This is a genomic window from Micromonospora sp. M61 (genome assembly GCF_018070245.1).
In the GTDB taxonomy this organism is placed as follows: Bacteria; Actinomycetota; Actinomycetes; order Mycobacteriales; family Micromonosporaceae; genus Micromonospora; species Micromonospora zamorensis.
In genome coordinates this window covers 1-57,671 of sequence record NZ_JAGPYA010000036.1, presented here as the reverse complement: position 1 = coordinate 57,671, position 57,671 = coordinate 1, and the positions used below count along the sequence as shown (strand labels likewise).

The 57,671-nt window shown below is 72.2% G+C and carries 50 protein-coding genes (1 of these 50 running past the window's edge); 15 read left to right on the top strand and 35 right to left on the bottom strand.

What is annotated here, in order from left to right; genetic code table 11:
- Positions 1-433, bottom strand: the 5' portion of a protein-coding gene (locus KBX34_RS20875; protein WP_210792386.1) for a DUF2752 domain-containing protein. Its footprint begins 113 nt before the window's first position; 433 of the gene's 546 nt are visible here — the first part of the coding sequence; the start codon lies at positions 431-433; the stop codon falls past the left edge of the window.
- 106 nt (positions 434-539) lie between these two features.
- Positions 540-1,769: a winged helix-turn-helix domain-containing protein gene (locus tag KBX34_RS20870; RefSeq protein WP_210926409.1), complete on the bottom strand. Its 1,230-nt coding sequence runs from the start codon at positions 1,767-1,769 to the stop codon at positions 540-542.
- Between the two features lie 79 nt (positions 1,770-1,848).
- On the opposite strand from KBX34_RS20870, the gene KBX34_RS20865 reads away from it, so the two are divergent.
- Positions 1,849-2,400 carry a GNAT family N-acetyltransferase gene (locus KBX34_RS20865; RefSeq protein WP_210926407.1) on the top strand — a complete coding sequence of 184 codons (552 nt, stop codon included), beginning with the start codon at positions 1,849-1,851 and terminating at the stop codon, positions 2,398-2,400.
- Here KBX34_RS20865 and KBX34_RS20860 read toward each other — a convergent pair.
- Positions 2,299-3,573, bottom strand: coding sequence for a glycosyltransferase family 87 protein (locus KBX34_RS20860; protein WP_210926405.1), 1,275 nt, complete (start codon positions 3,571-3,573; stop codon positions 2,299-2,301). The two genes, KBX34_RS20865 and KBX34_RS20860, sit on opposite strands and share 102 nt — an antisense overlap.
- Positions 3,574-3,608: 35 nt before the next feature.
- On the opposite strand from KBX34_RS20860, the gene KBX34_RS20855 reads away from it, so the two are divergent.
- Entirely contained in the window at positions 3,609-4,193 is a 585-nt protein-coding gene (locus KBX34_RS20855) for a GNAT family N-acetyltransferase (protein WP_141908277.1), read from the top strand.
- Between the two features lie 45 nt (positions 4,194-4,238).
- Here KBX34_RS20855 and KBX34_RS20850 read toward each other — a convergent pair whose 3' ends face one another.
- From KBX34_RS20850 to KBX34_RS20815, 8 genes are all read right to left on the bottom strand, one after another.
- A complete protein-coding gene (locus tag KBX34_RS20850) occupies positions 4,239-4,724 on the bottom strand; it encodes a GNAT family N-acetyltransferase (protein ID WP_210926404.1) in 486 nt (161 codons plus the stop codon).
- Between the two features lie 61 nt (positions 4,725-4,785).
- A complete protein-coding gene (dapB, locus tag KBX34_RS20845; RefSeq protein WP_179782607.1) occupies positions 4,786-5,553 on the bottom strand; it encodes a 4-hydroxy-tetrahydrodipicolinate reductase in 768 nt (255 codons plus the stop codon).
- 109 nt (positions 5,554-5,662) lie between these two features.
- Positions 5,663-7,060, bottom strand: a complete 1,398-nt coding sequence (locus KBX34_RS20840) for a pitrilysin family protein (protein WP_210792204.1) — start codon at positions 7,058-7,060, stop codon at positions 5,663-5,665.
- A gap of 47 nt (positions 7,061-7,107) precedes the next feature.
- On the bottom strand, positions 7,108-9,510 hold the full coding sequence (locus tag KBX34_RS20835) for a polyribonucleotide nucleotidyltransferase (protein ID WP_210926402.1): 2,403 nt from the start codon (positions 9,508-9,510) through the stop codon (positions 7,108-7,110).
- Between the two features lie 227 nt (positions 9,511-9,737).
- The gene (rpsO, locus tag KBX34_RS20830; protein ID WP_030337594.1) at positions 9,738-10,007 is read right to left on the bottom strand and encodes a 30S ribosomal protein S15; all 270 of its coding nucleotides are present in this window, start codon (positions 10,005-10,007) and stop codon (positions 9,738-9,740) included.
- Positions 10,008-10,206: 199 nt separating this feature from the next.
- Positions 10,207-11,136, bottom strand: coding sequence for a bifunctional riboflavin kinase/FAD synthetase (locus KBX34_RS20825; protein WP_210792202.1), 930 nt, complete (start codon positions 11,134-11,136; stop codon positions 10,207-10,209).
- Positions 11,137-11,211: 75 nt separating this feature from the next.
- Positions 11,212-12,096, bottom strand: a complete 885-nt coding sequence (truB, locus tag KBX34_RS20820) for a tRNA pseudouridine(55) synthase TruB (protein ID WP_210926401.1) — start codon at positions 12,094-12,096, stop codon at positions 11,212-11,214.
- 57 nt (positions 12,097-12,153) lie between these two features.
- A complete protein-coding gene (locus KBX34_RS20815; protein ID WP_210926399.1) occupies positions 12,154-13,494 on the bottom strand; it encodes an MATE family efflux transporter in 1,341 nt (446 codons plus the stop codon).
- A gap of 194 nt (positions 13,495-13,688) precedes the next feature.
- Here KBX34_RS20815 and KBX34_RS20810 point away from each other — a divergent pair, with 194 nt between their 5' ends.
- Positions 13,689-14,591: a hypothetical protein gene (locus KBX34_RS20810; protein ID WP_210792199.1), complete on the top strand. Its 903-nt coding sequence runs from the start codon at positions 13,689-13,691 to the stop codon at positions 14,589-14,591.
- 566 nt (positions 14,592-15,157) lie between these two features.
- On the opposite strand, the gene KBX34_RS20800 is transcribed toward KBX34_RS20810, so the two are convergent.
- From KBX34_RS20800 to rimP, 9 genes are all read right to left on the bottom strand, one after another.
- Positions 15,158-15,367 carry a DUF6186 family protein gene (locus tag KBX34_RS20800; RefSeq protein WP_210926422.1) on the bottom strand — a complete coding sequence of 70 codons (210 nt, stop codon included), beginning with the start codon at positions 15,365-15,367 and terminating at the stop codon, positions 15,158-15,160.
- Entirely contained in the window at positions 15,367-15,774 is a 408-nt protein-coding gene (locus tag KBX34_RS20795) for a hypothetical protein (RefSeq protein WP_088946709.1), read from the bottom strand. Before KBX34_RS20795 ends, KBX34_RS20800 begins: the two co-directional genes overlap by 1 nt.
- A gap of 100 nt (positions 15,775-15,874) precedes the next feature.
- The gene (locus KBX34_RS20790; protein WP_374223711.1) at positions 15,875-16,933 is read right to left on the bottom strand and encodes a bifunctional oligoribonuclease/PAP phosphatase NrnA; all 1,059 of its coding nucleotides are present in this window, start codon (positions 16,931-16,933) and stop codon (positions 15,875-15,877) included.
- Positions 16,930-17,430 (bottom strand): 30S ribosome-binding factor RbfA, encoded by a 501-nt coding sequence (gene rbfA / locus KBX34_RS20785; RefSeq protein WP_099851284.1) that lies wholly within the window; start codon positions 17,428-17,430, stop codon positions 16,930-16,932. The genes KBX34_RS20790 and rbfA overlap by 4 nt, the downstream gene beginning before the upstream one ends.
- A gap of 126 nt (positions 17,431-17,556) precedes the next feature.
- Positions 17,557-17,853 carry a DUF503 domain-containing protein gene (locus KBX34_RS20780; RefSeq protein WP_088946706.1) on the bottom strand — a complete coding sequence of 99 codons (297 nt, stop codon included), beginning with the start codon at positions 17,851-17,853 and terminating at the stop codon, positions 17,557-17,559.
- A 90-nt stretch (positions 17,854-17,943) separates the two neighbouring features.
- Entirely contained in the window at positions 17,944-20,973 is a 3,030-nt protein-coding gene (gene infB / locus KBX34_RS20775) for a translation initiation factor IF-2 (protein ID WP_141908265.1), read from the bottom strand.
- 93 nt (positions 20,974-21,066) lie between these two features.
- Positions 21,067-21,399, bottom strand: coding sequence for a YlxR family protein (locus tag KBX34_RS20770; RefSeq protein WP_088946704.1), 333 nt, complete (start codon positions 21,397-21,399; stop codon positions 21,067-21,069).
- Between the two features lie 16 nt (positions 21,400-21,415).
- Positions 21,416-22,459 carry a transcription termination factor NusA gene (gene nusA / locus KBX34_RS20765; protein ID WP_088946703.1) on the bottom strand — a complete coding sequence of 348 codons (1,044 nt, stop codon included), beginning with the start codon at positions 22,457-22,459 and terminating at the stop codon, positions 21,416-21,418.
- Positions 22,456-23,145 (bottom strand): ribosome maturation factor RimP, encoded by a 690-nt coding sequence (rimP, locus tag KBX34_RS20760; RefSeq protein WP_088951521.1) that lies wholly within the window; start codon positions 23,143-23,145, stop codon positions 22,456-22,458. The genes nusA and rimP overlap by 4 nt, the downstream gene beginning before the upstream one ends.
- A 230-nt stretch (positions 23,146-23,375) precedes the next feature.
- On the opposite strand from rimP, the gene KBX34_RS20755 reads away from it, so the two are divergent.
- The 7 genes from KBX34_RS20755 to KBX34_RS20725 all read left to right on the top strand — a co-directional run bounded on the left by KBX34_RS20755 (position 23,376) and on the right by KBX34_RS20725 (position 29,887).
- Complete coding sequence (locus tag KBX34_RS20755; RefSeq protein WP_210926418.1) at positions 23,376-23,828, top strand: hypothetical protein; 453 nt, start codon at positions 23,376-23,378, stop codon at positions 23,826-23,828.
- Positions 23,825-24,262, top strand: a complete 438-nt coding sequence (locus KBX34_RS20750) for a ferritin-like domain-containing protein (protein ID WP_210926397.1) — start codon at positions 23,825-23,827, stop codon at positions 24,260-24,262. The genes KBX34_RS20755 and KBX34_RS20750 overlap by 4 nt, the downstream gene beginning before the upstream one ends.
- Positions 24,263-24,314: 52 nt before the next feature.
- Positions 24,315-24,917, top strand: coding sequence for a PadR family transcriptional regulator (locus KBX34_RS20745; RefSeq protein ID WP_210792196.1), 603 nt, complete (start codon positions 24,315-24,317; stop codon positions 24,915-24,917).
- Complete coding sequence (locus tag KBX34_RS20740) at positions 24,914-25,648, top strand: ABC transporter ATP-binding protein (protein ID WP_231927249.1); 735 nt, start codon at positions 24,914-24,916, stop codon at positions 25,646-25,648. The genes KBX34_RS20745 and KBX34_RS20740 overlap by 4 nt, the downstream gene beginning before the upstream one ends.
- 32 nt (positions 25,649-25,680) lie before the next feature.
- Positions 25,681-28,416 carry an FtsX-like permease family protein gene (locus tag KBX34_RS20735; RefSeq protein ID WP_307871453.1) on the top strand — a complete coding sequence of 912 codons (2,736 nt, stop codon included), beginning with the start codon at positions 25,681-25,683 and terminating at the stop codon, positions 28,414-28,416.
- An 84-nt stretch (positions 28,417-28,500) separates the two neighbouring features.
- A complete protein-coding gene (locus KBX34_RS20730; RefSeq protein ID WP_088946697.1) occupies positions 28,501-29,001 on the top strand; it encodes a nitroreductase family deazaflavin-dependent oxidoreductase in 501 nt (166 codons plus the stop codon).
- A 151-nt stretch (positions 29,002-29,152) separates the two neighbouring features.
- Positions 29,153-29,887 (top strand): hypothetical protein, encoded by a 735-nt coding sequence (locus KBX34_RS20725; RefSeq protein ID WP_099851270.1) that lies wholly within the window; start codon positions 29,153-29,155, stop codon positions 29,885-29,887.
- Between the two features lie 6 nt (positions 29,888-29,893).
- Here the strand turns inward: KBX34_RS20725 and KBX34_RS20720 are convergent, their stop codons facing one another.
- The gene (locus tag KBX34_RS20720; RefSeq protein WP_088946695.1) at positions 29,894-30,607 is read right to left on the bottom strand and encodes a VIT1/CCC1 transporter family protein; all 714 of its coding nucleotides are present in this window, start codon (positions 30,605-30,607) and stop codon (positions 29,894-29,896) included.
- 55 nt (positions 30,608-30,662) lie between these two features.
- Positions 30,663-31,520 (bottom strand): type I methionyl aminopeptidase, encoded by an 858-nt coding sequence (map, locus tag KBX34_RS20715; RefSeq protein ID WP_088946694.1) that lies wholly within the window; start codon positions 31,518-31,520, stop codon positions 30,663-30,665.
- A gap of 95 nt (positions 31,521-31,615) precedes the next feature.
- On the opposite strand from map, the gene KBX34_RS20710 reads away from it, so the two are divergent.
- Positions 31,616-31,930, top strand: coding sequence for an STAS domain-containing protein (locus KBX34_RS20710; RefSeq protein WP_179782588.1), 315 nt, complete (start codon positions 31,616-31,618; stop codon positions 31,928-31,930).
- Positions 31,931-31,951: 21 nt separating this feature from the next.
- Here the strand turns inward: KBX34_RS20710 and KBX34_RS20705 are convergent, their stop codons facing one another.
- The 12 genes from KBX34_RS20705 to pcaF form a co-directional block, all read right to left on the bottom strand.
- Positions 31,952-35,611, bottom strand: a complete 3,660-nt coding sequence (locus KBX34_RS20705; RefSeq protein WP_210926393.1) for a SpoIIE family protein phosphatase — start codon at positions 35,609-35,611, stop codon at positions 31,952-31,954.
- Between the two features lie 193 nt (positions 35,612-35,804).
- Positions 35,805-36,356, bottom strand: a complete 552-nt coding sequence (locus tag KBX34_RS20700) for a pyridoxamine 5'-phosphate oxidase family protein (protein ID WP_088946691.1) — start codon at positions 36,354-36,356, stop codon at positions 35,805-35,807.
- Positions 36,357-36,403: 47 nt separating this feature from the next.
- Positions 36,404-37,102 (bottom strand): gamma-glutamyl-gamma-aminobutyrate hydrolase family protein, encoded by a 699-nt coding sequence (locus KBX34_RS20695; RefSeq protein ID WP_307871452.1) that lies wholly within the window; start codon positions 37,100-37,102, stop codon positions 36,404-36,406.
- Positions 37,103-37,216: 114 nt separating this feature from the next.
- Positions 37,217-37,984 (bottom strand): 3-oxoacyl-ACP reductase, encoded by a 768-nt coding sequence (locus tag KBX34_RS20690; protein ID WP_210926391.1) that lies wholly within the window; start codon positions 37,982-37,984, stop codon positions 37,217-37,219.
- 5 nt (positions 37,985-37,989) lie between these two features.
- Positions 37,990-39,345 carry an aldehyde dehydrogenase family protein gene (locus KBX34_RS20685; RefSeq protein WP_210926389.1) on the bottom strand — a complete coding sequence of 452 codons (1,356 nt, stop codon included), beginning with the start codon at positions 39,343-39,345 and terminating at the stop codon, positions 37,990-37,992.
- A 125-nt stretch (positions 39,346-39,470) separates the two neighbouring features.
- On the bottom strand, positions 39,471-40,835 hold the full coding sequence (locus KBX34_RS20680) for a glutamine synthetase family protein (RefSeq protein ID WP_210926387.1): 1,365 nt from the start codon (positions 40,833-40,835) through the stop codon (positions 39,471-39,473).
- A 459-nt stretch (positions 40,836-41,294) separates the two neighbouring features.
- Positions 41,295-42,881, bottom strand: a complete 1,587-nt coding sequence (locus tag KBX34_RS20670) for an amino acid permease (RefSeq protein WP_099851255.1) — start codon at positions 42,879-42,881, stop codon at positions 41,295-41,297.
- A gap of 296 nt (positions 42,882-43,177) precedes the next feature.
- Positions 43,178-43,924 (bottom strand): MBL fold metallo-hydrolase, encoded by a 747-nt coding sequence (locus KBX34_RS20665; RefSeq protein ID WP_210792188.1) that lies wholly within the window; start codon positions 43,922-43,924, stop codon positions 43,178-43,180.
- A 60-nt stretch (positions 43,925-43,984) separates the two neighbouring features.
- Positions 43,985-44,485, bottom strand: coding sequence for a DUF456 domain-containing protein (locus KBX34_RS20660; RefSeq protein ID WP_088951520.1), 501 nt, complete (start codon positions 44,483-44,485; stop codon positions 43,985-43,987).
- Between the two features lie 55 nt (positions 44,486-44,540).
- Positions 44,541-46,733, bottom strand: coding sequence for a bifunctional diguanylate cyclase/phosphodiesterase (locus tag KBX34_RS20655; protein WP_210926385.1), 2,193 nt, complete (start codon positions 46,731-46,733; stop codon positions 44,541-44,543).
- 4 nt (positions 46,734-46,737) lie between these two features.
- The gene (locus KBX34_RS20650; RefSeq protein WP_210926383.1) at positions 46,738-47,550 is read right to left on the bottom strand and encodes an SAM-dependent methyltransferase; all 813 of its coding nucleotides are present in this window, start codon (positions 47,548-47,550) and stop codon (positions 46,738-46,740) included.
- Positions 47,551-47,660: 110 nt separating this feature from the next.
- Complete coding sequence (gene pcaF, locus KBX34_RS20645) at positions 47,661-48,866, bottom strand: 3-oxoadipyl-CoA thiolase (RefSeq protein WP_210926381.1); 1,206 nt, start codon at positions 48,864-48,866, stop codon at positions 47,661-47,663.
- A gap of 106 nt (positions 48,867-48,972) precedes the next feature.
- Here pcaF and KBX34_RS20640 point away from each other — a divergent pair, with 106 nt between their 5' ends.
- From KBX34_RS20640 to KBX34_RS20625, 4 genes are all read left to right on the top strand, one after another.
- Positions 48,973-49,938, top strand: a complete 966-nt coding sequence (locus KBX34_RS20640) for a glutathione S-transferase family protein (protein ID WP_210926379.1) — start codon at positions 48,973-48,975, stop codon at positions 49,936-49,938.
- Positions 49,931-50,587 (top strand): DUF998 domain-containing protein, encoded by a 657-nt coding sequence (locus KBX34_RS20635; protein WP_210926377.1) that lies wholly within the window; start codon positions 49,931-49,933, stop codon positions 50,585-50,587. Before KBX34_RS20640 ends, KBX34_RS20635 begins: the two co-directional genes overlap by 8 nt.
- A gap of 225 nt (positions 50,588-50,812) precedes the next feature.
- Positions 50,813-52,117: a dicarboxylate/amino acid:cation symporter gene (locus KBX34_RS20630; protein ID WP_185755468.1), complete on the top strand. Its 1,305-nt coding sequence runs from the start codon at positions 50,813-50,815 to the stop codon at positions 52,115-52,117.
- A 70-nt stretch (positions 52,118-52,187) separates the two neighbouring features.
- Complete coding sequence (locus tag KBX34_RS20625) at positions 52,188-53,255, top strand: NADH:flavin oxidoreductase/NADH oxidase (protein ID WP_210926375.1); 1,068 nt, start codon at positions 52,188-52,190, stop codon at positions 53,253-53,255.
- Positions 53,256-53,313: 58 nt separating this feature from the next.
- Here the strand turns inward: KBX34_RS20625 and KBX34_RS20620 are convergent, their stop codons facing one another.
- Positions 53,314-56,871, bottom strand: coding sequence for an ABC transporter ATP-binding protein/permease (locus KBX34_RS20620; protein WP_210926373.1), 3,558 nt, complete (start codon positions 56,869-56,871; stop codon positions 53,314-53,316).
- Positions 56,872-57,671: the final 800 nt, after the last annotated feature.

Below are 57,671 nucleotides of genomic sequence, written 5' to 3'. Positions count from 1 at the left end.
GTCGCCAACCGAACGCCTGGTTTCCCGCCCAGGCCACGAAGAGGTACGCGAGGAACGGCAGCGCGAAGACGAACAGGAAGTGGTGCCGGGCGGCGGCTGGCAGGTCGGCGTGCAGCACGTACCAGAGTGCGCGGGTGCCCCCGCAGCCCGGGCAGTCCAGCCCGGTGGTCAACTTCAGCAGACAGGTGGGCGCGGCGTCCGGGGCGGCGTGGGTCGGATTGCTGAGCAACGCGTAGCCCATGCCGATGGCGACGCAACCGACCGCGGCCAGCGGCACCGCCCAGCGCGGTGAACGCTCGTAGAGCCGCAGCACGAACCGCGTGATCCGGTCCGGCTTCAGTTCCGCGTAACCATCCGGCGGGGCCGTCGGCCAGCCGGCCGGACCCGAGCCACCCGATGCCGGGTCGGCCGGGACCTCGCCGGCCGATGCCAGGCCGGTCGGACCGGAGCTGGTCGACACCGCGCCGACAGGCACCGGGTGAACCGCCCCGGGGGCGGGCTGCGGCTGGTCGACCGGTCCGGGAGCGCTCGTCACGCGCTCACGGTACACCGGACACGCCGGTCAACGCGGCGGTGAGCGGACCGGCCAGGTCGCCGGCCGTGGGCGGCTCCACCGCGTCCAGACCGAGCCAGCCGGCGAGTCGGTGCAGCTCGGCGGCGAGCGCCACAGCGGTCTCCCCCGGGTCGGCGCCGGGCTCGACCCACGCGGCCGGCACCAGCAGCACACCGGCCTTGCGATCGGCCTTCAGGTCGACCCGGGCGGTGAACCGGTCGCCCTGCAGGAAGGGCAGCACGTAGTAGCCGTAGACCCGCTGTGGCGCCGGGACGTAGATCTCGATCCGGTAGCTGAAGTCGAACAACCTCTCGGTGCGGGCACGTTCCCAGATCAACGGGTCGAAGGGGCTGACCAGGGTGTTGCCGCGAATCCACCGGGGCAGCCGCGCGGACGCGTGCAGCCAGGCCGGCTGTCGCCAGCCTGCCACGGTGACCGGCACCAGCTCACCGGCCTCGGCCAGCTCCGCGACGGCCTGGCGGGCACCGGCCAGCGGCAGTCGGAAGTAGTCGCGCAGCTCCGGCTCGGCGGCCACCCCGAGCGACCGCGCGGCGAGGGCGACCAGCGTGCGGTACGCCTCGGCGTCGGTCGGGGTGGGCGCGGCCAGCACCGCCGCGGGCAGCACCCGCTCGGGCAGGTCGTAGCGGCGGGCGAAGGAGGTGCTGCGCTCCGCGGCGGTCACCTCGCCGGCCCAGAAGAGGAACTCCAACGCCCGTTTGACCGCCGACCAGTTCCACCCCCAGTTGCCCGTCTCCCGAGGTGCGTCGTGCTCGATCTCGGCAGCCGTCAGCGGGCCGCGGGCGGCCACCTCGTCGCGAACCCAGCGGACCAGCTCCGGCTGCTCCTGGGCGACCCGCTGCATGCCACCCCAGGAATCGCTGTGCGCGCGAGCCATCCGCCAGCGCAGCACCGGGTGCAGCTCGACCGGGACCAGCGACGCCTCATGACCCCAGTATTCGAACAACTCGCGGGGGCGGCGGTAGGCGGCCTGGTCGAGCAACCTGGTCGGGTAGGGCCCGAGCCGGCTGTAGAGCGGCAGGTAGTGCGCGCGTTGCAGCACGTTGACCGAGTCCATCTGGATCAACCCGACCCGGTCCAGCACCCGGCGCAGATGCCGGCGCGTCGGCACGCCGGTTGGCGCGGGGTCGGCGAAGCCCTGGGCGGCGAGCGCCACGCGGCGGGCCTGGGCGAGCGAGAGTGATTCCGGTGCGGTCATCGTCGGCGACGATAATTCATCGGTACGACGCCGGTGCGGGAAGCTGGACGCGACGGCCAACGGGGCATAGAACGGTGCAATGCTGACCATCCGTCGGGAGGAGCCGGACGACGCCGAAGCCGTCGCCCGGGTGCACGTGCACGGCTGGCAGGCGGGCTACGCCGGCTTCATGCCGGACGAGGTGCTGCGGCGGCTGAACGTGGCGGCGTGGGCACAGCGCCGTCGCGACATTGGCACCGCCGACCCCGAGCACCCGTTCACCACCCTGCTCGGCGAGGTGGACGGGGTGGTCGTGGGCTTCACGACGTTCGGGCCGTACCGCCGCGACCAGGACCGCGACGACCTGGACCCGACGGTCGGCGAGGTGCTGGCGATCTACGTGGAGCCGGCGTGCTGGGGTGACGGGACCGCCACCGCGCTCCTGGCCGCCGCCCGGGCGGGGCTGCACGAGCGGGGCTGGACCGACTATCGGCTGTGGGTGCTGGCGGACAACCGGCGGGCCCGACGATTCTGTGAGCGGGCCGGGTTGTCACCGGACGGTGAGCAGTCGACCTACCAGGTGCCGCTTGCCGGTGGGAGCCCGCCGGTCGGGCTGGTCGAGCTGCGGTACGCCGGACGCCTCGACGGCTGAGCCGCCCGGGGTCAGCCAACGGCGGATCGGCAGAAAGGCCAGCAGCGCCAGGCTGATCCACACGTAGGCGTTGCTGCCCAGGAAGCCGTCGACCCCGGTGAAGTCCTTCTCCCAGAACCAGACGGTGCGGCTGATCAGCACCGCGTACCCGATGGTCGCGGCGACCAGCAGGACCCGCCGTCGGCGGCCGGCCGGCGCGGCCATCGCGTTGTCGACCAGCAGGATCAGCGCGGGCAGCAGCCAGACCAGGTGGTGCACCCAGGTGACCGGGCTGACCAGGCACATCACCGCGCCGGTCAACGCCAGGCCGGTCGCCTCGTCGCCGGCCGCGACGGCGGCCCGGGACCGCCAGGCCCAGAGCGCCAGGGTGCCGAGCACCAGCAGCAGCCAGAGCAGGGTGCTCGGGTGCTGCGGGTCGAACCGGGCGACGACCCCGCGCAGCGACTGGTTGGAGACGAAGGCGAGCTCACCGACCCGGCCGGTGTTCCACAGCGCCTCGGTCCAGAACTCCCGGGACGCGTCGGGGAAGAGCGCACCGGCCAGAAACGTCACCCCGGCGGCGGTGCCGCTGGCGGTGAGGGCCGCCCGCCATCGCCCGGTCACCAGCAGATAGACGATGAAGACACCCGGGGTCAGTTTGATCGCGGTGGCGAGCCCGATGCCCACCCCGGCCCACCGGTTGCCGGCCGGCAGCAGCCGCAGCAGATCCACGGCCACCAGGAACAGCAGCAGCGTGTTGACCTGACCGAAGTTGACCGTCTCCCGCATCGGTTCGAACGCGGCGGCCAGGCAGAGCGCCACGGCGAGCGCGAACCACCGGGTCCAGCCGGCCCGGCGGGCGATCGGGTCGATCAGCCACCAGAGCAGCACCGCGGTGGTGACCACGCTGGCGAGCACACTCACCACGATCGCGGCCGTCCACGGCAGGTACGCCATCGGCAGCATGACCAGCGCGGCGAACGGCGGGTACGTGAAGCCGTACTGGGTGCCCGGCTTGAGGTAGTCGTAGATCTCCCCGCCGTCGTGCACCCACCAGGTCAACGCGCCGTAGTAGACCTTCAGGTCGAAGAAACCGTGCCGGACGGCCGCGACGGCGAGGAACGCGGTGACCGCCGCGGCGAGCACCACCACCCCGGTGACCTGCGCGGTCGTCCTGTTGGCACCCTGCGCCACCGTCGTCTCCCTCGCCCTGCGTAGGCTTCCGTCCCATGGCTCTCGGGTACGTCCGCCCGGCGCGTCCCGAGGACGCCGGCGAGATCGCACGCATCCAGCTCGCAACCTGGCGGGTCGCGTACCGCCGCATTCTGCCTCGGCACGTACTCGACAACCTGGACGAGGCGTTCCTCGCCCGGCGGTGGAGCGCCGCGGTGCTGGAGCCGCCCTCGGGCGCGCACCGGGTGCTGGTCGCCGTCGAACAGGCCGAGCAATCGTATCTGGTGGGGTTCGCCGCCTCCGGCCCGGCTGACGCCGAGGCGTTGGCCCCGGGTGAGCCGGCCGACGCGCTCGGCCCCGACGTGGCCGCCGTGACCGACCTGCTGGTCGAGCCGCGGTGGGGCCGGCGTGGGCACGGCAGCCGGCTGCTCGCCGCCGCAGTCGACCTGTGGCGGGAGGACGGGCTGAGCCGGGCGGTGGCCTGGGCGTTCGAGGGTGACGAGGCGACCCGGAAGTTCCTCACCAGCACCGGTTGGGAGCTCGACGGCGCGGCCCGAGCGCTGGACGTCGACGACATGCTGGTGCCTCAGGTGCGCCTGCACGTCGGCGTCCCGGCGGAGAAGGTGCCCGCAGAAGAGTGACGCGACCGGTGTGGCGGCCTCTGCCGGGCCGCTGCACCGTGTCGGTCAGCCCTTGCCCGACCCGCCGTTGGCTTCGGCGACCAGCTCTTCGTCGTCGACCGCTCCGGTGGGGTGGAAGCCCAGGGAGGTGTAGAGGGCGGCGGCCTGGGTGTTGTCCGGGTGGTACGAGAGGCGGACCGGCGGGTTGCCATCCCTCGCCGCCAGCCAGGGGGCCAGCGTCTGCACGGTGGCCCGGCCGACGCCCCGGCCCTGCTCGGCGGCGTCGATCAGCATTCCGCCGATCCAGTGCGAGCCGTCGTCGTCCACGCCCCACATGACGTGGCCGACGACCGTCTCGTCGGCGTACACGGCGAGCGAGGTCCAGACCTCCGAGCGGCTGCTCAGCAGCAGGTACCGCGCGCCCAGCGCGGCCACGAACCGGCGCTGGTCGTCACGCGGGGCGACGTCGGCCACAGCCCGCCAGTTGTCGTCGTCGATCGGCCGGAGCGTCACCCGTCGCCCGGCCCGGTCCAGGTGTCCCCCATTGATCATCCGCCGGATGCTACCCGAGCTGGGGGCTCAGATCTTGGCCGCGTGGCGGAGGAACGGACCGTCAGTCGAGCAGGGCATCCAGACCGACGGTGAGGCCGGGGCGGTTGCGCACCGCGCGGACGGCCAGCAGCACGCCCGGCATGAACGACGCCCGGTCGTACGAGTCGTGCCGGATGGTCAGCGTCTCGCCGGTGGTGCCGAAGAGCACCTCCTGGTGGGCGACGAGGCCGGTGGCACGAACGGCGTGGACGCGTACCCCGTCGATGTCAGCGCCGCGCGCGCCCGACACCTCGTCCTTGGTGGCGTCCGGCACCGGGCCGAGGCCGGCCTCCGCGCGGGCCCTGGCGATCTGCCGGGCGGTGTGGGTGGCGGTGCCGCTCGGGGCGTCCAGCTTGCGCGGGTGGTGCTGTTCGATGATCTCGACGGACTCGAAGTGCCGGGCGGCCCGCGCGGCGAACTGCATCATCAGCACCGCGCCGATGCCGAAGTTCGGGGCGATGACCACGCCCACCCCGGGCTTGTCGGCCAGCCAGCCACGCACCTGCTCCAGCCGCTGCTCGGTGAAGCCGGTCGTGCCGACGACCGCACTGATGCCCTGGTCGATGCACCAACGCAGGTTGTCCATGACGACATCGGGCGTGGTGAAGTCGACGACCACCTCGGCGGCGGACACGGCGGAGCGGCTGTCGCCCTGGTCGATCGACGCCGCGAGTTCGAGGTCGTCGGCGGCGTCGACCGCCTTGCAGACCTCGATGCCCATCCGGCCGCGGGCACCCAACACGCCGACCCGCAGCGGCTCGGCCGGGGTCTTGTCCTGCTCGTCAGTCACGGGGCACAACCTATCCCAATCGGGACGTGCCCTTCCGGCCGGATCCGGTGCGCTCCACCGGCCGGGACGCCCCGACCGGGGTGCCGTCGACCGCGCCGCGCGGCAGCCCTCAGACCGCGAAGTCGCCCGCGCCGAAGGGGCCGACCACGGCCAGCGACATCGGCCGGCTGAGCAGCTCGGCAGCGAGGACGTTGACGTCCTCCACGGTGACCTCGTCGACCCGTCGGAGCAGCTCGTCGACCGGCATCAGGTCGCCGTAGAGCAGCTCGCCCTTGGCCAGCCGGCTCATCCGGGAACCGGTGTCCTCCAGGCCGAGCACGAACGAGCCCTTGCTCATGCCCTTGCCCCGGGCCACCTCGGCCTCGGTCAACCCGTCGGCGGCGACCCGGGCCAGCTCGGCGCGGGTCAGGGCCAGCACCTCGTCCACCTTGCCCGGCGCGCAGCCGGCGTAGACGGCGAACAGGCCGGTGTCGGCGTACTGGCTGGCGTAGGAGTAGACCGAGTACGCCAGGCCGCGCTGCTCGCGGATCTCCTGGAACAGGCGACTGGACATGCCGCCGCCGAGCACGTTGTTGAGCACCCCGAGGGCGAAGCGCCGATCGTCGAGGCGGTCGATGCCGGGGCAGCCGAGGATGACGTGCGCCTGCTCGGTCTCCTTCGGCTCCACCACTGTGGTCGCCGGCTTCGTCCGTACGGTGGGGGTTGCCGCGCGGTGTGGCGCCGGGGTTGCCGGGTCGCTGTCCAGTGGGGTGCCACGCACCGCCTGGCGGACCATCTTGACCACTGCGGCGTGGTCGAGGTTGCCGGCGGCGGCGATGACGATCTGCGGTGCCGTGTAGCGGCCCCGGTAGAAAGTCTGGATCTGCCGGCGGGTCATCGGCGTGACGGTCTCGGCGGTGCCGGAGATCAGTCGGCCCAGCGGGTGGTCGCCGTAGACGGCCTGGACGAAGAGGTCGTGCACCTCGTCACCGGGCTCGTCGTCGTGCATGGCGATCTCTTCCAGGATCACGCCACGCTCGGTCTCGACGTCGGCCGGCTCCAACAGCGAGTCGGCCACCAGGTCGCACATCACGTCGACCGCGAGCGGCAGGTCCTCGTCCAGCACGCGGGCGTAGTAGCAGGTGTATTCCTTCGTGGTGAAGGCGTTGGTCTCGCCACCCACCGCCTCGATCTGCGAGGAGATCTCCAGGGCGGTGCGCTTGTGCGTGCCCTTGAACAGCAGGTGCTCAAGGAAGTGCGCGGCACCGGCCTGCGGGCCGGTCTCGTCGCGCGAGCCGACCGCCACCCAGACGCCGAACGAGACGCTGCGCATCGCCGGAATCGCCTCGGTGAGGACGCGCAGCCCGCTGGGCAGCACGGTACGTCGTACCGTGCCGCCCAGCGGATCGTCACTGAGCGTCCGGGTCACCGCGCGGGCGGTGCCGCCGGAGCGGCCCGCCCCGGTGTCCCGAGAGGGGGCCACCCCCCGTCGATCCGGTGGAAACGGCGCGCTGAAGGCCCGACTCACGACTTGCTCCCGGTTCGACGAGGGGTGGGTGATGCGTTGTACGACGGTCAGCTGTGCCGGGTCCGGCGGCGCGGACGCTCGCCGCCCTCGCCACCCTCGCCGCCGCCGCCGTTGCCGCCCTCGCCGCCGCCGTTGCCGCGCTCCGGGCCACGCCCGCCCCGGTCGCCGCCACGCTCGCGGTCGCCGCGGTCACGCGGAGCCCGGTCGCCGCGGTCACGACCAGCCGGACGGTCGCCACCGGCGGCCTCGCCGGCGGCGGCCGGCGCCTCGGCGCCCTCCGGCCGGACCTTGTCCAGGTAGATCTTGCCGCGCGCGTCGATGTCGGCGATCTCGACCTCGACCCGGTCACCGACGTTGAGGAAGTCCTCAACGCGCTCGACCCGCTTGCCGTCGCCCACCTTGGAGATGTGCAGCAGGCCGTCACGACCCGGCAGCAGCGAGATGAACGCGCCGAACGCGGCGGTCTTGACCACCGTGCCGAGGAACCGCTCGCCCTGCTTCGGCAGCGTCGGGTTGGCGATCCCGTTGATCCGGTCGACGGCCGCCTGGGCCGACGGGCCGTTGGTGGCGCCGACGTAGATCGTGCCGTCGTCCTCGATGGAGATCTCGGCGCCGGTCTCGTCCTGGATCGCGTTGATGGTCTGACCCTTCGGGCCGATCACCATGCCGATCTTGTCGACGGGGATCTTGACGGTGGTGACCCGCGGCGCGTAGTCCGACATCTCGGCCGGAGCCTCGATCGCGGCCTTCATGACACCGAGGATGATCTGCCGGGCCTCGTTCGCCTGCTGCAGCGCGGAAGCCAGCACGTCCGACGGGATGCCGTTGAGCTTGGTGTCGAGCTGGAGCGCGGTGACGAACTCCGGCGTGCCGGCGACCTTGAAGTCCATGTCACCGAACGCGTCCTCGGCACCGAGGATGTCGGTCAGCGTCACGTACTGGGTCTTGCCGTCCACCTCGTCGGAGATGAGCCCCATCGCGATGCCGGCGACCGGCGCCTTCAGCGGGACACCCGCGGACAGCAGGCCCAGCGTCGACGCGCAGACCGAACCCATCGAGGTGGAGCCGTTGGAGCCGAGCGCCTCCGACACCTGCCGGATGGCGTACGGGAACTCCTCGCGCGACGGCAGCACCGGGATCAGCGCACGCTCGGCGAGCGCACCGTGGCCGATCTCGCGACGCTTCGGCGAGCCGACCCGGCCGGTCTCACCGGTCGAGTACGGCGGGAAGTTGTAGTTGTGCATGTAGCGCTTGCGGTTCTCGGGGGACAGCGTGTCCACCATCTGCTCCATCCGGAGCATGTTCAGCGTGGTGACGCCCAGGATCTGGGTCTCGCCCCGCTCGAACAGCGCCGAACCGTGCACCCGGGGCAGCACGCCGACCTCGGCGGTCAGCGCCCGGATGTCACGCGGGCCGCGGCCGTCCATGCGGACCTGCTCGCGCAGCACGCGGTTGCGCACCTCGGACTTGGTCAGCGAGCGGAAGGCGGCGCTGAGCTCCTTCTCCCGACCCTCGAACCGAGCACCCAACTCCTCGGCGACCCGGGCCTTGACCCGGTCCAGGGCTTCCTCGCGGTCGGCCTTGCCGGCGATGGTGATCGCCTCGGCCACCTCGCCACGGGCCAGGTCGGCCACGGCGGCGAACACGTCGTCCTGGTAGTCCAGGAAGACCGGGAACTCGGTGACCGGCTTGGCGGCGACCTCGGCCAGCTCGCTCTGCGCGCGGCACAGCTCACGGATCGCCGGCTTGGCGGCCTCCAGGCCGCTGGCGACGACCTCCTCGGTCGGGGCGGTGGCACCGGCCGAGATCAGGGCGACGGCGTTCGGGGTGGCCTCGGCCTCGACCATCATGATCGCGACGTCGCCGTCTTCGAGCGTGCGGCCGGCCACGACCATGTCGAAGGTGGCGCGGGCCAGCTCCTCCAGGGTCGGGAAGGCGACCCACTGGCCGTCGATGTGGGCGACGCGGGTCGCACCGATCGGGCCGGAGAACGGCAGGCCGGAGAGCTTGGTCGACATCGAGGCGGCGTTGATCGCCACGACGTCGTACGGGTGCTGCGGGTCCAGCGCGAGGATGGTCTCGACGACCTGGACCTCGTTGCGCAGGCCCTTCACGAAGGACGGGCGCAGCGGCCGGTCGATCAGGCGACAGGTGAGGATCGCGTCCTCGCTCGGCCGGCCCTCACGGCGGAAGAACGAGCCGGGGATGCGGCCCGCGGCGTACATCCGCTCCTCGACGTCGACGGTCAGCGGGAAGAAGTCGAACTGCTCCTTCGGGTGCTTACCGGCGGTGGTGGCGGAGAGAACGACCGTCTCGCCCAGCTGGGCGATGACGGAACCGGCGGCCTGGCGAGCCAGCCGACCGGTGGAGAAGGTGATCTCACGGGTGCCGAAGGACCCGTTGTCGATCACGGCGGTGCGGGATTCGGTGCCGAGTTTGGTCTCGGTCATGTGCTGTCGTGCTCCTTCGCGTCGTGGGCCCACGACATCGGGGAGCTGCTCAGCCGGCCGGTCTTCGATCGAAGCGCCCGGGTGGCCGGCATGATGCCGGAGTTCCCGGGGGCCACTACCGGAGACCGGTACGCTGACCGGCTCCCTCTCGGGTGGTCGCGCGGCCCGTGTTTCTTCAGATGGGACGCGGTACGGGGGAGCGGCCGGTCGGCCACTCCCCCGTCACGTCACCGGCGCAGGCCGAGCCGCTCGATGAGCGACCGGTAGCGCGCAATGTCCTTCTTCTGGACGTAGTTGAGCAGCCGACGGCGACGGCCGACCAGCAGCAGCAGCCCACGGCGGCTGTGGTGGTCGTGCTTGTGCACCTTCAGGTGCTCGGTCAGCTCGGCGATCCGCTTGGTGAGGACCGCGACCTGAACCTCCGGCGAACCGGTGTCGCCCTCGGCGGTCGCGTACTCCGCACGGATGCTGGCCTTGGCTTCCTGATCGAGCGCCATGTTCTCCCTGTTTCGGTGGGTTGATCAAGTGGGTGTCCGTCGTCCCGATGGACCGGGAACGGACCGGTACCTCGCACCCGCGGCGTCGAGCAGGCACGCGAGGCCCCACGCCGGTCACCCGACGTCTCGGCAAGACTACCAGCACTCACCGGTAACACCCGGCCAAGGGCCTCGGCAGGGCCCCGCCGGTCGGAGATGATCAGGCCAGAGCACGCCGGGTGCGCTCGACGTCCTGGTTCATCTGGGCGATCAACGGCTCGATCGAGTCGTAGCGGATCTGGCCGCGTAGGCGCGCCACGAAGTCCAGGGCCAGCCGTTCGCCGTACAGGTCGCCGGAGAAGTCCAGCGCGTACGCCTCCACCCGCCGCTCCCGGCCGGAGAAGGTCGGGTTGGTGCCCACGGACACCGCCGCCATCAGCGGTTCGTGCTGCCCACGGCGGATCAGCCGGGCCGCGTACACCCCGTCGGCGGGCACCGCCGCGTACCGGTGGCAGAGCAGGTTGGCGGTGGGAAAGCCCAGCTCCCGGCCCCGCTGGTCGCCACGGACCACCACGCCCTCCAGGCGGTGTGGGCGGCCCAGCGCGGCGGCCGCCGCGCCCACGTCGCCCGCGTCGACGCAGGAGCGGATGTACGTGGAGGAGAAGACGGTGCCGTCCTCGGCGACCAGCGGGCCGCCCTCGACGGCGAAGCCGAAGGTCTGCCCCAGCCGCTCCAACAGGGCCACGTCGCCGGCCGCCCGGTGCCCGAAGCGGAAGTTGCTGCCGACCACCACCAGTGCCGCGTGCAGGTTCTCGACCAGGACGTCGTGCACGAACTGCTCGGCCGGCAGCCGGGAGAACTCCTGGGTGAACGGCACCACGCAGAGCACGTCGACGCCGAGTGCCTCGATCAGCTCAGCCTTGCGCGCCGGCTCGGTGAGCACCGCCGGATGCGAGCCGGGGCGGACCACCTCGGCCGGGTGCGGGTCGAAGGTGACCACCACCGACTGCACGCCCAGCTCCCGGGCCCGGGCAACGGCGTGCCCGATGGTCGCCTGGTGCCCTCTGTGCACGCCGTCGAAGACGCCGATGGTGACGACCGAGCGTCCCCACCCACCGGGCGCCGCGTCGTACCCCCGCCACCGCTGCATGCCGTTCCTCCCTGTGTCCCGCCGGCCGGCGGGTCGACACCGCCGGCCCCGGGCCGGCGGACGTGCTCCCCGCCGTCAGGCCGGGGCGAGCACGATCTCCGCGCGGGCCCGCCCGTCCCGCTCGCTGACGATAGCGATCAGGCCGCCGGCCGGTCCGAAGACGGCGTACGGCCCGGTGAGGCCGGCCGGGTCCAGCGGCCCGCCGTGGGCGAGCACCCGGGCCTCCTCGGGTGTCGCCTCGCGGCGCGGGAAGAAGCGGTCGGCCGCCGCGTCCAGCGGCAGGTTCACCACGTCCGGGGCACGCTGCTCCAGCTCGTCGAGGGTCGCCGCCTCGGCGAGGGTGAAGCCGCCCACAGCGGTCCGGCGCAGCGCTGTCAGGTGGCCGCCGACGTCGAGGGCCAGGCCCGCGTCCCGGGCGATGGCCCGGATGTACGTGCCGGAGGAGCAGGTCACGTCGACGTCGACGTCCACCACGTCCGGCTCGGTACGGCGGATCGCCAGCACCTCCAGCCGGGAGATGGTGACCCGGCGCGCGGGCAGCTCGACGCTCTCCCCGTCGCGGACCCGCTTGTACGCCCGCTGCCCGTCGATCTTGATGGCGCTGACCGCGCTCGGCACCTGGTCGACCTCGCCGCTGAGCGCGGTCAGCGCCGACCGGATCGCGTCGTCGGTGAGGTGACCGGCGGGCGCGGTGGCGATCACGTCGCCCTCGGCGTCGTCGGTGACGGTGGCCTGGCCCAGCCGGATGGTGCCGGTGTAGCTCTTGCCCGCGCCGATGACGTAGGTCAGCAGGCGGGTGGCTCGGCCCACACCGATCACCAGCACGCCGGTGGCCATCGGGTCGAGGGTGCCGCCATGCCCGACCCGTCGGGTCTTCGCCAGCCGGCGGATCCGCGCCACCACGTCGTGCGACGTCATGCCGCCGGGCTTGTCGACCACGATCAGACCATCGGTGCTCACGTCGGCCAAGCCTGCCAGATGCCCGGCACGCGGCGGTGTGTGGGCGGGCCGACCCGGTCAGCGGACCGCGCCGGTGACCGCCCAACCGCCGTTGCGCAGGCGCAGCAGCAGGGCGACCAGCCGGATCACCACGAACAGGGTGAGCCCGGCCCAGATACCGCCCAGCCCGAGGTCGAGGGCGTACGCCAACCAGATGGCCGGCAGGAAACCGCCGAGCGCCGCCACGATGGTGAGGTTGCGCAGGTACCGCACGTCCCCCGCGCCGATCAGCACGCCGTCCAGGGCGAACACCACCCCGGCCAGCGGCAGCATGACGACGAACCACGGCCAGGCGGCCATGGCCTGCTCGCGTACCCCCGCGTCGGAGCTGAACCACGACGGCACGACGCCGGCGCCGGCGGCGATGAGCAGCGCGAAGCCGACGCCGCAGACGCCGCCGAGCAACCCGATCCGGCGGGCGAGCGCCCGGGCCCCGGCGTCGTCGCCGGCGCCGAGCGCGGCGCCCACCAGCGACTGGGCGGCGATGGCCAGCGCGTCGAGCACCAGCGCGGTGAAGAACCAGAGTTGCAGGGCGATCTGGTGGGCGCCGACGGCGGCGGCGCCGAAGCGGGCGGCGACGGCGGTCGCGGAGAGGAAGCTGGCCTGGAACGCCACCCCTCGGATCAGCAGGTCGCTGCTGAGCACCAGTTGCTGGCGGATCACGCGGGGCCGGGGCCGCAGCGACACCCGCTCGGCGACCAGCGCCGCGGCGAACAGCGCCCCGCAGAGCGTCTGCGCGACGACGTTGGCCACCGCCGAGCCGATCAGACCCAGCCCACCGGGGTAGACCAGCAGCGGGCAGAGCAGCGCGGAGAGCAGGTTGGGGCCGAGCACGAAGAACAACGGGCGTCGGGTGTCCTGCACACCGCGCAGCCAGCCGTTGCCGGCGGCGGCGAGCAGCAGGCCAGGGGCGCCGAGGGCTGCGATGCGCAGCCAGTGCGCGGCGGCGTCGGCCACCTCGCCACCACCGCCGGCGAGGGTACGCGCGAGCGCGCCGCCGCCGAACTGCATGCCGATCGCGATCAGCAGACCGACACCGAACGCCAGCCAGGACGACTGGACGCCCTCGGCCACCGCGGCGGCCCGGTCACCCGCGCCGAAGCGGCGAGCCGCGCGCCCGGTGGTGCCGTACGCGACCACGGTGCCGACCCATGCGGTGAGGGTCATCACGGTGCCGCCGACGGCGAGTGCGGCGAGCGGCACCCGGCCGAGGTGACCGACCACGGCCGTGTCGACCAGCACGTAGAGCGGCTCGGCGGCGAGCACCACGAGGGCCGGCAGGGCGAGGCTGGCGATGCGGCGCGGCGAGGCGGACCCGCTGGTGGCCGTCGCGGTGTCGGTGTGGGCTGGCTGACTCATCGCCGCCGATCCTGGCACGGCCCCAGTAAGGAGTGCAAGGCACCTAGCGACTTACGTGGGCCTTTCCCCGTTTGACGCTAGCCGGCGAGGCGAGCGTGGCCACGAGTGAGTGCCGGGCGTCCCACTTGCAGGGCTTACTACCCTGACCACGTTCCACGATCTTGACAACGCACTGACAGCGATAAGGGCTTACGATGAGTGACCAATACCCTCCGTACGGGCAGCAGCCTGACCCGAACGTCACGCCGTGGAGCGGGCCCCCCGCGCCGCAGCAGGGCGGGCAACCGCCCTACGGGCAGCAGCCCCCGGTGCCGCAGTACGGGCAGCAGCCCCCGATGCCGCAGTACGGGCAGCAGCCCCCGATGCCGCAGTACGGCGCCCCCGTTCCGCCGGCCAAGAAGTCGAACAAGGGTCTGATCATCGGACTCGTCGTCGGTGCGGTCGTCCTGATCCTCGCCCTCTGCGGCGGCGGTATCGGACTCCTGGTCGCCTATGGCGACGACGACGAGCCCACGACGGCCACGTCCGCCGAACCCACCTCCGGCACCACGCCGGGGACGACGGCCTCACCCGCACCCGGGCAGTCGGATGCTCCGAGCGACAACAACTCGATGACGGCCCGCTTCTCCAGCGACCTGTCGAACGTCTGCCAGGGCAGCCGGATCCTGAACTCGGCACCCTACAACGGCCCGGCTGGCGCCAAGGCGTACACGTTCTCGAACAGCCCGGACCGGCCGACGTCCTGGTCGTCGAAGTACGTCTCATCGACCAAGCCCTACTCCGCCAAGACCACCGAGTACGAGGCGGTGTCAGTGGTCGGCTGCCTGAAGTTCGTGGAGGGCAGCGAGGGTGAGCCGACGAAGTGCCTGTACAAGGACAAGACCGGCAAGCAGGTCACTGTCGACTATGTCTCGTCGCGCTACGTCCTGACCTTCTACGCCGCCAAGACCGGCGAGAAGGTCGGCGACGGCGGCACCGTGGCAGCCCCGGCGAACAGGTGCCCGAGCGTCATCTCGTACAACAACGTCACCATGAAGGCGTACGCGTCGCCGGACGCCGGCACCATCGAGAGCGCCCTGGACAAGTTCCTGTCCTGAGCGGCCCCCACGGGCGGCCGGGGCAGGACGGTTACACCCGGCCGCCCCGGCCGCCCGACGGTGGTTCCAGAGCTTCCGGGTCGAATGGTCGAGCGCACAGGCGCGGCTCGGCGAGGATTGCGAGCGGCAACCAGGTAGGGCGTCAAACCGGACGGGTGGCCGCGCTGCCGCGAGACGCCTCGGCGGCGTCCCACCGGCAGGAACGGTCTACTGACGCGTGTCCATCGACGTCTGCAGCGCGCGGCGGGCCTGCTCGCGGGCGTCGTCGGTGGTCTCGGGCTTGGGCTTGTTCGGCATGGTGGTGGTCCTTCCAGGGAGCGAGCCACCGACACGCGGCGGCCCTCACGGGCGGTCGTGCTGAGCGCCCCACGGCGGTCCGGGATTACCGGAGCAGCCGACTGGGCAGCGTGAGCCCGGGTCGGTGCGACCCTGGAGGGAGGCGGCACGAGGTGTGGCACCACCACCCATGAGCTGCGCCGCCATGCGGCGCCGGCCCTCTCCCAAGTTATCGTTCAGGTCCACATGCTGCTCTCGGTTCCCGCCATCTGGACAGCCGACGACCCGGTTCAGCGGGCCAGGAAGTGCCAGCCCAGCCACCACCAGAACCCGAACAGACCGATCCGGCCCACCGGCACCGGACCGACCTCGTAGCGCATCACGTACGCACACATCTCGCCCAGAGTGGGAATCCGGGAGCCCTCCCGACGGGCCATCCACTCGACCACCGCGAAGAGGACCAGCGCGGTCAGGAAGCCGCCGATCGCGATCGCCCGCATCATCGCCGCACCAGCCCCCAAAAGGCCGCCAGCCAGGCGAACCAGACCGCCGAGCGGGTCAGGTGATCTTCCAGGAGGGGGTCGGCCAGCCGGGAGAAGGTGGGGAAGTCATCCCCGACCGCCATCACGAAGGTCGCCCCCTCGAAGACGCCGAAGACCACCACCGGCACCGCCCACCAGGCCGCCCCCGCACCCAGACGACGCGGGGCCGGTCGGCGGGGCACCCGATTGCTCAGACCGAGCCAGATCAGCACCCCGCCGGTGCCGAGCGTGAAAAGATTCGCCTCAGTGGAGAAGGACGCGAACCGGCCACCGACGAGCGAAAGGCAGACCAGGACGGGAACGGAGACGGCGGGCCGGTCCCATGCGCGGGGGGCCTCCACGGTGAGGTCGTGCGGCTGCTCCATCCCGCAATTCTTCCCGGTCTCACGGAGCGCGGGAAGACCAACACTCCCCGGAGCTGACCCTGATCTTCGGAACCGACCGACGGCGGCGGCGAACGCCGTTTCAGCGTGCGGAACGGACCAGCGCGGCGTCCAGCTGGCCGCGGATCGACTCCACCACCTGCTCGACGGTGCCCCGACCGGTGAACCCGGCCGCGAACGTGTGACCACCACCGCCCAGCGCGACAGCGACCCGGCTGACGTCCACCGCGCCCTTGCTGCGCATCGACACCGCCCACTCGCCCGACGTGGTCTGCTTCAACACACAGCCGACATCCGCCTCGGCCGTGCAGCGCACCGAGTCGATCAACGCCTCAAGCACGTACGGACGCTGGTCGTGCCGGGCCAGGTCATCGAGAGTGGCGAAGGTCCAGACCAGCCCCCTGCCACCGGCAGCGCTCGGCTCCAGCTGCGCACGGCCGAGCACCTCACCGAAGAGGCGGACCGCGCCGAAGGGCCGGGTGTCGAAGACCCGCCGGGAGATGTCACCGGGCGAGATGCCGGTCGCCAGCAACCGGGCGGCCATCTCGTGCACCGCCGGGGTCGTCGCCGCGAACCGGAACGAACCGGTATCCGTGGTCAGGGCCACGTAGAGGCACTCGGCGATGGCCCGATCCACCACGACCCCGAGCCTGGCCAGCAACTGCTCGGCCACCACCGACGTCGCCGCGGCGCCCGGGTCGACCAGGTTGACAGTGCCGAAACCCGGATTGGAGGCGTGGTGGTCCAGCACCAGCGCCGCACCCGCCGACGACAGCCGCCCGGCCAACTCGCCGAGGCGCGACTCGCTCGCCGCGTCGAAGCAGATCACCAGATCGGGTGCGACGTCCGCGGCGTCCGCCGGGACCAGCAACTCGAGGCCGGGCAGCCCGTGGAACGGCTCCGGCACCTCCGGCGGCCCCGGGAAGGTCGCCTGCACCTCGCGTACGCCGAGCTGCCGCAGACCCAGACCGAAGCCGAGCATGCTGCCCAGCGCGTCGCCGTCCGGATTGACGTGACAGATCAGCAGCACCCGGCCGTTCGGCGGGACAGCCCGCAGCAGCGCCTCGGCCGCGGCCCAGTCCAACTCGGCGGGAGCGACCCCGGCCACCCCGGCGAGCGGGACGCTGGCGGTGCTCGTCACCGCGTTTCCCCACCCCGCGGGGTCTCCTTGACGTCGGTGGCCTCATCGGCCTCGTCCGTCTCGTCGTCCTCGTCCGTCTCGTCGTCGACCCGGTACGGCTGGGCCTCGCCCGCGTACTTCGCCTGGGCGGCGAGCCGCTGCACCTCGGCGTCGGCGTTGCGGGCCGCGGCGAGCAGGTCGTCGATGTGCTTGACCTGGTCCTGAACGTCGTCGAGGACGAACGTGAGGGTCGGCGAGTGACGCAGCCCGAGCGCCTTGCCGACAGTGCTGCGCAGCAGCCCCTTGGCGCTCTCCAGAGCCGCCGCGGTGTCCGCCTGGGCCACCGAGTCACCGAGCACGGTGTAGAAGACCGTCGCGTCGCGCAGGTCAGCGGTAATCCGGGCATCGGTGATGGTGATCATCCCGAGCCGCGGGTCCTTGATCTGGCTCCGCACCACCGACGCGACCAGCTCACGCACCCGTTCCGCGTGCCGGCGTACCTTGGCCGGATCAGACATCTCGCCACCTCCACGGCGTCCTGCTCCCGGCCGACCCGGCGACCCGGGGGCCGCCGGCCGACCGGCCAACATCTCGAACACTACCTTCGCGGCCGCACCGGTCGCCCGGCACAGCCGGCACCGTGGTCAGTCGTCGTCCACGCCGTACAACCGGCGTCGAACCGACAACAGCTCGACCTCGGGACGGCCGGCCACCAGGCGCTCACAGGAGTCGAGCACCTCGCGGACGTGCGCCGTCTCGGCGGCCACCACGGCCACCGCAATCTGCGCTCGACCGTGCAGGTCGAGCGCACCCACCTCGGCGGCCGACACCTCGAAGCGGCGCAGAGCCGCCACGATCGGCCGTACATATGATCTCTTGGCTTTGAGCGACCGGGAGTCACCCGGCAGCAGCAGGTCGAAGACCGCGGTTCCGGTAAACATCGCTCCGGACGATACCGCCAACCCGCCCCGCATGATCAAGGGGTTTACGCCGTACGGCGTAAACCCCTTGATCAGCGTGTCACTGCCGGATCAGGCGCGAACCTTTTCCCGCATCTCGAAGGTCTCGATGACGTCGCCGACCTGGACGTTGTTGTAACCACCCAGGGTCAGACCACACTCGAAGCCCTCGCGAACCTCGGTGGCGTCGTCCTTGAACCGCTTCAACGAGCTGATCGTGAGGTTGTCCGCCACGACCGCCCCGTCTCGCAGCAGGCGCGCCTTGGCGTTGCGCCGAAGGACACCCGACCGGACGATGCAACCGGAGATGTTGCCGATCTTGGACGAGCGGAAGACGTCGCGGATCTCCGCGCTGCCCAGCTCGACCTCCTCGTACTCCGGCTTGAGCAGGCCCTTGAGCGCCGCCTCGATCTCCTCGATGGCCTGGTAGATGACGGTGTAGTACCGGATCTCCACGCCCTCGCGGTCGGCCATCTCACGGACCTTGTTGGAGGCCCGCACGTTGAAGCCGATGATCGTGACCGGCTCGGACGAGGCACTCGCGAGCATGACGTTGCTCTCGGTGATCGCGCCCACGCCACGGTCGAGGACCTTGAGCTGGACTTCCTCGGGGATGTCCAGGTTGAACAGCGCGTCCTCGAGAGCCTCCACCGAACCGGAGACATCGCCCTTGAGGATGAGGTTGAGCGAGGTCTTCTCGCCCTCCTTGAGCTGCTCCATGAGCGTCTCAAGGGTGGCCCGACCACGGGAGTTGGCGAAGGACGCCGCCCGCCGCCGTGCCTGCCGCTGCTCAGCGATCTGCCGCACCGTGCGGTCGTCCGCCGCGGCGAGGAACGTGTCGCCCGCGCCGGGAGGCGCGGTCAGACCCAGCACCATGACCGGACGCGCCGGCCCAGCCTCGGTGAGCTGGTTGCCGTTCTCGTCGAGCATGGCCCGAACCCGGCCGTGCGCCCCACCGGCGACGATCGAGTCGCCTGCCCGCAGGGTGCCCTTCTGCACCAGCACCGTCGCCACCGCACCGCGGCCCTTGTCCAGGTGCGCCTCGATGGCCACACCCTGCGCCGGCCCGTCGATCGGAGCGGTCAGCTCCAGCGACGCGTCGGCGGTCAACAGGACAGCCTCGAGCAGTTCCTCGATGCCGATGCCCGGCTTGGCTGCCACGTTGACGAACATGGTCTCGCCGCCGTACTCCTCGGCGACCAGGCCGTACTCGGTCAGCTGCTGGCGGACCTTGTCCGGGTTGGCGTCCGGCTTGTCGACCTTGTTGACCGCGACCACGATCGGCACGTCGGCCGCCTTGGCGTGGTTCAACGCCTCGATCGTCTGCGGCATCACACCGTCGTCGGCCGCGACGACCAGGATCACGATGTCCGTGACCTGGGCACCACGAGCACGCATGGCGGTGAACGCCTCGTGACCCGGGGTGTCGATGAAGGTGACCGCCCGGTCCTCGCCCTCGTGCGGGACGTGGACCTGGTACGCACCGATGTGCTGGGTGATGCCACCCGCCTCACCGGCCACGACGTTCGCCTTGCGGATCGCGTCGAGCAGCTTGGTCTTACCGTGGTCGACGTGACCCATGACGGTCACCACCGGCGCACGGCTGACCAGACGCTCCTCGGCCACCTCCGCGTCGAGGTCGATGTTGAACTGCGCGAGCAGCTCGCGGTCCTCGTCCTCCGGGCTGACGATCTGGATGTCGAAGCCCAGGTGCTCACCCAGCAGGTGCAGGGTGTCGTCAGAACAGGACTGGGTCGCGGTGACCATCTCGCCCAGGTTGAACATCTCCTGGACCAGCGAACCCGGGTTGGCGTTGATCTTGTCCGCGAAGTCGGACAGCGAGGCGCCACGGGAGAGCCTGACGATCTGACCCTGACCCCGGGGAGCACCCGAGCTCATGGTCGGAGCCGACAGGTTGTCGAACTCCTGTCTGCGCTGCTTCTTGGACTTGCGACCGCGCGTCGGCCGGCCACCCGGACGCCCGAAGGCACCCGCAGCGCCGCCGCCACGGCCACGACCACCCGCACCCGGGCGACCGCCACCACCGGACGGAGCACCCGGACGGAAACCGCCACCGGGAGCACCGCCACCGCCGCCGGGACCGCCACGGTAGCCACCGCCACCGCCGGCACCCGCGCCGCCACCAGGGCCGCCTCGGTAACCGCCACCGCCACCGGCGCCACCGCCGGGACCGCCACGGAAGCCACCGCCACCGCCGCCACCACCGGGACGACCAGCGCCACCGCCACCGGGGCGACCAGCGCCACCGGGACCAGGGCGACCGGCAGCCGGACGCTGGCTCGGCATGGACGCCGGGCTGGGCCGCGGCGGCATCGAGTTCGGGCTCGGCCGCGGCGGCATGCCCGCCGGGCTGTTGGGACGGGGGCCACCCGCACCCGCAGCCGGGGGCCGCTGCTGCTGGCCACCCTGGATGCCGAACGGGTTGTTACCGGCGCCACGCGCCGGCGGGCGACCACCAGGTCGGGCACCCGGACCCGGAGCCGGCGTGCTCGGACGAGCTGCCGGTGAACCGGGACGAGGGGGCATCGCGGCGGGACCCGGCCGAGGGCCGGGGCGGTTGCCGCCGTCTGCCGGGGGCTCCCGGCGTACGGGGTTGTCCCGCTGCTGCTGGCGGGCGGCCTGCGCGGCCTTGACCGCGGCCTCCTGCTCAGCCTTCAGCGCGGCGGCACGCGCCTCCGCGGCCGCCACCTCGATGTCGTGGGCACTCGCCGGCTTGGCGACCGGAGCCGCGGGCTGCGGTGCACCAGGCACCGGACCCTTCGGCTTCGGGCCGGGAGCCGGCGCGGACGGCCGCCGGGGCGGCATCGGCTTGGCCGAAACCCGGGGCGCGCCCGGGGTCGGGGCCGTCGTCGGGGTCGGGGTCGAAGCCGGCGTCGACGCGGGCGCCGACGGGGCGGCGGCCGGTGCCGGAGCACCGGCGGACGCGACGAATGCGTTACGCAGTCGCCGGGCGACGGGCGCCTCGACGGTGCTCGACGCGGACTTCACGAACTCGCCCATTTCCTTCAGCTTGGCGAGAACGGTCTTACTCTCGACCCCGAGCTCTTTTGCAAGCTCGTGTACGCGGGCCTTGCCTGCCACTGCACTCCTCACTCCGAGGTCGTGCGGGCAGCACCCGCAGCGACCTCACTCGTGCACTTGAAGCCTGGTCATTTCAGGGACTTCATCGTGTGCTCATGTCGGTCGTCCTACCCTGCTAGCGACCCTCGCCCGGTCGGGCTGACCGGACGTAGTGGTTGGCGCATCGACGTGCTCCGCCAGCACACCGTGGTCAAGGACCTCGGTGATGCGCAACGCACGCCCGAAGGCGCGGCGCCGCACCGCCAGCGCGAAGCAGGCCGGATCCGGGTGCATGTTCGCTCCCCGACCCGGCAGCCTGCGAAGCGGATCAGGCCGGAGACTGTAACCAGCCTCGTCCCTGACCGCGACTATCCGCAGCAATTCGCTGGCCGGCGCACGTTGCCGGCAACCCACACAGGTGCGCTCCGGCAGCGCGCGTCGTACCACTGGAGGAAGTCTACCCCTAGCTGCCCGAGATCGCTCCGCCCGGCTCCCGCACGTGATCAGCCGACCCTCGCGCGGCCGGGGCGGTCTGCTCCGCATCCGAGCGAATGTCGATCCGCCAACCGGTCAAGCGGGCAGCGAGTCGGGCATTCTGCCCCTCCCGACCGATGGCGAGCGAGAGCTGGAAGTCGGGGACGGTCACCCGGGCGGCCCGGTTGGCCAGGTCGACCACCTCGACCCGCAACGCCTTGGCAGGTGACAACGCGTTGCCGACGAAGGTGGCCGGGTCGTCCGACCAGTCGATGATGTCGATCTTTTCGCCGTGCAGTTCGCTCATCACGGCGCGCACCCGCTGGCCCATCGGGCCGATGCAGGCGCCCTTGGGATTCACACCGGGGGTGGTGGAGCGTACGGCGATCTTCGTACGGTGACCTGCCTCACGGGCGATCGCGCCGATCTCCACAGTGCCGTCGGCGATCTCCGGCACCTCCAGCGCGAACAGCTTCTTGACCAGCGCCGGGTGCGACCGGGACAGGGTGATCTGCGGCCCGCGCATGCCCTTGGCCACGTGCACCACGACGCAGCGGACCCGTTCACCGTGGGCGTACCGCTCACCGGGCACCTGCTCGGACTGCGGCAGCACACCCTCCAGCTTGCCCAGGTCGACGCTGACGATGCCCTTCTCGGTGCGCGTCTCGTGCGCCTGCACCACGCCGGTGACCAGGTCACCCTCGCGGCCCACGTACTCGCCGAAGTGCACCTCGTCGGTGGCCTCCCGCAGACGCTGGAGGATCACCTGCTTGGCGGTCATGGCCGCGATGCGGCCGAAGTCGTGCGGGGTGTCGTCCCACTCCCGCACCAGGCTGCCGTCGGCGTCCATCTCCTGCGCGTACACCAGGGCGGCGCCCGACTTACGGTCGATCTCCACCCGGGCGTGCGGCTCGGCGCCGTCGGTGTGCCGGTAGGCGGTCAGCAACGCGGTCTCGATCGCCGCGAGAATCGTGTCGAACGGGATCTCCCGCTCGCGCTCGAGTGCGCGCAGCGCCGCGAGGTCGATGTTCACCTCTCCTCGTCCTCCACATCATCTTCGTCGTCGATGTCGTCTGAATCGTCGATCTCGTCTGAATCGTCCGCGTCGTCGAACTCCTCGTCCGGCTCACCGAGTTCGGCGAGCCGGGTGAACTCGACCTGCACGCGGCCCGGGCCCAGCTGGGCGTACGCCCAAGAGGTGCGGCCGTCCTCGGTCTCCAGCTGCACGCCCTCGTCGTCGGCCGCGATCACCCGACCGGTCAGCTGGCGGTCGCCGGTGGGCTGCTCGCCGCGCTGTTCGGGCAGCGCGGCCGCGCCCCGGACGGTGACCTTGACCAGCCGGCTCACGTTGCGCCGCCAGTGCCGGGGCAGGGTCAGTGGCCGGTCGACGCCCGGCGAGCTGACCTCCAGCTGGTATTCCCCGGCGACGATGTCGCCGCCGGCTTCCTCCGCGGCGTCCAGCGCGGCCGAGACCGCCCGGGAGACGTCCGCGACGGCGTCCAGGTCGATCCCGCCGTCGGCGTCCACCATCACCCGCACCACGTGCCGGCGACCGGCCCGGGAGACCGTCAGGTCCTCCAGGTCGTAGCCGGCGTCGTTGACGACCGGCTCGATCACAGCTCGTAGTCGGGCACGTCGCCCGGCGAGATCACCACCGCGGGGACCCGCGGCATCGCGGGGTCGACCTGTCGGCCTGGTGGCACGGCCACGCTGCGTCATCTCCGCACCCTTTCCCTGGTCGACGGTGATCGGCCGTCCCGCCATGCCGGCACGCCACCGGAGCGGACACGCCGGTGGCTGCGCAGAGCGTAACGCGCCTGCCCGGCAGCGGACCGGGCGGCGCACCGACGCCGGTCGCCCCTGGACCGACGCCGATGGTGTTGACTTGCCCGGTGGGGATCGGCAGAACGACACAGCGCGACCAGGCATCCGGACATTCCCGGCGAAAGTTGCTGCGCGGCGGGGCGCTACTGGTGCTCGGCGGCGTCGCTGCGCCGCTGACCGGCTGTGATCTTTTCGACCGTGACGACCAGCCGGCGCCACCACCGGACCCGCTGCGCCCGATGGTGGACGAGTCACTGGCGCTGGCCGAGGCACACCGGAGTGCGGCCACCGCTCATCCCGACCTGGCCGACCGGCTCGGCCCGATCGCCGAGGCGCACACCGCACACGCCACCGAACTGGCCCGGGTGATCGGTGTCGCCCTGCCGTCGGCGGCGGCCACCGCCCCCACCACCGCCCCGGCGGCCGAGCCGGCCGGCGCGCTCGCCGCACTGCGCGCCCTGGAGAAGACCGCCCAGCAGTCCGCCACCCAGGCCTGCGCCGCAGCGCCAGCGGAACGGGCCGCGCTGCTCGGGTCGATCGTCGCCGCCCGAGCCACCCACCAGGAGGCACTGAAGTGAGGCAGCCGTCCTCCGGCGAGGCCCTCGCCTCCGCCCTGTCCGCCGAATACGCGGCCATCTACGCCTACGGGCGGATCGGCGTCCGGCTCACCGGCGCCGCCCGGGAGGCGGCGCACCAGGCGGAGGCCGCGCATCGACGCCGACGCGACACCCTCGTGGTGCAGCTCACCACCGCCGGCGGCGTCGTGCCTCCGGACCGCGCCGGGTACGCGCTGCCGTTCCCGGTCACCGACCGGGCGAGCGCCCTGCGGCTCGCCGCCGAGGTCGAGGAACGCACGGCAGCGCACTGGCGGGCGGCTCTGGCGTCCACCACCGGCGCCGACCGGAACCAGGCGTTGACGGCCCTGGTCGAGTACGCCGTGCGCGCCACCCGGTGGCGTAAGACGGCCGGGTCGACCCCGCTGACTGTCCCGTTTCCCGGACGTCCGGCCTGAGCGGGTCCACTCCGGTTGCGGTACGCATACCAGGTATGCATACTCCGTTGCCATGTCCATCCGTCACGGGTTGCTCGCCCTACTCGAACGCGGCCAGATGTACGGCTACCAGCTGCGCGCCGCGTTCGAGGAGTCGACCGGCTCGACCTGGCCGCTGAACATCGGGCAGGTCTACACCACGCTGTCCCGGCTGGAGCGCGACGGTCTGGTGCGCCCGCTGCCGGAGAGCGAGGCTGGGCAGCGCCCGTACGAGATCACCGACGCCGGCCGGGCGGACCTGGCGCTGTGGTTCGCGACCCCGGTCAGCCGAACCGACCGGCCCCGCGACGAGCTGGCGATCAAGCTGGCGTTGGCGCTGACCACCCCCGGTGTCGACGTCCGCTCCGTGGTGCAGGCCCAGCGCAGCGCGACCATGCGGGCCCTGCAGGAGTTGACCCGGTTGAAGTACGGCAGCAACCGACCGGAGGACCTCCCCTGGCGCCTCGTGCTGGACTCGATGGTGTTCCAGGCCGAGGCCGAGGTGCGCTGGCTGGACCACTGCGAGACGAGCCTGGTCCGGCACCAGCCCAGTGATCAGGCACCCGCACCTCCCCGACCGGGTGACGCCGAGGCACGTGCCGCTGCCAGATGGGCCGGCGAGGAGGCGCGACGGTGAGCGGATCGGACGACGCGGTGCTGGAACTCCGCGCCGTCCACCGCACCCACGGCGCCGGACCGGCGGCGGTGCACGCGCTGCGCGGCGTCAGCCTGGCCGTCCGGCCCGGTGAGCTGGTCGCCGTGATGGGGCCGTCCGGCTCCGGCAAGTCGACGTTGCTGGCCCTCGCCGGAGGGCTGGACCGCCCGACCGGCGGCGAGGTCCGGGTCGAGGGGCAACCGCTGGGGGCACTGGACCGGCGCGGGCTCGCCCAACTGCGTCGCCGCCGGATCGGTTACATCTTCCAGCAGCTCAACCTGCTCGGCAGCCTGAGCGCACTGGAGAACGTGGCGCTCCCGCTGGAACTCGACGGCACCAGCGGACGCCGGGCCCGGGCGCTGGCCATGGCGGCGCTCACCGAGGTGGGTCTGCCCGCACTGGGTGACCGCTTCCCCGACCAGCTCTCCGGCGGCCAGCAGCAGCGGGTGGCCATCGCCCGTGCCCTGGTGGGAGAACGCCGACTGGTGCTCGCCGACGAGCCCACCGGGGCACTGGACTCGCAGACCGGTGAGGCGGTCCTCCACCTGCTGCGCCGCCGGATCGACGCGGGCGCCGCCGGGGTGCTGGTCACCCACGAGGCGCGACATGCCGGCTGGGCCGACCGGGTGGTGTTCCTCCGCGACGGTGTGCTGGTCGACACCACGGCACCGTTGGGCAGCGTGGAGCAACTGCTGTCCGGCAGCGACCGGTGACCATCCGCCGGACCAGGCAGGCCCCTGGCCGGGTGGACGCCCCCACGGCGGAGCCGGTCGAGCCACCCGCTCTCGTCGGCCGGCGGCGGATCGCCGAGCTGACCGGCTCCTGGCGGGCGGCGCTGCGCATCGCCCGGCGGGAGTCCCGTCGGGCCCGACGACGGACCGCCCTGGTGCTCGCGATGATCGCCCTGCCGGTGGCGGCGCTGGCCTTCCTGGCGGCGAGCTACGACATGGCCGAGCTGACTCCGCAGGAACGCGTCGACCGCCGGCTCGGCGTGGCCGACGCGGAGCTGCGCTGGATCGCCGACAACCCGGTGGGACAGGACGATCGGGGTGAGGGCTGGTTCACGCGGGACGACACGTACCTGCCCCCCGCAAAGGCGACCGCGGCCCAGTTGACCGCGCTGCTCGGGCCCGGAAGCCGGGTCACCGAGGTACGCACGTACATCACCCTGACGCTGCGGGGCCCACACCGCGACGAGGAGGTGACCGGGCGGGCGCTGGACCTCGACGACCCGTTGGCCCGCGCGCTGGTGCGGTTCCGGGCCGGCCGGGCGCCGCAGCAGCCCGGCGAGGTCGCGGTCAGCCCGGCGGCGCTGCGTCGCCTGGACCTCCACCTCGGCCGTGCCGTCGCCGTGGCCGACGGAAGCAGGGCGTACACCGTTGTCGGGGTGGTCGAGTTCCCCGACGATCTCGGCCCGTTGGTGGCGTTGCACCCGGGAGCCGCGCCGCCGACCGGTCCCGAGACGGACAGCGTGTGGCTGGCGGACATACCCGGAGCCGTCGACGCCGCCCTGGTGTCCCGGCTCAACGACCGGGGGGTGGTGGTCACCCCACGTCCCCCGACCCAACCGGACCGGTCGTGGCTCGGCTCGATCAACCTGGGCGACACCAACGACCTCAGCACCGGCGTGCTGATCGCCGGCCTCGGGCTGCTGGAGGTCGTACTCCTGGTCGGGCCGGCGTTCGCCGTCGGCGTCCGTCGCCGTCGGCGGGATCTGGCGCTGGTCGCGGTGGCCGGCGGGGACGCCGCCCAGCTCCGCCGGGTCGTGCTGGCCGACGGAGTGGTGCTGGGTGTGCTGGGCGCCGCCGCCGGCCTGCTCGTCGGTGTCCTCGCGGCGTTCGCCGCTCGTCCCCTGGTGGAGCAGTACGTGTTCGGCGCGCGCTTCGGCGGGTACCGCTGCTGGCCCGCGGCGCTGGTGCTGCTCGGTGGGGTCGCGGTCCTGGCCGGGGTGCTCGCCGCGCTGGCACCGGCCTGGTCGGCCGCCCGGCAGGACGTCAGCGCCGGCCTGACCGGTCGGCGTACCCCACCGGTGTCCCAGGCCCGCTGGCTGGCCCTCGGCCTGGGACTGGTGGCCGGCGGGGCCGGGCTGGCGGCGTTCGGGGCCGCCCGGACCTCACCGGCGGTGATCCTCACCGGCCTGATCCTCGGCGAACTGGGCCTGGTCTGCTGCACGCCCACGCTGATCGGGGCGCTCGCCCGCCTCGGTCGGGTGTTGCCACTGGCCCCGCGGATCGCGTTGCGCGACGCGAGCCGCAACCGGGCCGCCGCGGCGCCGGCCATCTGTGCAGTGATGGCCGCCGTCGCCAGCAGCGTCGCTCTCGGCGCGTACCTCGCCAGTGACGGCGAGCGCGACGCGCGCGCCTACCAGGCGGCGCTGCCGGTCGGCCACGTGCGGGTCGACCCGATCGAGTCGACCCGGCAGCCCACGCTGACCCAGGTCGCCGCCGCGGCCCGGGAACAGTTGGGCACCGGCGCTGTCGCCCCGCTGCACAGCCTGGGCTGCGGGCCGGCGAGCACCGGCTACTGCGAGGTCACGCCCGTGCTCCCGGTGGAGCAGGCCTGCCCCTGGCAGCCCCGGGTCGGCCTTCCCGAGTCCGACCGCCGGCAGGCCCGCGCCGACCCCCGCTGTCGCATCCGTGAAATGGACTACTTCGGCGGGTACGTGCAGACCGGGGTGGACGACGGGACCGCTCTGCCACTGCTCACCGGCGCGGACCCGGCGACGACCGCCGCCGCCGCGGTGGTGCTGCGCGCCGGTGGCGTGGTGGTGACCGACCCGCGCTACCTGCACGACGGCCTCGTGACCGTACGCGTCAACGAGGTGGAGGCCGGACCGGACCAGCCGGCCGGTGTCCGCGACCTCCCGGGGTACGCGCTGCCCCGGGCGGTCGGCCCGCCCCGCCTGCTGCTGTCCGGGACCGCGGCCAGACAACTCGGCCTGAGCTGGTCCCCGGCCGGCTGGGTGATCGGCACCACCACTCCGCCCGACGAGGACCATCGGAAGCGCTTCACCGCCGCCCTGCGGTCCTCCGGGACGGTCTCGCTGAGCGTGGAGTACGGCGGTGCACCCCGCGACGTGTCACCGCTGCTGCTGCTCCTCGCGGCGGCGGCCGGTGTGATCACGGTGGGGGCGGCGGGGATCGCCACCGCGCTCGCCGCTGCCGAGGGGCGCGCCGAGATGACCACCCTCGCGGCCGTCGGCGCGGCACCCGCGTTACGCCGGCTGCTGGCGATCTGCCAGGCCGGGGTCATCGCTGGGCTCGGTTCGGTGCTCGGCATCGTGGCCGGGCTCGGCACCGCCGCGATCGTGCTGTTCTCGGTCAACCGGCAGTACGCGGACGACTGGCCGTTCGCCGACCCGTACCCGATCCTGGTGCCGTGGCCGGCGCTCGGGGTCCTGGTGCTGGTGCCGGTGGTGGCGATGCTCGGGGCCGGGCTGTTCACCCGCGCCCGGCTGCCGATCGAGCGGCAGATGGACTGACCGCCGCCCAGTGGCCGGCCGGTCGGCGATCCGGGCGCGTACGGGGGGTGCCGCCGGAGCCCCGCAGCGGGCAGACTGATTCGCGTGTCAGTGCTGGGAACTCTCACCCGTCGAGTCGGTCATCACCGCTGGTTCGGTGCCGCCGCACGCCTGCTGGTGCCCGCCGACCGGGTGGTCGGTCGGCTCACCCGGGGCCGGGTGGTGGCACTCGGCCTGATCCCCTCCCTGGTCATCACCACGACCGGCCGCCGCTCCGGAAAGCCACGCAGCAACCCGCTCCTCTACGTGCCCGACGGCGACGCGTACGTGGTGATCGGTTCCAACTGGGGGCAGACGCAGCAGCCCGGCTGGGCGATGAACCTGCTCGCCAGTCCGACCGCCGAGGTGGACGTGAAGGGCCTGCGGGTCCCGGTGCGGGCCGACCTGGCGTCCGGAGCCGAACGCGACCGACTGTGGCAACTGCTGGTCACGGAGTGGCCCGCGTACCGCAGCTACGTGCAGCGGGCCGGCGGCCGGGAGATCCGCATCTTCCGGCTGGTACCGACCGGGCGCGGCGCACCGGCCGGCCCGCCGCCGGCTGGCTAGGCTGACGCTCGGTAGCCGAGGCGAGGTGGTCCCGTGAGCGCGAGGAGTGAGCCGGGCTTGCGAGCCCCGCAGTCGCCAACAGAGGCGACCCCGTGAGCGCGAGGAGTGAGCCGGGCTTGCGAGCCCCGCAGTCGCGAACAAAGGCGACCCCGTGAGCGCGAGGAGCGAACAGGCTGGCGGCCGGGACCTCGATGATCGACGGTGGACGGTCGCGGAGCGGGTCGCCGAGGCGGTCCGACGGCGGTTTCCGGCGGACGTGCTCGCGGTCGCGGTGCACGGCCCCCTGGCGCACGGCGACGACGACGGCGGTGGGGACCGCGAGGCGGGGATGCTGGTGGTCACCTACCGGTCCGGCGCGGGTCCACCGCCCGCGACCCGGCGGGTGGACGGGGTGCTGGTCGACCTGACCGTGGCCGCCGCCGAGGACTACCTGGCGCAGGCCCGGGTGCTCTCCCCACTGTGGCCGTTGACCGCCGACCGGTACGTCACCACGCAGGCGTTGCACGACCCGACGGGCTGGTTGCGGACGCTGCGCGACGAGCACCTCGGCCGGTTGGCGAGGGCCCGGCCGGCGGAGTTCAGCACCGCGGCGCGGCAGGCCTGGTACAGGGGCAGCGCGGCGCACGCCCGGGCGGCCCGCCTGGCCGAGTGGTACGAGACCGACCAGGCCCTGCTGATGCTGGGTGAGGCCCGGTTGGCGGCGGCCACGGTGACCGGTCTGCTGAGTCGCACCTACTTCCGTGATCCCGGGGACGCGGTTCGACGCACCGGGTTGGCCGGCGCGGACATGACCGAGGTGGGTGTGGTGCTGGCCCGGCAGGCCGAGGAGCTGGCCGCCCGTGGTCGTGGGGTGGACGGCACCATCGACGAGCTGCTCACCGGTTGACCGGTGTCACAGCCCGCCCTGCACGCCGATCAGCGAGCCGATGAGGTAGGTGGCGCCGGCTGCGGCGGCACCCAGCAGCAGTTGGCGCAGGCCGCTGGTCCACCAGGGCCTGTTGGTGAAGCGGGCCACCACCGCGCCCGCGACGAACAGCCCGAGCCCGCCGACGGCCAGTGCGAGCCACAGCTCGGTGGCGCCGAACAGGTAGGTCAGTAGCGGGACCAGTGCGCCCAACGAGAAGAACAGGAACGACGAGATCGCCGCGGCCCACGGGCTGGGCTGGTCGTCGGGGTCGACGCCCAGCTCCTCGCGGACGTGCACCCGCAGCGCCTCCTCCGGGTCGCGCCGCACGGCTTCGGCGACCTGGGTGGCGAGATCACGGGGAAGGCCGCGGGCCACCCACGCGTCGGCGAGCTCCCGGGCCTCGGCCTCGGGGTGCCGTTCCAGCTCCCGCCGCTCCTTGGCGACCTCGGCAGCGACCTGCTCGTTGGCGGAGCGCACGCTGGTGTACTCGCCGAGGCCCATCGAGATCGCACCGGCGACCAGGCCGGCGGAGCCGGTGAGCACGATGCTGTGCGACGAAACCCCGCCGCCGCCGACGCCGGCGATCAGGGCGATGTTGGTGACCAGGCCGTCCATCGCGCCGAAGACGGCAGGGCGCAACCAACCGCCGGAGACGTCCGCGTGGTGCGCCTCGCGCAGGGCTGCCGGGGCGTCGGTCACGGCGCCTGCCCTTCGTTCGCGACTGCGGGACTTCGCTTCGCTGCGTTCCTCGCGCTCACGGCAGGGTCAGGATCTCGTGACCGCTGTCGGTCACCACGATGGTGTGCTCAAACTGGGCCGTCCACCTGCGGTCCTTGGTGACCACGGTCCACCCGTCGTCCCACATGTCGTACTGGTAGGTGCCGAGCGTGATCATCGGCTCGATGGTGAACGTCATTCCCGGTTCCATGATGTCCGTGGGGCGCGGGCTGTCGTAGTGCGGAACGTAGAGCCCGCTGTGGAAGGACTCGCCGATGCCGTGGCCGGTGAAGTCGCGGACGACGCCGTAGCCGAACCGCTTGGCGTACGACTCGATGACCCGGCCCACCACGTTGATCTGGCGGCCCGGGGCGACGGCGCGGATGCCGCGCATCATCGCTTCGTGGGTGCGCTCGACCAGCAGTCGGGCTTCCTCGCTGACCTCACCGACGCAGAAGGTGGCGTCGGTGTCGCCGTGCACCCCACCGATGTACGCGGTCACGTCGACGTTGATGATGTCGCCGTCCTGCAGGACTGTGGAGTCGGGGATGCCGTGGCAGATGACCTCGTTGAGGCTGGTGCAGCAGGACTTCGGGAAACCCTTGTAACCCAGCGTCGACGGGTACGCGCCGTGGTCGCAGAGGAACTCGTGCACCACCTTGTCGATCTCGTCGGTGGTCACGCCCGGCTTGCAGTGCTCGCCCGCGAGCTGGGTCGCCTGGGCGGCGAGCCGGCTGGCGATCCGCATCTTCTCGATGGTCTCCGGCGTCTGCACGTGCGAGCCGCGCCACTCCTGCGGGCGCTTCTTGCCCACGTACTCCGGTCGGGTGATCTGGGATGGCACCGGTCGCAGCGGGGAGAGCGTGCCTGGTGTCAGCGGCGGGCGAACGGTCATGCGACAAGCCTATCGCCGGGGCGGCTGGTGACCCGCGCCACGGCCGCCCGGGAGTGGTTGTTGCCCAGCCTGGTCGGCTGTGCCATGGTGTCAGCGTGGATCAAGGTGGAGCACCGCCAGTCTTCTCCGCCAGCGCGGAGATCGATGGTGACCACCTCCACGTGGTGGTGGCTGGTGAGGTCGACATGGCCACTGCCGACACCATGCTCCAGACCGCGCTGCGCGAACCCGCCGGGCAGATCACCCTGGACCTGAGCGCTGTCACCTTCTTCGACTCGGCCGCCATCCATGCTCTGGTCCGGCTCGCCCAGCAGTTTCCGGGCGCGCTGACCGTCCTGCCGTCCCGGCAGGTCCGCCGGGTGCTGGAGATCTCCGGCCTGGGTGAGCAGACCTGGCTCGACCCGGCCTGAGAGACGCCGCCGGGCGCACTGTCAGTCCCGCAGCTGCCGGCGCAGCGTCACCTCGGTGCCCTCATCGGTACGCCGCACCGTGAGGTCGCCCAGCGCCCTGATCAGGGACAGGCCGCGCCCCCGGAAACCGGAGTCGGTCGACTCGCGCCACTGCCCGCTGTCGCGCACGGTGGCCGTCACCGTCCGGTCCTCGATGGCCACCTCCACGCTGATCATGGCCTCGGCGGGGTGGATCGGGTGCTCGATGGCGTTGGCGGCGGCCTCGGAGACCGCGACGGTCAGGTCGAACACGTCCGTCTCGTTGACGGCGTGCGCGACCAGGAAGTCCTCCAGACGCTTACGCAGCACACTCAGCCGGGTCGGGTCCGCCGGCAGTCGCAACGCGAAACGGTTCAGCTCCACCGCCTCCAGTGCGAGGACGGCCACGTCGTCGCGGCGCGGCCGACCGGCGACCCGCTTCACCACCGCGTCGATCAGGTCCGCCATGTGCTCGCTGGGGGCCGCCGCGTCGACGCGCAGCTGGGCCAGCGCGGCGTCGATGTCGATCTGGCGGTCCTCGATCAGCCCGTCGGTGTAGAGCAGCAGCCGGCTGCCGGGAGCCAACTCCCCGTCGACCGCCTCGTATGTCGCGCCGGGGAGGGCGCCGACCGGTGGACCGAGCGCCCGGTCGTGCAGGAACGTCACGTCGCCTCCCGTGATCCGCAGCGGCGATGGGTGGCCGGCGCTCGCGTATCGCAGACGGCCGGTGCGCGGGTTGAACAGCAGACAGACCACCGTGGCGAAGGATCGGCGTTCGGTGGACACGACCAGTCGGTTGAGGCGGGTCAGCGACTCCCCCGGGTCGTAGCCCTCCAACAGGTACGCCCGCAGCGCGTTGCGTAGTTGTCCCATGGCCGCAGCGGCCTGGACACCCTTGCCCACCACGTCGCCGATGACCAGCACCAGTTCGTCCTCTTCGAGGGCGATCGCGTCGTACCAGTCGCCGCCGACCTCGACGTCGGCGCTGCCGGGCAGGTAACGGCTGGCCACGACCGCTCCCGGCAGTCGAGGCAGCGACCGGGGCAGCAGGCTGTGCTGCAACGTGCTGGCGATGCGGTGCTCGGCCTCGTAGAGCTGGGCGTTTTCCAGCCGCACCCCGACCAGGCGGGCCAGCTGGGTCAACGCGGCCTCGTCGGCCTGCGTGTCGTCAGCGGCCGGCCCCCAGACCCGCAGCTCGCCGAGGGGCTTGCTGGTGGTGCCGGTCAGCTCGGCCACGAAGGACGGGTCGGTGGCGGTGGCGCCGCCGGTGTCCGCCTCGCCACGGGCGCCGGTCGCGGTGACCACCACCCGGGCGGCCTCGGCGAGGCTGAGCGCGTGCCCGGCGGCCACCTGGAGCACGTCGCCGGTCGAGCGGGCGGTGTTGACATCCACCGCCGCGTCGGCCAGGGCCCGGAGCCGACGGATGATCTGGCCACGGAGCTGACCCAGCTCGACGTTGGCCCGGACCCGGGCGATCAACTCCTGGCCGGTGAACGGCTTGGTGAGGTAGTCGTCGGCACCGACGGACAGACCGGCGACGGCCTCCGCGGAGCCGGCCCGGGCGGAGAGCAGCACGATCGGCACATGACGGGTACGCGGGTCCGCGCGCAGCGCGCTCACCAGCCCGAACCCGTCCAGCCGGGGCATCATCACGTCGGTGAGCACCAGGTCGAACCCGCCCTCGCGGGCCAGCTGCAGGCCGGCCAGCCCGTCGCTCGCGGTGACCACCTCCCAGGTGGGCGAGAGCAGCCGGGTGACGTGCTCGCGCAGGTCCACATTGTCGTCGACGACCAGGATCCGACCGGCCGGAGCGGCCGCCGTCGGTGGGCTGTCGAACTCGGCTGCCGGCTCGACGCCGGTCCACAGCGCGGTCTCCGCCACATAGAGCCGGGCCTGCTCGGGCTCACCCGCGGGCAGCGGGCGGAACGCCGCCACATGCTCCGCGGGCAGGTGGGCCGACCCGAACGGGACGGTCACCGTGAAGGCGCTGCCCCGGTCGACCTCGCTGGTCAGCCCGACCTCACCGCCGTGCATCTCGACCAGCTCCCGGACCAGTGCCAGACCGATCCCGGTGCCCTCATGGGTGCGTGCACGCACCCCCGGCACCCGGTGGAACCGCTCGAAGACGTGCGGCAACTCTTCCGGCACGATGCCGATGCCGCTGTCTGTCACGTCCAGCCGGGCCATGCCGTCCACGGCCCGGACCCGCACCCGGATCTCGCCGTCGAAGGTGAACTTGACGGCGTTGGACACCAGGTTGAGGACGATCTTCTCCCACATGTCCCGGTCGACGAAGACCGGTGCCGGCAGCGGCGGGCAGTCCACCACCAGCCGCAGTCCGGCCCGCTCGGTGGCCGAGCGGAAGGTGCTGGCCAGCCGGGCGGTGTAGCCGGCGAGGTCGGTGGGCTGATAGCGGGCGGCGAGCCGGCCGGACTCCAGTCGGGAGAAGTCCAGCACGGTGTTGACCAGCTTGAGCAGGCGCAGCGCGTTGCGGTGCATCATGGTGAGCCGCTCGGTGTCGGCGGCGGGCAGCGCCGGGTCGGCCAGCATGTCCTCCAGCGGGCCGAGCACGAGGGTCAGCGGGGTACGGAACTCGTGGCTGACGTTGGCGAAGAAGTTGGTCTTCGCCCGATCCAACGCCGCCAGCTCGGCGGCGCGAGCCCGTTCCTGCTCGTACGCCCGTTGAATGCCGGCAGCCCGGGAGATCTGGGCGGCGACCAGGTCGAGGAAGTCGCGGTAGTCGTCGTTGAGCGGCAGCTGGCGGGCCACGCCGACGACCAGCGCGCCGACCGTCTGGTTGGTCGCCGTGAGCGGCAGCACGAGGGCCTGGCCGGCGGCATCGGCCGGCGGTGCATCGAGCAGCTCGGTCACCTCGACCGTGGCGGGCGCGCCATCGGCGATCACCCGGGTGAGCAGCTGAGACGTGACGTCGACGGCGGGCGGGGCGGTGCCGGTGGCGCCAGACAGGGCGAGCTGGCCGCTGTCGTCGGCCAGGTAGATCAGGGCGAACGGCAGGTCCGCCCGGTGCCGGCCGAGCACCGTGGCGGCGGTCCGGCCGAGTTCGGCGGCGCTGCCGCTGTCGTTCAGCTCGGCACCCAGTTCGGCGAGCGCCCGCAGCCGACGCTCGCCGAGCACCCGCCCGGTGGTCTCGTTGACGATGCAGTAGACGCCACTGACCGAGCCGTCGTCACCCAGGATCGGGTCGTACGAGACGTTGAAGTAGGTCTGCTCGACGAAGCCGTACCGGTCCAGCAGGAAGGGGTGATCCTCGCCACGGTAGGAACGCCCGGTGCTCCGGACGCCGTCGAGCAGCGGGCCGAGCACCGCCCAGGTCTCCGCCCAGTGCTGGCGGGCCGGCTGGCCGATCACCTGCGGGTGCTTGGCACCGATGGTCGGCCGGTAGGCGTCGTTGTAGAAGGCGGACTGCTCGTCGCCCCAGAACATGACGATCTGCGCACTGGAGGCGAGCATCATGCCGACCGCGTTGGAGAGCGCCAACGGCCAGCGACCGGGCTCGCCGAGCGAACTGGTGGACCAGTCGAAGCTGCTCAGCCGCTCGCCCATCTCGCCACCGGACGCGAACGCCGCTGCCAGCATCGGGGGGATCTCGCGGCCGGACACGAAGGGATGCCCGACGTCCCCGCCCCCCTGAGCCGAGCTCATGCAGCCTCCCGCTCCGGCCGTACCCCTCGGCCGTTGATCTTCACCCGCCGTGCCTCGACTTGTACCCAAGCGGACCAGCAACGTAACGCATCACGACTGGCGGACGCTGTTTACCTACGCCTGAGCGGTCGGGCACCGGACACTGCGGGCCCGAGGCGGCGTCGGACGGCGGTCGCAGAGGCGCCCCGACGCGTCAGAAGACAGGCAGCCCGTCGATGCTCGCCGCGTTCCTGGTGGCCCGGTAGACCACCAGGTCATCGGCCGTACGACGCGAGTGTGAGGTGAGCAACAGATCACGTTCGGCGCGGAAGTCCATCAATGGCACCGCGTAGCCGCAGGAGTCGCTGACCCGCTCCACCTCGACCGTGATCACCGCCCGGACGGCGTGCACGTCCGGCGGTGCGGGAAACTCGGCGAGCCGGTCGGCGAAGGCGTCCTCGGTCACGGCGACGCTGCTGCCCCGACCGTGCAACCGGACGATCTTCGGCGGCCCGTCGAAGGCACAGAACATCAGCGTGATCCGGCCGTTGTCCCGCAGGTGGGCGATGGTCTCCGCCCCGCTGCCGTGGTAATCGAGGTAGGCCACCCGGTGCGCCCCGAGGATCACGAACGTGCCCCGCATGCCCTTCGGCGAGACGTTGACGTGGCCCTCCGCGCCGGACGGAGCGGTGGCCACGAAGAAGACCGCCTGGGCCGCGATGAAGTCACGCAGTCGAGCGTCGATCTCCGGATAGACCTTGCCCATACGCTGATCCTCCCACCGGCGGCACCAGCGCGCGGGGGCGATGTCCGTCACACCCGCTGGCCAGAGGCCCCGACCAGGGCGGTGATCGGACGAGGGTCCGGCTCGTTCTCCGGGTGCCACTGCACCCCCAGCACGAACGGCCGGGCCGGGTCCTCCACCACCTCGACCACACCGTCCTCCGCCCAACCCGTCACCGACAACCGGCCCGGGTCGGCGACCGCCTGATGGTGGTACGAGTTGACCCGGTCCACCCCGGCCAACACCGTCGCGGCCAGACTGCCCGGCGCGAACCGCACCGGATGGCTGCCATACACCCCGGGCGCCGGACGGTGTGCCTCGTGACCGACCACATCGGGCAGATGCTGGTGCAGTGTCCCGCCGTAGGCCACGGCGAGCAGTTGCATCCCCCGGCACACCCCCAACACCGGCAGCTCGGCGGCGAGAGCGGCGGTCAGCAGGGTCAACTCACCGGCGTCCCGGTCCGGCCGGTCCTCGGTACGCGGGTCGGGCCGCTGGCCGTACCGCCCCGGACCCACGTCGGCGCCACCAGCCAGCAGCAGCCCGTCCAGGACGGCCACCACCTCGCCGTCCACGTCGTCCGGGGGCAGCACCACCGCCCGGCCGCCCGCCGCCGTCACCGCCCGCACGTACGCCGCCGGCACCAGCACGGCCGGCACGCCCCTCCAGACCGCCCAGTCGGCCGGTTCGACGTACGCGCTGATCCCGATCAGCGGCCGACTCCTCACAGGGCTGCCAAGGTTCGCGACTGCAGGGCTCGCAAGACCGGCTCACTCCTCGCGCTCACAGTGCCGGCCTCGTTCGCGACTGCGGGGCTCGCAAGACCGGCTCACTCCTCGCGCTCACAGTGGGGTGACGTAGGCGCCCGTGATGCCGCCGTCGACCACGAACTGCGCGGCGGTCATGAACGAGGCGTCGTCGCTGGCCAGGAACGCCACCGCGGCGGCGATCTCCTCGGGTTGCCCGAAGCGGCCCATCGGTACGTGCACCAGCCGACGGGCGGCCCGCTCCGGGTCGGCGGCGAACAACTCCAGCAACAACGGGGTGGCCACCGGGCCGGGGCAGAGCGCGTTGACCCGGATGCCCTCGCGGGCGAACTGCACACCCAACTCCCGGGTCATCGCCAGCACGCCGCCCTTGCTCGCGGTGTACGCGATCTGCGACGTCGCCGCGCCCATCAGCGCCACGAACGAGGCCGTGTTGATGATCGCCCCCTTGCCCTGGCGGCGCATGTGCGGAATCGCGTACTTGCAGCAGAGGTAGACGCTGGTGGTGTTGACCCGCAGCACCCGCTCCCACGCGTCGAGGCCGGTGTCCAGGATGGAGTCGTCGTCGGGCGGCGAGATGCCGGCGTTGTTGAACGCGATGTCCACCCGGCCGTGCCGGTCGACCACCCCGTCGAACAGGTCGCGTACCGCCGACTCGTCGGCGACGTCGGCGCGGACGAACTCGCCGCCGCACTCCTCGGCGGCCTTCTCGCCGGCCGCCACGTCGATGTCCACGCAGACCACCCGGGCCCCCTCGGCGGTGAACCGCCGGACGGTGGCCAACCCGATGCCGCTGCCCGCTCCGGTGACAACGGCCACCCGGTCCTGCAATCGACCCTGCACTGGCGTCACTCCTCTGTCGCGATGAACACGTTCTTGACGTCGGTGAAGGAGTGCAGCGCGTCCGGGCCCAGCTCACGGCCGAGCCCGGAACGCTTCATCCCGCCGAACGGGGTCCAGTAGCGCACCGAGGAGTGCGAGTTGACGCTCAGGTTTCCCGACTCGACGGCGCGGGCCAGGCGCAGGGCCCGACCCACGTCCCGGGTCCAGATCGAGCCGGAGAGCCCGTACTCGGTGTCGTTGGCGAGCCGGACCGCGTCGGCCTCGTCGTCGAACGGCAGCACCGAGACCACCGGGCCGAAGATCTCATCCCGCCAGTGCCGGTCGGCCGGCGAGTCGGCCAGCAGCACCGTGGGGGCGTGCCAGAACCCGGGGCCGTCGGGGCAGGAGCCGGTGAAGGCGACAGTCGCACCGGTCAGGTAGCCGGCGACCCGGTCGCGCTGGGCCGCGGAGATCAGCGGACCCATCTCTGCGGTGTCCCGGGACGGGTCCTCCACCCGCACCGCGCGTACCGCTGGTTCGAACAGTGCCAGGAACCTGTCGTACACCGGGCGCTGGACCAGGATCCGCGACCGTGCGCAGCAGTCCTGGCCGGCGTTGTCGAAGACTGCGCCCGGCGCGGTCGCGGCGGCGCGCTCCAGGTCGGCGTCGGCGAACACGATGTTCGCGCTCTTGCCGCCCAGCTCCAGGGTGAGTCGCTTCACCTGGGCCGCACAGCCGGCCATGATCCGGGTGCCGACCTCGGTGGAGCCGGTGAAGCAGATCTTGCGGACCGCCGGGTGGCTGACGAACCGCTCCCCCACCACCGCGCCCTCGCCCGGTACGACGATGAACACGTCGTCGGGCAGGCCTGCCTCGCGGGCCAGCTCGGCCAGCCGCAGCGCGGTCAGCGGGGTCAGCTCGGCGGGTTTGAGCACCACTGTGTTGCCGGCGGCGAGGGCCGGGACGAACCCCCAGGCCGCGATCGGCATCGGGAAGTTCCACGGGACGATCACGCCGACCACGCCGAGCGGCTCGTGGAAGGTGACGTCCAGCCCGCCCGGCACCGGGATCTGCCGCCCGGTCAACCGCTCGGGCGCCCCGGCGTAGTAGTCCAGGACGTCCCGCACGTTGCCGGCTTCCCACCGGGCGTTGCCGATGGTGTGGCCGGAGTTGCGGACCTCCAGCGCGGCCAGCTCGTCCAGGTGCGCGTCGACCACGGAGGCGAACCGCCGCAGCAGGCGTGCCCGGTCCCCGGGAGCCACCCTCCGCCACGCCTCGAACGCGGTGGCCGCCCGCGAGATCGCCCCGTCCACCTCCGCCACCGAGGCCCCGGCCACTTCCCGAAACCCCACCCCGGTAGCCGGATCCACAACCAGAGTCACACCCCCACCCGCCCCTCGTTGTCGATCATGAGTTGTGATGCCTCGCGAAAGTCGCAATCTGGCGCACTCCGGGCACCACAAGTCCATGATCGACGCGGCGGAGCGCTTGGGCTCGGCAGGGCGCGTTACAGGCGTTCGAAGCCACGGGTCAGCTCCCAGTCCGTCACCGCCGCGTCGAAGGCGGCCAGCTCGACCCTCGCCTGGTTGGCGTAGTGGGCCACCACCTCGTCGCCGAACGCCTCCCGGGCGACAGTGGAGCCCTCCCAGAGGGCCAGGGCGTCGCGCAGGGTGCCGGGGACCCGCTCGGCCTCCGGGTCGTCGTACGCGTTGCCGGTGCACTCGTCGCCCAGCTCCAGCTCACTGTCGATGCCGTGCAGCGCGCCGGCGACCAGCCCGGCGATCGCCAGGTACGGGTTGACGTCGGCGCCGGGCACCCGGTTCTCCACCCGCATGCCCTGCCCGTGCCCGACCACCCGCAGAGCGCAGGTGCGGTTGTCCACTCCCCACCGCAGTGCCGTGGGGGCGAACGATCCGGGCTGGTAGCGCTTGTAGGAGTTGATGTTCGGGGCGAAGAGCAGGCTGAACTCCCGCATGGTGGCCAGCAGCCCGGCGAGCACCCGCTGCCCGGTCTGTGACAGGTGCGCCGGCCCGTCGCCGAGCATCGCCGAGCCACCGGTGCTGTCCCGCAGGGAGAAGTGGATGTGGCAGGAGTTGCCCTCCCGCTCGTTCGGCTTGGCCATGAAGGTGATCGACATGCCCTCCTGGGCGGCGATCTCCTTGGCGCCGTTCTTGTAGATCACGTGGTGGTCGGCGCAGGCGACCGCCTCGTCGTAGCGGAAGGCGATCTCGTGCTGGCCGAGGTTGCACTCGCCCTTGGCACTCTCCGGGGTGAGCCCGGCAGCGGCCATCTCGGTGCGGATCCGGCGCAGCAGCGGCTCCACCCGGGCGGTGCCGAGCAGGGAGTAGTCGACGTTGTACTGGTTGGCCGGGGTGAGATCGCGGTAGCCGCGCCGCCAGGCGTCCTCGTACGAGTCGCGGAACAGCACGAACTCCAACTCGGTGCCGGCGTACGCGGTCAGCCCGTGCTCGGCCAGCCGGTCCAACTGCCGGCGCAGGATCTGCCGGGGCGAGGCGACCACGTCGCCCATTCCGTCGAGCCAGGTCAGGTCGGCCAGCAGCATCGCGGAGCCGGGCTGCCAGGGAGTACGACGCAACGTGCCGAAGTCCGGCACCATCGCGAAGTCGCCGTAGCCGCGCTCCCAGCTCGACATCGCGTACCCGTCGACGGTGTTCATGTCGACATCCACGGCGAGCAGGTAGTTGCAACCCTCACTGCCGTTGGCCACCACCTGGTCGAGGAAGAAGGGCGCGTGGAACCGCTTGCCCTGCAGGCGCCCCTGCATGTCGACCAGGGCCAACACCACGGTGTCGATCTCGCCGGCCTCGACAGCGACCCGCAACTCTTCCAGCGTCAGTGGCGTTCTGCTCATGAGCGGGCCTCCATCACCAAGGTCTACTGGCAAACCGGATCACCGTCAATGCCCCCGGCGTGGTCGGCGGCAAACCACGCGAGGAGTTGTCATGCGTCTTCGAGCAGTCCTGACCGTCGTCACTCTCGCCATCGCGCTCGGCACGGCGGTGAGCGCCGAGGCGGGGGTTCGTACGCCGGACGGGTCGGTCACCGCTGCCGGTGCCGGCGGGTTCGACTTCGCCCAGCCGCACACCGCCGCCGAGTTGGTGGGTGCCTACGGCCGGCTCCGTACCGTCGAGGTGGCCCCGGACGGCTCCCTCTGGGTGGCCACCAGCAACCGCGACGGCAATGGCACGCCGAGGCCACAGGACGACCGCATCCTCCGGTTCACGACCGGCGAGCGGCAGCCGCCACCCGCCGGCCGTGCCGGGTTCCGTCTCGCGGACCCGGTGCAGCCCTGGCCCCGGCCGGGCTCGGGTCATTCGGGGCCGTCAACCGCCGCAGGCTCTGACCTCGCGGCCGGCTCCTCGACGGTACGGACGGGCCCGGTGAACCAGGTGCGGGCCGAGGCGTACCACCAGACGGCGACCACCAGCAGCACCCCGCCGACGGCGAGCGGCGCATAGTTGACGGCCGACCAGGTGAACCCGTCGTTGCCGGGCACCCCGGCGGGCACGATGGGCAGCACGAAGTAGACCGCGATGACGGCAATCTCGATCACCGCGATCCAGCCGAGCAGCTTGTACTTGCGGCCGAGCGTCCACGGCCCGGGCACGAACCGGTCACCCATCCGCAGCCGCAGTGCAATCGGGATGAGGAAGGACAGGTAGAGCCCGAGCACCGCCACCGAGACCACCGCGTAGAAGGCGATCGGGATGCCGGCCGAGCTCTCGTAGAGAGCCGGCAGGGTCAGCACCAGGCCGGCCAGGGTCGCACCGATGATCGCGTTGACCGGGGTGCCGTTGCGGTCGACTTTCGACCAGAGTCGCCACCCTGGCACCGCCCGGTCCCGGCTGAACGCGTACGCCATGCGGCTCATCGAGGTCACGCAGCTCATCCCGCAGAAGAACTGGCCGATGGTGGAGATGATGATGACGATCTTGAAGAAGACCGGCGTCAACGCGGACTCGAAGATGGCACCGGAGAAGCCGCCCGCGGCGTTGACCGCCTCGACGTCGGTGGCCGCGAAGAGGAACGCCAGCAGCAGGATCCAGCCGCCGACAGCGGAATAGAAGATCGACTGCCAGAGCCCCCGCGCGGCGGCCTGCGAGGCGCCCCTGGTCTCCTCGGAGACGTGCGCGCAGGCGTCGAAGCCGGTGATCGTGTACTGGGTCAGCAGGAAACCCAGGGGCAGCACGTAGAACCAGAACGTCAGCCCGCCGACGTCGCCGTCACCGAAACCGGAGTTGTTGAAGCGCTCGGTGAACACGAACTGGAAGCTCTGGTGGTTGTCCGGCACGAAGACCAGGATGGCCACCACGACGGCCGCGCCGGCCACGTGCCACCAGACCGAGACGTTCTGGAGTACGTCGATGATCCGGTGCCCGAAGATGTTGATCAGCCCGTGCAGCACCAGGATGATCACGAAGAGGACGAACGCCTGGCGCAGCGTCCCCGCCCAGCCGTCGAAGAGCGCGGACAGGGTGAGGTTGAGGAACGTCGCGCAGCCGTAGTCCACCGAGGCGGTGACCGCCACCAGACCGATGAGGTTCAGCCAGCCGGTGAACCAGCCGTGCACCGGGCGACCCATGGTGGCCGCCCACCAGTAGATCCCGCCCGCGGTCGGGTACGCCGACACCAGCTCGGCCATGCAGAAACCGATGATCAGGATGAACAGCGAGATCAGCGGCCAGCCCCAGGAGATGGCGACCGGGCCGCCGTTGTTCCACGCCTGACCGAAGGTGGTGAAGCAGCCGGCCAGGATCGAGATGATCGAGAACGAGATGGCGAAGTTGGAGAAGCCACTCCACTTGCGGCGCAACTCCTGTTTGTAGCCGAGTTCGGCGAGCCGTCGGGCGTCGTCGTCCATCGGTTGCTCGGCGGTCGGCACGGGGGTCGTTGCCACTGCACACCTCCCTGAGGTGGTTCCGCGTGCGAGTGGGCAAAGTGTGATCCCGGGCGATCAAGACGGTCAATACATACTCGGCGGGAATGTCACCGCCAACGGCTAATTGTGTTGCCCCTGCGGCCACCCCGGCCGCATCCTTGAGCCCGTGACCAGCCCGTTCGCGACGGGCGTACCCCCGGGCGCTCGGACCGCCCGGACCGCGGCGGCGCGGGGCACACCTCTCTCTCACGTACGGCGCGTCGCCGTACCCGACCAGTGCCCCGCGCCCCCACCCGTCACCACGAGCCCCGGCGTCAGGCGGGCAGGTCGACCAGCAGGCCCGACCGGGCCACGTCGACCGAACCGCTGTATGCCCGCCGTGCCGCGGCGACGGCCGCGTCGGGGTCCGTGCCAGGCCACAGGTGCGTCAGCAGGACCGCTCTGCTCCGTGCCGCGGTGGCGTAGCGACCCACCTCGGCGGCGCTCGACAGGAATCCGACATGCCGGTCCGGGATCTCGTCGACATACGTCGCGTCGGCGATCAGCAGGTCGGCGTCGCGGGCCAACTCAACCAACATCGGGCTCGGCCCGGTGTCCCCGGTGTAGGCCAGCACCGTCCCGCCGGCGGTGAAGCGGGCCCCGGCGTTCGGCACCCAGTGCGGCAGTGACCATGTCCGCACGGTGAACGGACCGACGCCGAAGTTGTCGCCGGGGGTGAACCCGTGCAGTCGGTACGCCGTGTCGATGAGCCCTGACTCGTCGATCGCGAGCAGCGGGTCGAGGCTGCCGCTTGGCGCGTACACCGGCAGGGCCGGCGCGGACCGGTCGGGCAACACCCTGGCCCGCAGCAGTGGCTGCAGGTCGGCGCAGTGGTCGGGATGGCCGTGGCTGACGTACACCGCGTCGACCGCTGAGGCGGGCAGCCGGGTCAGCAGCGGTTGCACTGTCGCGTAGCCAGGATCGACCAACAGCCGAAAGCCCTGGTGCTCGACCAGAAAGCCCGCACACGCCTGCTCGGCGGAGGGCCAGGCACCAAGACCGCCAAGCACCACGACGCGCATGGGATCGACCCTAGCCGCTGCCGCTCCGCCTTATCGCCCCGAACTCGTCCGACCGGGGGATCACGCCAGCAGCAGGCCGGCCAGCCACAGTGCGGTAACGACCAGACAGGCGGCGAACTCGACCAGCATCGACAGACCGGCGGCCTTGAGCGCCTGCACTGTGGATGGCCAGGCGAGCTGGTTGCTGCCGAGCCGCAGCCGCTCCGCCGCCCACACCCCGGCGACGAAGCCGAGCACCAGCCCCACGACCGGCACCACGAAGAACCCGACGATGCCGAGCACGCCGCCGGCGAGCAGTGTGGACGTCGGCACACCGGTGCGCTTCAGGTTCCGGCCCGGCCACGCGTACTTGATCACGGTCCCGCCCGCCACGACCACAGTGGCAGCGCCGAACACCGCCCAGCCGACCATGCCGGCACCGCCGAAGACCGCCCAGACCAGCACACCACCCCAGCACAGCGGCAACGCCGGCAGGCCGGGCACCACCACGCCGGCCAACCCGGCCAGGATGGCCAGGCCGGCCACCACCGTCACCACGGTCTGCGAGTCCGTCAGGCTCACGTCGCCACCTTCCATCGCCGCCATCGGTGCCGACCGAACCGTAGTGGGCCCCCGCTCACGCCGTCGCCCCGCCACGGAGCCGGGCGGTGATCGTGTCGACCGGGGCCGGGGCACCGAAGAATCGTCCCTGCCCGGTGTCGCAGCGCAGCGCCCGCAACCGTTCCGCCTGCACCTCGGTCTCCACCGCCTCGGCGGTCACCCACAGCTCCAGCGCGTGCGCCAACCGGACCAGCGCGTCGACGATCCGTTCGTCACGGTGGTCGGCGGCGACGTCGGTGCCGTCGGCGCGGATGCCCTCGACGAACGGGCCGGCGAGCTTCAGGCAGTGGATCGGCAGCCGCCGCAGGTACGCCAGGTTGGAGTATCCGGTGCCGAAATCGTCGACCGCCAGCCGGACGCCGAGCGCGGCGAGCCGGTACAGGCTGCGCAGAGGCTCGTCGGCGCTGCCCATCACGGCGCTCTCGGTCAGCTCCAGTTGAAGCAGCTCGGCCGGCAGTCCGCTGGTGTGCAGCGCGTCGGCCACCGTCTCCACGATCGCCGGGTCGTCGGCCTGCCGCGCGGCCAGGTTGACGCTGACCACCAGCCTGGCCTCGGGGAACTGCCGCCACCACCGCTCGGCGTCGTGACAGGCCTGCCGCAGCACCCACTCACCGAGCCGGACGATCAGGCCGGTCTCCTCGGCCAGGCCGATGAACCGGTCCGGCCCGATCAGGCCCAGCTCCGGATGCTCCCACCGGACCAGCGCCTCCACCGCGAGCATGCTGCCCTCCAGCAGCGACACGATCGGCTGGTAGTGCAGGACGAACTCGCCCCGGTCCAGTGCGGCGGGCAGCCCGGCCACCAACGCCGACCGGGCGATGTCCCGGGCGCTGCGCTCCGGGTCGTAGACCGCCCACCGGCCCCGGCCCGCCGCCTTCGCCCAGTACAGCGTGGTGTCCGCGGCCTTCATCAGCTCCGACGGGGAGGTCTCCGCAGCCGGGCACTGCACGATGCCCACACTGGCCGAGACGGCCAACTGGTGGTCACCGACGTGCACCGGGGACGCGACGGCGGCCAGCGCGGCCTCCGCGACGGCCACCGCGTCGTCGATGTCGTTCCCACCGTCGACGAGGATCACGAACTCGTCGCCGCCCATCCGGGCGACCAGGTGGCCGTGGTCGGCCACGCACGCGGCCAGCCTCCGGCCGATCATCACCAGCAGGCGGTCACCGAGGTCGTGACCGAGGCTGTCGTTGATCGCCTTGAAGCCGTCCAGGTCGAGGAAGCACACCCCGACTCGCCGCCCGTTGTCCGCGCCGTCGAGGACCCGCGCCAGCGTCTCGAAGAACAACGTCCGGTTGGGCAGCCCGGTCAGCGGGTCGTGCAACGCCTGGAAGCGCAGCCGCTGCTGGAGTTCGTACCGCTGGGTGATGTCCTCGATCATCGCGACGGTGAACCGGGGCCGGCCGTCGTCGTACCGGATCAGTGAGACGGCCAGATCCGTCCAGACCACGCTGCCGTCCTTGCGGTGGTAGCGCTTCTCCACCCGGGCCGCGTCATGCTTGCCCTCGATGAGCTCCTGGTACAGCTCCCACATCCCGGCGGCGTCGTCGGCGTGGAACAGTGCCGCCACGTTGGTCCCGCGCAACTCCTCCATGGAGTAGCCGAGCATGTCGGCGAAGGCCTGGTTGACGTCGATGATCCGACCGTCCACGCCGGCGATGCCGATCCCGATGGCGGCACCGGTGAAGACGGCCCGGAACCGTGCCTCGCTGTCGCGCAGCGCCTGCTCGACCTCGTCACGCGCCTGCCAGGCGGACCGGGCGATCCGTTCCTGCTGACTGAAGGTGCGGTCGCGAAGCGCGCGGGCGAACCCGGCGGCCAGCCCGCCCTGCACCGCCGCGATCCGGTCGGCGAGGTCCGCCGGCCGGTCGAGGGCACCCAGCACCCGGTCGGCGAAATCCGCACCGAGGGCGTGCAGTGTCCAGTCCAGGGCCTGCGGCTCGGTGAGGTGCGCCTCCACCAGCGCCCACCCGACCTCCTCGGCCGGGCGGGCGGAGAAGGGCTCCGCCCGCACCGCCTGCGCCAGCCGGATCGTGTGCACCAGCAGCAGCCGCTCGGTCTCGGCCGCACTGAGCGGCACGAACCCGAGGCGGCGCACCGCACGGGCCCAGTCGGCGGCGTACCCCTGGGCGTCGGCCCGGCCGGCGTCGACCCCGGCGGGGTCCCGGCCAGCACCGACCCCGGCGGGGTCCGGGACGGCGGCCACGGGATCAGCCGGCGGGCTGGTCGTACCGGGCGACGCCCCCGAAGGCGCCGAACCGCTCCGGGTGATCGTCCACGTCGGACGGTGAGTCGGGCCGCCAGAGCGGCATGTGCACCACGCCCGGTTCGAGGACCGTCCAGTCCCCGAAGAAACCGGCGACCTGGGCGCGGGAGCGCAGGGTGATCTCGGTGTCCGTCCGCGCGGAGAGACGCTGGGCGTCCAGCATCTCCTGCGGCTGGTCCTCGAATGTGGAGTGCGAGATGACCAGGAAGCTGCCCGGCGCGGCGGCTGCCCGCAGGGTGGCCAGAATCTCCTCAGGCCGGTCGCTGTCGGGGATGAAGTGCACCACCCCGGCCAGCAGGATGCCCATCGGCCGGCTGAAGTCGATCAGCCCGAGCTGCCGGGTCTCGGCGAGGATCCGCTCCGGCTCACGCAGGTCGGCGTGGATGACCCCGGTCAGCTCGTTGCCGGCGAGCAACTCCCGGCTGTGCGCGACCGCCACCGGGTCGATGTCGACATACACCACTCGGGCCTTGGGGTTCACCCCCTGGGCCACCTCGTGCACGTTGCCCACGGTGGGAATTCCGGAGCCGATGTCGAGGAACTGGTCGATGCCGGCGTCGAGCAGCACCCGGACGGCCCGGCGCAGGAACTCGCGGCCCGAACGCATGGTGGCGGCGAGATTCGGCGTCATGCTGGCGATCTGTTCGGCCAGCTGCCGGTCGATCTCGAAGTTGTGCGCCCCGCCCAGGAAATAGTCGTACACCCGGGCCGCGCTCGGCCTGGTCAGATCGATCTCGGTCGGCAGTCCGTCCGGCATCAGCGTGCTCCCCAGTTCATCGCCGCGGCGCGGGACAGCACCGGCGTCGGGGCGCGCAGCGGTCACGCGTGGGCACCGGTCGACCCGCGGGTCGTGTGGTGTGGACCACTCTAGGCGGCTGACTCCAGCAACAGGGAGATCCCTTGACCAACACCTATGCACATGGTGGCCAGAGCCCGGCGACCGTCGCGACGGCGCAACTCCAGGGCGGCGGTCAATGCCAGCCGCGCGCCGCTGGCGCCGAGCGGGTGCCCCAGCGCGATGGCCCCGCCGTTCGGGTTGACGTGCTCGGCGTCCACCGGCAGCCCCAGCTCGCGCAACACCGCCACCGACTGCGCGGCGAACGCCTCGTTCAGCTCCACCACGTCCACCGCGCTCAGCTCGACGCCGACCCGGTCGAGCAGCTTGCGGGTGGCCGGCACCGGGCCGATCCCCATGATCCGGGGCGGTACGCCGGCCGCAGCCGCCCCGCCGATCCGGGCCAGCGGAGTGAGGCCGTACCGGTGCACCGCCGCCTCGCTGGCGACCAGCAGGGCCACCGCCCCGTCGTTGACGCCCGAGGAGTTGCCGGCGGTCACCGTGCCGCCGTCGCGGAACGGGGTCGGCAGCGAGGCCAACTTCGCAAGCGTGGTCTCCCGGGGGTGCTCGTCGACCTCGACCAGCCGGGTCTCCCGGCGGCCGGCCGGCACGGACACCGCCACGATCTCCTCGGCGAACCGGCCGTCGGCCTGCGCCTTGGCCGCGCGCTGCTGCGAGCGGTACGCGAAGGCGTCCTGCTCGGCCCGGCTCACGCCGTACTCGGCGGCCACGTTCTCCGCCGTCTCCGGCATCGAGTCGACGCCCCACCCGTCGCGCATCAGCGGGTTCACCAACCGCCAGCCCAGCGTGGTGTCGTACACCTCGGCGGAGCGGGAGTACGCCGACGTGGCCTTCGGCATGACGAAGGGGGCACGGCTCATGCTCTCCACCCCGCCGGCGATCACCAGCTCCGCGTCCCCGGCGACGATGGACCGGGCGGCGGTGGCCAGGGCGTCCAGGCCCGAGCCGCAGAGCCGGTTGACGGTGCTGCCCGGCACCTCCTGCGGCAGGCCGGCCAACAGCGCCGCCATCCGGGCCACGTTGCGGTTGTCCTCGCCGGCCTGGTTGGCGCAGCCGAGCACGACGTCGTCGACCCGCGCCCAGTCCACCGACGGGTGCCGGGCGACCAACTCGCGGATCACGTGCGCGGCCAGGTCGTCGGGGCGGACGCCGGCCAGCGCGCCGGCGTACCGACCGATCGGGGTACGGACACCGGCCACCAGGTATGCCACGGTCATCGCGAGTCCTTCGGGGGTGCAGACGGCGGGGGTGGGGCACGCCCACCGGGTCGCGGGGGCTGCCGGCCGCCAGGATATCCGCGTCGGCAGCGGATAGGTTGGCGGCATGGCCCGGGCCCAGTTCAGCGCAGAGACCAGCGGCGGCGGCGCGTTCGTCCGTCAGCCCAACCGGTTCACCGGTCGGGTCACCGCCGACTCCACCTCCCCACCCGGTGGCGGGCCCGACGAGCAGGACCGTTGGCCGCTGGAGGCCGGCCGGTACCGGCTGATCTGGTGCCGCGCCTGCCCCTGGGCACACCGGGCGAGGATCGTGCGGGGCCTGCTCGGCCTGGACGACGCGATCTCGCTGGGCACCGTCGACCCGATCCGCGACGAGCGGGGATGGGCGTTCGCCCTGGACCCGGACGGCTTCGACCCGGTCCTCGGCGTCAGCTTCCTCTCCGAGGCGTACCTGGCCACCGACGCGGACTACACCGGCCGGGTGACAGTGCCGGCGCTGGTCGACACCCTGACCGGCCGGGTCGTCACCAACGACTACCCGCAGCTCACCCTCGACCTGTCCACCGAGTGGCGGTCGCTGCACGCGCCCGACGCACCGGACCTGTACCCGGTCGAACTGCGCCCCGAGATGGACGCGCTGATGGCCGAGATCCACACCGACGTCAACAACGGCGTGTACCGGTGCGGGTTCGCCACCTCGCAGGAGGCGTACGAAGAGGCATTCCGGGCACTCTTCGCCCGGCTGGACGCCTTGTCCGAACGCCTCGCCGGGCAGCGCTACCTGATGGGTGAGGCGATCACCGAGGCCGACGTGCGGCTGTTCACCACACTGGTCCGGTTCGACGCCGCTTACCACGGACACTTCAAGTGCAACCGGCAGAAGCTGACCGAGATGCCGGTGCTCTGGGCGTACGCCCGGGACCTGTTCCAGACCCCGGGCTTCGGTGAGACGGTGGACTTCGACCACATCAAGCGGCACTACTACGGCACCCACCGGGAGATCAACCCGAGCGGCATCGTGCCGCTCGGGCCTGACGACTCCGGTTGGAGCGCGCCACACGGGCGTGGCTGAGCTGGGTCGGCCCGGCACCACGACCGCGCCAAGGGCCCGCGCCGACGTCGCCCGCCGGGTCGCCGGGTCCGCCGCGGCCGGCTGCGCGCTGGCCGGGGGGGTCGCGGTGACCGTCGCCGTGGTCGCCGGTCCCGGTCCGGGGCTCACCGGGTACGTCAGCGAGGCGGGCATCGCCGGCAGTGGTCACGCCACGACGTACCGGATCGGGATCCTCGCTCTGGCCGCAGCGCTGCTGCTGGTCGGCGCGGCGCTGCCTCCCGGGGTGTGGGCGGCACCGGCCCTGCTCGCCACCAGCGCGGTCTTCACCGCCGTGTCCGGGGCCGTGACCTGCTCCGCCGGCTGCCCGCTGCCACCGTTCGAGCGGGCGACGGCGGCGGATCTGGTGCACGGCGGCACGAGCATCGCGGCGACCGCGTCGGTGGTCCTCGCCATGGTCACGCTCGCCGTGTCCGGGCCGGCGGGCCCGGTGCTCCGTCGGCTGGCCGGCCTGGCCGCCGCGGTGGCGCTGCCGCTCTGCGCCGCGGTGGGGCTGGCGATGCTCGTCCTCGGCCGGGGTGCGGTGGTGGGCGTGCTGGAACGGCTGGTCCTCGCCGTCGCGGTGCTGTGGGGCCTCTCGACCGCGACAGCCCTCGCCCTGGCCCGTCGATAGGACGGTGGGCGGGCCGGATGTAAGGAGCCTCACGCCGATCACCCCTTCCTCCGAGCGGGAATCGGCGTAACGTCGGCGAGCGATGACCAATGTCTGGGGCCTCACCGAGCGCCTGTACGTCGATCTCCGACTGCAGGCCAGCGGCGTCTGTCCGGCATAGCCGCGACACACACACGCCCACCCGCTCGGAACCAGACAATTGGACAACGTCTCATGCCTTTCGGCCTGCGCAAGATTCCCTTCTCCGTGCAGATCCTGCTCGGCCTCGTGCTCGGCGTCGCGCTGGGCTTCCTGGCCCGCGCCAACGACCTGAGCTGGCTGACCACCACCCTGCAAACCGTCGGCAGCCTCTTCATCCAGCTGCTCAAACTGGCGGTGCCGCCGCTGGTCTTCACCGCCATCGTGGTCAGCGTGGTCAGCCTGCGCGGCGTCGCGAACGCCGCCCGGCTCGCCCTCAAGACCCTGATGTGGTTCGGCATCACCGCCCTGATCGCGGTGAGCATCGGCATCGGCCTCGGCCTGCTCACCAACCCGGGCAAGGGCGTGACCCTCGACCTGGGTGGCGCGGCCCCGCCGAAGAACACCGGCTCGTGGACCGACTTCCTCACCGGCATCGTGCCCACCAACCCGGTCGGCGCGTTCGTCGAGGGCAACGTCCTCCAGATCGTCTTCCTCGCCGTCGTCGTGGGCGCCGCGGCCCTGCTGGTCGGCGAGCCCGCCGAGCCGTTCGTGGCGCTGAACCGGTCCCTGCTGGAGATCGTCCAGAAGGCGCTCTGGTGGGTCATCCGCCTCGCCCCGATCGGCACCCTCGGCCTGATCGGCAACGCCGTCGCCTCGTACGGCTGGGACCTGCTGGCCCCCCTCGCGAAGTTCACCACCGCCGTCTACGTCGGCTGCGCCATCGTGCTGTTCGTGGTCTACCCGCTGGTGCTGATCCTCGCCGGCCGCCTCAACCCGCTGCGCTTCTTCGCCGGCGCCTGGCCGGCGATCGAGCTGGCCTTCGTGTCCCGCTCCTCGGTCGGCACCATGCCGGTGACCCAGCGCTCCGTCGAGCGCCTCGGCGTCCCCCGCGAGTACGCCTCGTTCGCGGTGCCGTTCGGTGCCACCACGAAGATGGACGGTTGCGCCGCCATCTACCCGGCCCTCGCCGCGATCTTCGTGGCCCAGGTGTTCGGTGTGCAGCTCGGCGTGACCGACTACCTGCTGATCGCCTTCGTCTCGGTGGTCGGCTCGGCGGCCACCGCCGGCCTGACCGGCGCGATCGTGATGCTCACCCTGACCCTCAGCACGTTGGGTCTGCCGCTGGCCGGCGCCGGCCTGCTGCTGGCCATCGACCCGATCCTGGACATGATCCGCACCGCCACCAACGTGGCCGGGCAGGCACTCGTGCCGACAGTGGTCGCCGCCCGGGAGGGCACCCTCGACCGGGCCGCGTACGAGTCCGCCGGTCGGCGGGACCTGACCGACCCGGAGCCGGTCGCCGACCCCCGGCCGACCCGACAGGACGAGCTGAGCCCCGTACCCGCCTGATCCAGCTGACACCGACGGCGACGGGCCCCTCCCCGGAGGGGCCCGTCGCCGTCTTCGAGAGGATGACCCCATGAGTTCCCTGTTCACCCCCCTGGCCCTGCGCGCGGTCACACTGCCCAACCGGATCGCCATGGCGCCCATGTGCCAGTACTCCGCCGGCCCCGATGGCCTGCCCACCGACTGGCACCTGATCCACCTGGGCAGTCGCGCGGTCGGCGGTGCCGGTCTGATCCTGACCGAGGCGACCGCCGTGCTCCCCGAGGGCCGGATCAGCCCGCAGGACACCGGGCTGTGGTCCGGCGCGCACGTCGACGCCTGGCGACCGGTGACCGCGTTCGTCGCCGCCCACGGCGCCGTGCCGGCCGTGCAGCTCGCGCACGCCGGTTTCAAGGCCTCCACCTACCGGCCGTGGGCACCGGAACGCGGTGGCGTGCCGGACAGCGAGGGTGGCTGGACGCCCGTCGCGCCCGGCTCGGAGCCCTTCACCACCGACTACCGGACGCCGACCAGCCTCGACGAGGCCGGCATCGCCGGTGTGGTCCAGGCGTTCGCCGCGGCCGCCGAACGCGCGCTGGACGCCGGCTTCGCCGCCGTGGAGATCCACGCCGCGCACGGCTACCTGCTCAACGAGTTCCTCTCGCCGCTGACCAACCACCGCACCGACTCCTACGGCGGCGACCGGGCCGCCCGGATGCGACTCACCCTGGAGGTGGCCCGCGCGGTGCGCGCCGCGGTCGGCGAGGACGTGCCGGTGCTGACCCGGATCTCCGCCACCGACTGGGCTGAGGGCGGCTGGACGATCGAGGACAGCGTGGTGCTCGCCGGCGAGCTGGCCGGCGTCGGCGTCGACCTGGTCGACGCGTCCTCCGGTGGCGTCAGCACCGACCAGCGCATCCCGCTCGGCCCCGGCTACCAGGTGCCGTTGGCCGCGCAGATCCGCCGCGACGCCGGTGTGCCGACCGGCGCGGTGGGCCTGATCGTCGAGCCCGAGCACGCGGAGCAGATCGTCGCCAGCGGCGAGGCCGACCTGGTGCTGCTGGGCCGGGAGCTGCTGCGCGACCCGTACTGGCCGCGCCGGGCCGCCGCCAAGCTCGGCGTCGCGTACTCCGGCCCCGCCCAGTACGCCCGCGCGGCCTGATCTTCCGGGCGGTCGGGCGGCTGCCGCTGTGCGCAGCCGCCCGAGCGTCATCCCGCTCTCAGCCGGCCAGGTGTGACCAGCGACCCTCCAGGTCCTGCCAGGTCCCCTGGGCCGCCACCTGCCCGCCGAGCAGCACCACCACGTGGTCGGCCCGGACCAGCGCGGCGCGCTTCGCGGTGGAGCCGACCACTGTCACCCCGTGGTCGCGCAACGCCTGCCACAGCGCCAGCTCGGTCGTGACGTCCAGCGCCGACGACACGTCGTCGGCGACCAGCAGTTCGGTACGCGGGGCCAGCGCACGGGCCAGCGCCAACCGCTGCAACTGGCCGCCGGACAGCCGGGTGCCCTTGTGCCCGATGAGCAGACCGAGCCCACCGCCAGCGGCGGCCAGGTCGTGGTCGAGCTGTGCGGTGCTGACCGCCCCGGCCGCGTCCACCTCGTGCCCGAGCGCGATGTTGTCGGCGACAGTGCCGGACAGCACCCGAGGCAACTGGCCGACGTAACCGACCTGGTTGGGGCGCAGGAACAGCTCCGGCTCGGTGACTGGGTCACCGTTCCAGGCCAGCTCACCGGTGTGGTGCACGATCCCGGCCAGCGCCCGCAGCAACGAGGACTTGCCCGACCCCACCGGCCCGACGACCAGCACCAACTGCCCACGCTGCACGGTCAGGTCGACGTCCCGGACGGCCACCGTACCGTCGGAATGCACCACCCCGAAGCCGCGCAGGTCCAGGCGGCGCAGCGGATGCCGGGGTGGTGGCGTCGGCGCGGGCGCCGTCCCGGCGGCCAGGTCGACAGCCGAAACCCCAGCGGAGTACGCGCTCACTCCGGTCATCGCCGCCGTGCGCCGCGTCCAGACCCGCGCCGAGGGCAGCTGGGAGATCAACGACGCGGTGGTCCAGGCGAACCAGCGCGCCGCGCCCAGCGTGGAGACGGCCACCAGCACCGCCCCGGCGGAGAGCGAGCCGCTCAGGTAGAGCGCCCACGCGCCGATCGGCAACAGCCCGCTCGCCACCGACGGCGTGGAACGCGCCCACACCTGCACCGAGATCTCCCGCCGCTGCCGGTCGCTGCGCAGCACGTCCAGGCCCGCCAGGTGACGCAGCACCGCCGTGGTCGCGCCGGCGAGCTTCACCGTCCGCGCCGCGGAGAGCGCGGAGACCAGCGCCGTGGCGAAGGCGGCCCGCGCCGCCACCGTCGCCCGGGCCGCGCGTTCGAGTTTCGGCCCGAACAACGTCGCGGCCAGCCCGGAGACCACCATCGTGCCGAGGAAGAACAGCCCCGGTACGACGCTCCCGGTGACCGCCGTCATGGCGACCACCAGCACCAGCGCGACGCCTTGGTCCAGCACGTTGTCGGCGAGCTGGACCACCCGCTCGGTGTCACCGCCCTGCGCCACGACCTCCGCCGGGGTGTGCGAGCTGACCCGGCGCGCCCCGGTCTGGCCGTGCACCAGGCGCAGGCCGATGCGCAGCATCTGCCGCACCCACCACTGGGGGAACCAGACGTGGGTGTAGTACGGCAGCGGCATGGTGACCAGCAGCCCGGCCACGATCCCGACCGCCGGCAGGTACGGGTTGCCGGTCCCGTCGACCAGGTCGGCCCACAGCCAGGGCAGCACCGGGCCGTCCAGCCCCAGCAGGCTGAGCCCGAGGAACAACCCGATCGCCGCCAGCCCGTACCGGGGATCGTTGGTGCAGAGTCGGATGATCTCTCGCAGCGTCCGGGCCGGCGGCACGGGAGGCAGCGGTGGCGGGTCGGCCCGCGTCGGCCCGGCCTTCTCGACCGACTCGACCTGCCCGGCCCTCTCGACCTGCCCGGCCCTCTCGACCGGCTCGGTGGTCGGCTCGCTCGGCCAGGCGTCGGCCGGGTCGGGGCCGACCAGCAGGTCGGTGCCGGTGCCGGCGCCGGCGCGGCCGGCCGGTGCCACTGCGGCGTACGCGGCCGCGTGACTGGTCGCCAGCAGTTCGGCGAAGCGCGTCGACGTCTCCAACGGGCCGGCCTCGACCACCGCGCCGTCGGCCAGCACGACCACCTCGTCACAGCGGCGCACCGAGGAGAGTCGGTGGGCGATGACGATGCCGATCCGGTCGCGCAGCAGTCGTTCGGTAGCCCGCTGCACCCGCGCCTCGGTGACAGGATCCAGACGTGCGGTGGCCTCGTCGAGGATCACCACATGCGGGTCCCGGACCAGGATCCGGGCGAACGCCACCAGCTGCTCCTGGCCGGCGGAGAGCACGTGCCCGCCCTCCCCCAGCCGGGTCGCCAACCCGTCCGGCAACTCGGCGATCCAGCCGGCCAGGCCCAGCTCGTTCAGTGCCTGGGCCGCGGCGTCGAGCAGCTCGGGGTCGTAGAGCGCCACGTTCTCCGCGAGGGTGCCGGCCACGATCTCGGTACGTTGCGGCACCAGTGCCACCCAGCGGCGCAACTGCTCGACGTCGAGGTCACACAGGTCGGTGCCACCGAGGAAGACAGTGCCCGACGGCACGTCGACAGCCCTGGTGAGCACCTTCGCGAGCGTGGACTTGCCCGAACCGGTCCGCCCGATCAGCGCGTACGAGCGCCCACGCGCGAAGGTGAGGCTGAGCCCGCGCAGCGCGGCCCCCCGGCCACCCTCCGGGCCACTCACCTGGTATCCGAAGGTCAGGTCGCGGATGCGCAGGTCACCCTCGGTCGGGCTGGCGCCGCCGACGGGCTCCTGCCGTGCCTTGTGCAGCAACTGCACCCGGGCCCACGCGCCGAGAGCCTCCTGGATCTCCGGCACCATCCGGCTGACGTGTTCCGCGGTGGCACCGAAGGCCAGGGCGAGCAGCCAGATGGCGGTGAGCCGGGCGGCGTCGATCCGGTCGGTGGTCAACGCCCAGGCCCCGCCGAGCACCACCGCGCCGATGCCAGCCCGGATCGTCGCGGTCGCGGCGGCGGCCACCCGGGCGGACAACACCCAGACCAGGCCGCCCCGGGACAGCACGGCGGCGGCCCGCCGTGCGTACAGCCGCAGCACGTACGGGCGGGCCAGGCTGGTCCGTACGTCGTCCTGGCCGTGCACCGCCTCCTCCATCACGGCGGCCAGGTCGGACCACGCCTCCTCCTCAGCCATCCGGGCCGGGGCGATCCGCGCCGTGGGCCGGCGCAGACTGACTGCGAGCACCACAGTGAGCAGCAGCATCGCGACACCGGCCGGCCACCACACGACCAACGCCACGACCATCGACAACAGGCCGACGCACAGCCCCTGGGCGAGCCGGGTGCCCTGGTTACGGATCGCCGACGCCACCTGGTAGACGTCCCCGTCGATGCGGTCGAGCAGCTCACCCACCGGGGTGGTCTCCAGGGTGGGCAGGTCCTGCCCGAAGGCGACCCGGCAGAGCCGTCGGCGGACGTCGGCGGACCAGTCGGCGGTCAAGCCGGCCATCAGCAGGCTCACCGCGAGGTCGCTGAGCACCACGGCGACCAGCGCCGCGGCCAGCACAACGAAAAAGCCGGCCGAACGATGCACCAGCACCGCGCCGGCCAGCGCCGAGGCGCCCGCCTGACCGGCGGCGCCGAGCACGATCAGGACGGCCACGACCGTCATACGACGTGCCGAGGTGCCCCACAGATCACGGAGCAGGCGCATGGAAAGTCCTCCGGATGTGGGGTGGCGGAGACTTCAGCCTGCCGGCGCCTGCGCGTAGATTCAACCGAATTTCCGGCCCTGAGCAGGGCGTCAGTCATCGCCAACCTCATGATCGACTGGGCTTCATTGAAGTCGGGGTGTCGGCCTGTCGCGGATGCCGCGGTTTCCGTGAAGTCGAGTGGATCATGCCCGCATGGGGGTGGTGCGTGCCCGATGGGTCCCAAGCGCGCGGCACCCGGGCCGGCGGGACGGTGCGGCCCCGGCCTGCTCGGGCACCGGTCGGCTGATGCGAGGTTTGTCCGGTCTGAGGGGTTAAAGCGAGAGCGCCGATGGCCGCGGTACGAGGTTCGGGGCGTTTGGCCTGTGACCGGTCGCACCGGTGGGTCGGAATGATGGCCCGGGCGGGGTCGTTACACACTCTGACGATCGCAGGACCATCGGTTAACCGCCCCGCCCACCGAGGTTGGAACAGCTGGTAGCGGGGTTGGAATGCCGACCCGGTCCGCATCGTTGAAGCCTCCCCCAGCACCCGCGCCCCATCGGGTGCGACGGGATGGCCCGCCCCCCGGAATGACCCCGGGCCCCCGGTCGTTGCAGTCCCCACGAGCGACCACCCGAGCACCGCTTCACACGAGCGGACGTCGGCGGGTGGGCCCACCGGGGAATGACCCCCGACCCCCGGTCGTTACACATGGACCCGGCGCCCGAGCCCTCCGGCTCGCAGGCCGCCGACCCGGCCCCCGCAAGCCCCCCCGCTTGGCGGTGCCGATCTCCCTAAGACTTTTTTCCTTTGTTTGATG

Bases quoted from the DNA above. Each gene is read 5' to 3' on its own strand.
- KBX34_RS20870 (WP_210926409.1), bottom strand. From the start codon at position 1,769: ATGACCGCACCGGAATCACTCTCGCTCGCCCAGGCCCGCCGCGTGGCG.
- KBX34_RS20865 (WP_210926407.1), top strand. From the start codon at position 1,849: ATGCTGACCATCCGTCGGGAGGAGCCGGACGACGCCGAAGCCGTCGCC.
- KBX34_RS20855 (WP_141908277.1), top strand. From the start codon at position 3,609: ATGGCTCTCGGGTACGTCCGCCCGGCGCGTCCCGAGGACGCCGGCGAG.
- KBX34_RS20850 (WP_210926404.1), bottom strand. From the start codon at position 4,724: ATGATCAATGGGGGACACCTGGACCGGGCCGGGCGACGGGTGACGCTC.
- KBX34_RS20835 (WP_210926402.1), bottom strand. From the start codon at position 9,510: ATGACCGAGACCAAACTCGGCACCGAATCCCGCACCGCCGTGATCGAC.
- rpsO (WP_030337594.1), bottom strand. From the start codon at position 10,007: ATGGCGCTCGATCAGGAAGCCAAGGCCAGCATCCGTGCGGAGTACGCG.
- KBX34_RS20825 (WP_210792202.1), bottom strand. From the start codon at position 11,136: ATGCAGCGGTGGCGGGGGTACGACGCGGCGCCCGGTGGGTGGGGACGC.
- KBX34_RS20815 (WP_210926399.1), bottom strand. From the start codon at position 13,494: ATGAGTCAGCCAGCCCACACCGACACCGCGACGGCCACCAGCGGGTCC.
- KBX34_RS20810 (WP_210792199.1), top strand. From the start codon at position 13,689: ATGAGTGACCAATACCCTCCGTACGGGCAGCAGCCTGACCCGAACGTC.
- KBX34_RS20800 (WP_210926422.1), bottom strand. From the start codon at position 15,367: ATGCGGGCGATCGCGATCGGCGGCTTCCTGACCGCGCTGGTCCTCTTC.
- KBX34_RS20795 (WP_088946709.1), bottom strand. From the start codon at position 15,774: ATGGAGCAGCCGCACGACCTCACCGTGGAGGCCCCCCGCGCATGGGAC.
- rbfA (WP_099851284.1), bottom strand. From the start codon at position 17,430: ATGTCTGATCCGGCCAAGGTACGCCGGCACGCGGAACGGGTGCGTGAG.
- KBX34_RS20780 (WP_088946706.1), bottom strand. From the start codon at position 17,853: ATGTTTACCGGAACCGCGGTCTTCGACCTGCTGCTGCCGGGTGACTCC.
- rimP (WP_088951521.1), bottom strand. From the start codon at position 23,145: ATGACGCAGCGTGGCCGTGCCACCAGGCCGACAGGTCGACCCCGCGAT.
- KBX34_RS20745 (WP_210792196.1), top strand. From the start codon at position 24,315: ATGTCCATCCGTCACGGGTTGCTCGCCCTACTCGAACGCGGCCAGATG.
- map (WP_088946694.1), bottom strand. From the start codon at position 31,520: ATGACCGTTCGCCCGCCGCTGACACCAGGCACGCTCTCCCCGCTGCGA.
- KBX34_RS20705 (WP_210926393.1), bottom strand. From the start codon at position 35,611: ATGAGCTCGGCTCAGGGGGGCGGGGACGTCGGGCATCCCTTCGTGTCC.
- KBX34_RS20700 (WP_088946691.1), bottom strand. From the start codon at position 36,356: ATGGGCAAGGTCTATCCGGAGATCGACGCTCGACTGCGTGACTTCATC.
- KBX34_RS20680 (WP_210926387.1), bottom strand. From the start codon at position 40,835: ATGAGCAGAACGCCACTGACGCTGGAAGAGTTGCGGGTCGCTGTCGAG.
- KBX34_RS20665 (WP_210792188.1), bottom strand. From the start codon at position 43,924: ATGCGCGTCGTGGTGCTTGGCGGTCTTGGTGCCTGGCCCTCCGCCGAG.
- KBX34_RS20650 (WP_210926383.1), bottom strand. From the start codon at position 47,550: ATGCCGGACGGACTGCCGACCGAGATCGATCTGACCAGGCCGAGCGCG.
- pcaF (WP_210926381.1), bottom strand. From the start codon at position 48,866: ATGACCGTGGCATACCTGGTGGCCGGTGTCCGTACCCCGATCGGTCGG.
- KBX34_RS20640 (WP_210926379.1), top strand. From the start codon at position 48,973: ATGGCCCGGGCCCAGTTCAGCGCAGAGACCAGCGGCGGCGGCGCGTTC.
- KBX34_RS20625 (WP_210926375.1), top strand. From the start codon at position 52,188: ATGAGTTCCCTGTTCACCCCCCTGGCCCTGCGCGCGGTCACACTGCCC.
- KBX34_RS20620 (WP_210926373.1), bottom strand. From the start codon at position 56,871: ATGCGCCTGCTCCGTGATCTGTGGGGCACCTCGGCACGTCGTATGACG.